General features: G+C 71.7%; 54 protein-coding genes and 5 tRNA genes (2 of these 59 running past the window's edge). 27 read left to right on the top strand and 32 right to left on the bottom strand.

The features are described from left to right. Positions 1-400: the end of a helix-turn-helix domain-containing protein gene (locus VAB18032_RS08720; protein ID WP_013732432.1), read on the top strand. 491 nt of this gene lie to the left of the window's left edge; the window shows 400 of its 891 coding nt (coding positions 492-891); its start codon lies beyond the left edge, outside the window; its stop codon occupies positions 398-400. A gap of 61 nt (positions 401-461) precedes the next feature. Continuing rightward, on the top strand, positions 462-917 hold the full coding sequence (locus VAB18032_RS08715; RefSeq protein ID WP_013732431.1) for an RrF2 family transcriptional regulator: 456 nt from the start codon (positions 462-464) through the stop codon (positions 915-917). 12 nt (positions 918-929) lie between these two features. Here VAB18032_RS08715 and VAB18032_RS08710 read toward each other — a convergent pair whose 3' ends face one another. Beyond that, positions 930-1,556: a flavin reductase family protein gene (locus VAB18032_RS08710; RefSeq protein WP_013732430.1), complete on the bottom strand. Its 627-nt coding sequence runs from the start codon at positions 1,554-1,556 to the stop codon at positions 930-932. A gap of 245 nt (positions 1,557-1,801) precedes the next feature. On the opposite strand from VAB18032_RS08710, the gene VAB18032_RS08705 reads away from it, so the two are divergent. Continuing rightward, positions 1,802-1,981 (top strand): DUF4236 domain-containing protein, encoded by a 180-nt coding sequence (locus VAB18032_RS08705; RefSeq protein WP_013732429.1) that lies wholly within the window; start codon positions 1,802-1,804, stop codon positions 1,979-1,981. A 120-nt stretch (positions 1,982-2,101) separates the two neighbouring features. Next, positions 2,102-2,605 carry a potassium channel family protein gene (locus VAB18032_RS08700; RefSeq protein ID WP_013732428.1) on the top strand — a complete coding sequence of 168 codons (504 nt, stop codon included), beginning with the start codon at positions 2,102-2,104 and terminating at the stop codon, positions 2,603-2,605. Here the strand turns inward: VAB18032_RS08700 and VAB18032_RS08695 are convergent. Both VAB18032_RS08695 and VAB18032_RS08690 read right to left on the bottom strand, forming a co-directional pair. After that, positions 2,580-3,440: a hypothetical protein gene (locus VAB18032_RS08695; protein WP_013732427.1), complete on the bottom strand. Its 861-nt coding sequence runs from the start codon at positions 3,438-3,440 to the stop codon at positions 2,580-2,582. The two genes, VAB18032_RS08700 and VAB18032_RS08695, sit on opposite strands and share 26 nt — an antisense overlap. Before the next feature lie 63 nt (positions 3,441-3,503). Next, a complete protein-coding gene (locus VAB18032_RS08690) occupies positions 3,504-4,025 on the bottom strand; it encodes a VOC family protein (protein WP_013732426.1) in 522 nt (173 codons plus the stop codon). A 49-nt stretch (positions 4,026-4,074) separates the two neighbouring features. On the opposite strand from VAB18032_RS08690, the gene VAB18032_RS08685 reads away from it, so the two are divergent. From VAB18032_RS08685 to VAB18032_RS08675, 3 genes are all read left to right on the top strand, one after another. Then, complete coding sequence (locus VAB18032_RS08685; RefSeq protein WP_043723507.1) at positions 4,075-4,536, top strand: MarR family winged helix-turn-helix transcriptional regulator; 462 nt, start codon at positions 4,075-4,077, stop codon at positions 4,534-4,536. Positions 4,537-4,604: 68 nt separating this feature from the next. Then, a complete protein-coding gene (locus tag VAB18032_RS08680) occupies positions 4,605-6,584 on the top strand; it encodes a tetratricopeptide repeat protein (protein WP_013732424.1) in 1,980 nt (659 codons plus the stop codon). Positions 6,585-6,805: 221 nt separating this feature from the next. After that, positions 6,806-9,028 carry a HelD family protein gene (locus VAB18032_RS08675; protein WP_086011320.1) on the top strand — a complete coding sequence of 741 codons (2,223 nt, stop codon included), beginning with the start codon at positions 6,806-6,808 and terminating at the stop codon, positions 9,026-9,028. 94 nt (positions 9,029-9,122) lie between these two features. Here the strand turns inward: VAB18032_RS08675 and VAB18032_RS08670 are convergent, their stop codons facing one another. Next, positions 9,123-9,524 carry a hypothetical protein gene (locus tag VAB18032_RS08670; RefSeq protein ID WP_013732422.1) on the bottom strand — a complete coding sequence of 134 codons (402 nt, stop codon included), beginning with the start codon at positions 9,522-9,524 and terminating at the stop codon, positions 9,123-9,125. 415 nt (positions 9,525-9,939) lie between these two features. On the opposite strand from VAB18032_RS08670, the gene VAB18032_RS08665 reads away from it, so the two are divergent. Further along, positions 9,940-10,314 (top strand): hypothetical protein, encoded by a 375-nt coding sequence (locus VAB18032_RS08665; protein WP_013732421.1) that lies wholly within the window; start codon positions 9,940-9,942, stop codon positions 10,312-10,314. Between the two features lie 149 nt (positions 10,315-10,463). On the opposite strand, the gene VAB18032_RS08660 is transcribed toward VAB18032_RS08665, so the two are convergent. Next, a complete protein-coding gene (locus VAB18032_RS08660; protein WP_013732420.1) occupies positions 10,464-11,672 on the bottom strand; it encodes a sporulation protein in 1,209 nt (402 codons plus the stop codon). Positions 11,673-11,889: 217 nt separating this feature from the next. Then, positions 11,890-13,269, bottom strand: coding sequence for a cellulase family glycosylhydrolase (locus VAB18032_RS08655; protein ID WP_013732419.1), 1,380 nt, complete (start codon positions 13,267-13,269; stop codon positions 11,890-11,892). A 359-nt stretch (positions 13,270-13,628) separates the two neighbouring features. Here VAB18032_RS08655 and VAB18032_RS08650 point away from each other — a divergent pair, with 359 nt between their 5' ends. Continuing rightward, on the top strand, positions 13,629-14,591 hold the full coding sequence (locus VAB18032_RS08650; RefSeq protein ID WP_013732418.1) for a TIGR03557 family F420-dependent LLM class oxidoreductase: 963 nt from the start codon (positions 13,629-13,631) through the stop codon (positions 14,589-14,591). Continuing rightward, complete coding sequence (locus VAB18032_RS08645) at positions 14,588-15,445, top strand: alpha/beta fold hydrolase (RefSeq protein WP_013732417.1); 858 nt, start codon at positions 14,588-14,590, stop codon at positions 15,443-15,445. Before VAB18032_RS08650 ends, VAB18032_RS08645 begins: the two co-directional genes overlap by 4 nt. Before the next feature lie 176 nt (positions 15,446-15,621). Here VAB18032_RS08645 and VAB18032_RS08640 read toward each other — a convergent pair whose 3' ends face one another. The 7 genes from VAB18032_RS08640 to VAB18032_RS08610 form a co-directional block, all read right to left on the bottom strand. Next, entirely contained in the window at positions 15,622-16,386 is a 765-nt protein-coding gene (locus tag VAB18032_RS08640; RefSeq protein WP_013732415.1) for a hypothetical protein, read from the bottom strand. A gap of 159 nt (positions 16,387-16,545) precedes the next feature. Further along, a complete protein-coding gene (locus VAB18032_RS08635; RefSeq protein ID WP_013732414.1) occupies positions 16,546-17,319 on the bottom strand; it encodes an endonuclease/exonuclease/phosphatase family protein in 774 nt (257 codons plus the stop codon). Between the two features lie 6 nt (positions 17,320-17,325). Further along, entirely contained in the window at positions 17,326-18,816 is a 1,491-nt protein-coding gene (locus tag VAB18032_RS08630; protein WP_013732413.1) for a phosphatase PAP2 family protein, read from the bottom strand. 106 nt (positions 18,817-18,922) lie between these two features. Continuing rightward, positions 18,923-19,939 carry a YihY/virulence factor BrkB family protein gene (locus VAB18032_RS08625; RefSeq protein ID WP_013732412.1) on the bottom strand — a complete coding sequence of 339 codons (1,017 nt, stop codon included), beginning with the start codon at positions 19,937-19,939 and terminating at the stop codon, positions 18,923-18,925. Beyond that, on the bottom strand, positions 19,932-20,936 hold the full coding sequence (locus VAB18032_RS08620) for a diacylglycerol/lipid kinase family protein (RefSeq protein ID WP_043723499.1): 1,005 nt from the start codon (positions 20,934-20,936) through the stop codon (positions 19,932-19,934). Before VAB18032_RS08620 ends, VAB18032_RS08625 begins: the two co-directional genes overlap by 8 nt. A gap of 74 nt (positions 20,937-21,010) precedes the next feature. Next, on the bottom strand, positions 21,011-21,589 hold the full coding sequence (locus VAB18032_RS08615) for a Clp protease N-terminal domain-containing protein (protein ID WP_013732410.1): 579 nt from the start codon (positions 21,587-21,589) through the stop codon (positions 21,011-21,013). Then, entirely contained in the window at positions 21,589-21,825 is a 237-nt protein-coding gene (locus VAB18032_RS08610) for an HTH domain-containing protein (RefSeq protein ID WP_013732409.1), read from the bottom strand. The genes VAB18032_RS08615 and VAB18032_RS08610 overlap by 1 nt, the downstream gene beginning before the upstream one ends. Before the next feature lie 132 nt (positions 21,826-21,957). On the opposite strand from VAB18032_RS08610, the gene VAB18032_RS08605 reads away from it, so the two are divergent. The 3 genes from VAB18032_RS08605 to VAB18032_RS08595 all read left to right on the top strand — a co-directional run bounded on the left by VAB18032_RS08605 (position 21,958) and on the right by VAB18032_RS08595 (position 26,181). Next, entirely contained in the window at positions 21,958-22,782 is an 825-nt protein-coding gene (locus tag VAB18032_RS08605) for a universal stress protein (protein ID WP_013732408.1), read from the top strand. Between the two features lie 117 nt (positions 22,783-22,899). Continuing rightward, positions 22,900-25,293 (top strand): phosphoketolase family protein, encoded by a 2,394-nt coding sequence (locus VAB18032_RS08600; protein ID WP_013732407.1) that lies wholly within the window; start codon positions 22,900-22,902, stop codon positions 25,291-25,293. A gap of 12 nt (positions 25,294-25,305) precedes the next feature. Further along, on the top strand, positions 25,306-26,181 hold the full coding sequence (locus VAB18032_RS08595; protein ID WP_013732406.1) for a universal stress protein: 876 nt from the start codon (positions 25,306-25,308) through the stop codon (positions 26,179-26,181). 30 nt (positions 26,182-26,211) lie between these two features. On the opposite strand, the gene VAB18032_RS08590 is transcribed toward VAB18032_RS08595, so the two are convergent. Continuing rightward, a complete protein-coding gene (locus tag VAB18032_RS08590; RefSeq protein ID WP_013732405.1) occupies positions 26,212-28,143 on the bottom strand; it encodes a heavy metal translocating P-type ATPase in 1,932 nt (643 codons plus the stop codon). A gap of 231 nt (positions 28,144-28,374) precedes the next feature. Here VAB18032_RS08590 and VAB18032_RS08580 point away from each other — a divergent pair, with 231 nt between their 5' ends. Beyond that, a complete protein-coding gene (locus VAB18032_RS08580; protein WP_043720116.1) occupies positions 28,375-29,373 on the top strand; it encodes an Acg family FMN-binding oxidoreductase in 999 nt (332 codons plus the stop codon). Between the two features lie 142 nt (positions 29,374-29,515). Beyond that, positions 29,516-31,144 carry a sensor histidine kinase gene (locus tag VAB18032_RS08575; protein WP_193386313.1) on the top strand — a complete coding sequence of 543 codons (1,629 nt, stop codon included), beginning with the start codon at positions 29,516-29,518 and terminating at the stop codon, positions 31,142-31,144. Positions 31,145-31,226: 82 nt separating this feature from the next. Here the strand turns inward: VAB18032_RS08575 and VAB18032_RS08570 are convergent, their stop codons facing one another. Continuing rightward, positions 31,227-31,865 carry a response regulator gene (locus VAB18032_RS08570; RefSeq protein ID WP_013732401.1) on the bottom strand — a complete coding sequence of 213 codons (639 nt, stop codon included), beginning with the start codon at positions 31,863-31,865 and terminating at the stop codon, positions 31,227-31,229. A 258-nt stretch (positions 31,866-32,123) separates the two neighbouring features. On the opposite strand from VAB18032_RS08570, the gene VAB18032_RS08565 reads away from it, so the two are divergent. Beyond that, positions 32,124-33,098 carry an Acg family FMN-binding oxidoreductase gene (locus VAB18032_RS08565; protein WP_013732400.1) on the top strand — a complete coding sequence of 325 codons (975 nt, stop codon included), beginning with the start codon at positions 32,124-32,126 and terminating at the stop codon, positions 33,096-33,098. Between the two features lie 6 nt (positions 33,099-33,104). Here VAB18032_RS08565 and VAB18032_RS08560 read toward each other — a convergent pair whose 3' ends face one another. The 4 genes from VAB18032_RS08560 to VAB18032_RS08545 form a co-directional block, all read right to left on the bottom strand. Then, positions 33,105-34,118 (bottom strand): NAD-dependent epimerase/dehydratase family protein, encoded by a 1,014-nt coding sequence (locus VAB18032_RS08560; protein WP_013732399.1) that lies wholly within the window; start codon positions 34,116-34,118, stop codon positions 33,105-33,107. Between the two features lie 252 nt (positions 34,119-34,370). Beyond that, positions 34,371-35,387, bottom strand: a complete 1,017-nt coding sequence (locus VAB18032_RS08555) for a LacI family DNA-binding transcriptional regulator (protein WP_043720114.1) — start codon at positions 35,385-35,387, stop codon at positions 34,371-34,373. A gap of 187 nt (positions 35,388-35,574) precedes the next feature. Then, positions 35,575-36,594: a LacI family DNA-binding transcriptional regulator gene (locus tag VAB18032_RS08550; protein WP_013732397.1), complete on the bottom strand. Its 1,020-nt coding sequence runs from the start codon at positions 36,592-36,594 to the stop codon at positions 35,575-35,577. Between the two features lie 54 nt (positions 36,595-36,648). After that, complete coding sequence (locus VAB18032_RS08545) at positions 36,649-37,941, bottom strand: extracellular solute-binding protein (protein ID WP_013732396.1); 1,293 nt, start codon at positions 37,939-37,941, stop codon at positions 36,649-36,651. Positions 37,942-38,194: 253 nt separating this feature from the next. Between VAB18032_RS08545 and VAB18032_RS08540 the strand changes: the two genes are divergently transcribed. Then, on the top strand, positions 38,195-39,820 hold the full coding sequence (locus VAB18032_RS08540; protein WP_013732395.1) for a glycoside hydrolase family 43 protein: 1,626 nt from the start codon (positions 38,195-38,197) through the stop codon (positions 39,818-39,820). 3 nt (positions 39,821-39,823) lie between these two features. Then, positions 39,824-40,495 carry a polysaccharide deacetylase family protein gene (locus VAB18032_RS08535; RefSeq protein ID WP_232510710.1) on the top strand — a complete coding sequence of 224 codons (672 nt, stop codon included), beginning with the start codon at positions 39,824-39,826 and terminating at the stop codon, positions 40,493-40,495. A gap of 9 nt (positions 40,496-40,504) precedes the next feature. Here VAB18032_RS08535 and VAB18032_RS08530 read toward each other — a convergent pair whose 3' ends face one another. Both VAB18032_RS08530 and VAB18032_RS08525 read right to left on the bottom strand, forming a co-directional pair. Further along, a complete protein-coding gene (locus VAB18032_RS08530) occupies positions 40,505-41,803 on the bottom strand; it encodes an MFS transporter (RefSeq protein WP_013732393.1) in 1,299 nt (432 codons plus the stop codon). 63 nt (positions 41,804-41,866) lie between these two features. Further along, a complete protein-coding gene (locus VAB18032_RS08525) occupies positions 41,867-42,958 on the bottom strand; it encodes a saccharopine dehydrogenase family protein (RefSeq protein ID WP_050814714.1) in 1,092 nt (363 codons plus the stop codon). Between the two features lie 102 nt (positions 42,959-43,060). On the opposite strand from VAB18032_RS08525, the gene VAB18032_RS08520 reads away from it, so the two are divergent. Continuing rightward, a complete protein-coding gene (locus VAB18032_RS08520; protein WP_043720111.1) occupies positions 43,061-44,008 on the top strand; it encodes a helix-turn-helix domain-containing protein in 948 nt (315 codons plus the stop codon). A 13-nt stretch (positions 44,009-44,021) separates the two neighbouring features. Here VAB18032_RS08520 and VAB18032_RS08515 read toward each other — a convergent pair. Both VAB18032_RS08515 and VAB18032_RS08510 read right to left on the bottom strand, forming a co-directional pair. Beyond that, a tRNA-Val gene (locus tag VAB18032_RS08515) sits at positions 44,022-44,093 on the bottom strand. Between the two features lie 40 nt (positions 44,094-44,133). Continuing rightward, positions 44,134-44,206 (bottom strand) — tRNA-Gly (locus VAB18032_RS08510). A 149-nt stretch (positions 44,207-44,355) separates the two neighbouring features. Between VAB18032_RS08510 and VAB18032_RS08505 the strand changes: the two genes are divergently transcribed. Continuing rightward, positions 44,356-44,598, top strand: a complete 243-nt coding sequence (locus tag VAB18032_RS08505; RefSeq protein ID WP_013732390.1) for a DUF6458 family protein — start codon at positions 44,356-44,358, stop codon at positions 44,596-44,598. Positions 44,599-44,697: 99 nt separating this feature from the next. Here the strand turns inward: VAB18032_RS08505 and VAB18032_RS08500 are convergent, their stop codons facing one another. The 5 genes from VAB18032_RS08500 to VAB18032_RS08480 all read right to left on the bottom strand — a co-directional run bounded on the left by VAB18032_RS08500 (position 44,698) and on the right by VAB18032_RS08480 (position 46,909). Further along, positions 44,698-45,912 carry an FAD-dependent monooxygenase gene (locus tag VAB18032_RS08500; protein WP_013732389.1) on the bottom strand — a complete coding sequence of 405 codons (1,215 nt, stop codon included), beginning with the start codon at positions 45,910-45,912 and terminating at the stop codon, positions 44,698-44,700. Beyond that, positions 45,909-46,505, bottom strand: coding sequence for a PadR family transcriptional regulator (locus VAB18032_RS08495; protein WP_013732388.1), 597 nt, complete (start codon positions 46,503-46,505; stop codon positions 45,909-45,911). The genes VAB18032_RS08500 and VAB18032_RS08495 overlap by 4 nt, the downstream gene beginning before the upstream one ends. A gap of 138 nt (positions 46,506-46,643) precedes the next feature. Next, a tRNA-Val gene (locus VAB18032_RS08490) sits at positions 46,644-46,718 on the bottom strand. 13 nt (positions 46,719-46,731) lie between these two features. Continuing rightward, positions 46,732-46,802, bottom strand: a tRNA-Cys gene (locus VAB18032_RS08485). Positions 46,803-46,836: 34 nt separating this feature from the next. After that, positions 46,837-46,909, bottom strand: a tRNA-Gly gene (locus VAB18032_RS08480). 293 nt (positions 46,910-47,202) lie between these two features. On the opposite strand from VAB18032_RS08480, the gene VAB18032_RS08475 reads away from it, so the two are divergent. Next, on the top strand, positions 47,203-47,805 hold the full coding sequence (locus tag VAB18032_RS08475; protein WP_043723486.1) for a TetR/AcrR family transcriptional regulator: 603 nt from the start codon (positions 47,203-47,205) through the stop codon (positions 47,803-47,805). 48 nt (positions 47,806-47,853) lie between these two features. Further along, on the top strand, positions 47,854-48,429 hold the full coding sequence (locus tag VAB18032_RS08470; RefSeq protein WP_013732386.1) for a TIGR03086 family metal-binding protein: 576 nt from the start codon (positions 47,854-47,856) through the stop codon (positions 48,427-48,429). A gap of 36 nt (positions 48,430-48,465) precedes the next feature. Here VAB18032_RS08470 and VAB18032_RS08465 read toward each other — a convergent pair whose 3' ends face one another. After that, positions 48,466-49,386: a hypothetical protein gene (locus VAB18032_RS08465; RefSeq protein ID WP_013732385.1), complete on the bottom strand. Its 921-nt coding sequence runs from the start codon at positions 49,384-49,386 to the stop codon at positions 48,466-48,468. 176 nt (positions 49,387-49,562) lie between these two features. Between VAB18032_RS08465 and VAB18032_RS08460 the strand changes: the two genes are divergently transcribed. Together VAB18032_RS08460 and VAB18032_RS08455 are read left to right on the top strand one after the other, a co-directional pair. Further along, the gene (locus tag VAB18032_RS08460; protein ID WP_013732384.1) at positions 49,563-50,231 is read left to right on the top strand and encodes a class I SAM-dependent methyltransferase; all 669 of its coding nucleotides are present in this window, start codon (positions 49,563-49,565) and stop codon (positions 50,229-50,231) included. 1 nt (position 50,232) lies between these two features. Continuing rightward, positions 50,233-51,417, top strand: coding sequence for a cytochrome P450 (locus VAB18032_RS08455; RefSeq protein ID WP_013732383.1), 1,185 nt, complete (start codon positions 50,233-50,235; stop codon positions 51,415-51,417). Positions 51,418-51,428: 11 nt separating this feature from the next. Here VAB18032_RS08455 and bioD read toward each other — a convergent pair whose 3' ends face one another. After that, positions 51,429-52,166 carry a dethiobiotin synthase gene (bioD, locus tag VAB18032_RS08450; protein WP_013732382.1) on the bottom strand — a complete coding sequence of 246 codons (738 nt, stop codon included), beginning with the start codon at positions 52,164-52,166 and terminating at the stop codon, positions 51,429-51,431. Continuing rightward, the gene (locus VAB18032_RS08445; protein ID WP_043723483.1) at positions 52,154-53,290 is read right to left on the bottom strand and encodes an 8-amino-7-oxononanoate synthase; all 1,137 of its coding nucleotides are present in this window, start codon (positions 53,288-53,290) and stop codon (positions 52,154-52,156) included. The genes bioD and VAB18032_RS08445 overlap by 13 nt, the downstream gene beginning before the upstream one ends. A 161-nt stretch (positions 53,291-53,451) precedes the next feature. Between VAB18032_RS08445 and bioB the strand changes: the two genes are divergently transcribed. The 3 genes from bioB to VAB18032_RS08430 are packed head-to-tail and all read left to right on the top strand — an operon-like array spanning position 53,452 to position 55,159. Beyond that, a complete protein-coding gene (bioB, locus tag VAB18032_RS08440) occupies positions 53,452-54,447 on the top strand; it encodes a biotin synthase BioB (RefSeq protein ID WP_013732380.1) in 996 nt (331 codons plus the stop codon). 5 nt (positions 54,448-54,452) lie between these two features. After that, positions 54,453-54,647 carry a biotin synthase auxiliary protein BsaP gene (gene bsaP / locus VAB18032_RS08435; protein ID WP_043723479.1) on the top strand — a complete coding sequence of 65 codons (195 nt, stop codon included), beginning with the start codon at positions 54,453-54,455 and terminating at the stop codon, positions 54,645-54,647. A 2-nt stretch (positions 54,648-54,649) separates the two neighbouring features. Continuing rightward, positions 54,650-55,159 carry a GNAT family N-acetyltransferase gene (locus VAB18032_RS08430; RefSeq protein WP_013732378.1) on the top strand — a complete coding sequence of 170 codons (510 nt, stop codon included), beginning with the start codon at positions 54,650-54,652 and terminating at the stop codon, positions 55,157-55,159. A gap of 99 nt (positions 55,160-55,258) precedes the next feature. Here the strand turns inward: VAB18032_RS08430 and VAB18032_RS08425 are convergent, their stop codons facing one another. Beyond that, positions 55,259-55,590, bottom strand: partial view of an inositol monophosphatase family protein gene (locus tag VAB18032_RS08425; RefSeq protein WP_013732377.1) — the final stretch only. The gene runs 478 nt beyond the window's last position; 332 of the gene's 810 nt are visible here — the last part of the coding sequence; its start codon lies beyond the right edge, outside the window; it ends in the stop codon at positions 55,259-55,261.

The following is a 55,590-nucleotide window of genomic DNA, read 5'->3' as shown; positions in this document are numbered from 1 at the left end:
CTCGCGTCCGGAGGAGGTCACCTACCACCGCTTCCGGCGTGAGGTCGAGATCGGGTTCTCGCACAGCCGTCGGGTCGAGGATTACGCCGACCGGCTCGGCTGCTCGGTGCGTACGCTCACCCGGGCCTGCCTGGCGGTGACCGGGCGCAGCGCGAAACAGGTGCTCGACGAGCGGGTGGCGCTCCAGGCCGGTCGGCTGCTCGCCGCCACCGACGAGCCGATCGCGCAGATCGGTCGACAGCTCGGCTTCACCGAGCCGACCAACTTCGGTCGGTTCTTCACCCGTGAGGTCGGGGTCAGTCCGGGCTCGTTCCGCGCCGCCCGCGACCAACGCGGGCCGGGTCCGATGGTCCGTCCGCGTACCCCGGTCGACGCCCGGACCGACAGTCACCAGGGGTGACGAACGAATTCGACCGGGCCCGGCGGCGCTGCCGGCGGGACGGATTGGGCATGATGGCAGGGTGCAGATCTCCGCGCGTGGCGACTATGCGGTACGGGCGGCGCTGAGCCTGGCGGCCGCGTACCCGGCACTGCTGTCCACCCAGACCATCTCCGCGGAGCAGGACATGCCGCGCAAGTTCCTGGAGGCGGTGCTGGCCGACCTGCGTCGGGCCGGTGTCGTTCGCGCCCAGCGCGGGGCGGAGGGCGGCTACGCCCTGGCCCGGCCGCCCCGGGAGGTGACCGTCGGTGCGGTGCTGCGGGCGGTGGAGGGGCCACTGGCCGGCGTACGGGGTCTGCGTCCCGAGGAGACCAGCTACGAGGGTGTGGCGCAGCACCTGCCCGGCTTCTGGGTGGCGGTCCGCGCCTCGCTGCGGCGGGTGGTCGACGAGGTGAGCCTGGCCGACGTGCTCAGTGGGCGGTTGCCCGCCCACGTGCGACGGCTGACCACCCAACCCGATGCCTGGGAGCCTCGCTGATCCGCACCACTGTCATCTGACAGCCGGCGTCGCCGTGGCGTAGCCGCCGGGCTGATGCAGCAGCGGGTCTCCGTCGACGCCGACGGAGAGCGCCAGCGGCTCGGCGACGACGAGCGTGTGGTCGCCGACGGGAATCCGGTGCACCACCCGGCAGAGCAGTCGGCCCAGCACGCCGGTCAGCAGCGGCAGCCCGAACGGACCGGCCTCCCAGTAGGGGTATGCGGCGAACGGGTCGACGCCGGGGGTGGCGAAGACGGTCGCCGCTTCGGTCTGGTTGGCGGCGAGCAGATGTACGGCGACGTGCTCGGCCCGGTCCAGCACCGGCGCGGTGGGCGCGGCGGTGTCGTGGCTGAACGACACCCGTGGCGGGTCCAGCGACACGGTGGTGAAGCTGGTCGTGGTGAAGCCGGCTCGTGGTGTCGCGCCGAGGCCGCCCAGGCAGGCGGACCGGTTGTTCCGGGCCACCGCGGTGACCACGGTGACCGTGCCGACCTGCTGCTGCCGCAGCCGGTCGAACAGGTCACCGTCCACCGGTCGCAACTGGTCGACGCGGTCCCGCCCGGCGGTGGTCACGCCGGTGTCGGTGTCGCGCCGCGGCAGGATGGTGTTGCTGGCGCGCAGAGGTGCGGGGTGTTGCATGAGGGGTCCTCTCCGGTGCGCGAGATCGAGCGAGCTCCCGGCACCATCAAAATCTGAGACAGATGCCGCCAGCTCCCCACAACATCGATCCAAGCAGCATCTACTGCTCGGCAAAACCCATCTGATAAATGGGATATTCGGGTTGCGGTGAGGCGACGGCCTCCACTGGAGACCAGCGGAGTTTGCGGCGTGGGCGTTACGGGCATCTTCGAGCGCGCAGGGGACGCGACGAAGGGAGGCCCGCAATGGGTCTGATGTTCCGCAAGCGCAAGAAGTTCGGGCCGCTGATCCTGAACTTCACCCAGAACGGCTTCTCGTCCTGGAGCATCAAGCTCGGACGATGGTCCTGGAACTCGCGGGCCAAGGCGCACAGGGTTGACCTACCCGGCCCGCTGTCCTGGAAACAGGACAAGTCTCAGGCGTGAGGTTTCGAGGTCGAGCGGGGCACCGGTCCGGTGCCCCGCTTTCCTGTCGGGTCTCCGTGTCCCGGCAGGGAAATGACCGATCGACCCGATGCGCGACCGGCCAAATCAGACAATGGAGAGATGAGGCAGAAACCGGACCATCCGCAGGAGTTTCGGCGTGCCGGGCTGGCCTGTGCCCTGCTGCTGGTGACCTACTTCGTCATACCGGTGGAGCCCGACTCCAACACCGCGCGGATCGGCGTACGCCTCGGCCTCACCCTGTCGATGGTGGGTGCGGTGGCCTGGCTGGTGACCAGCCAGGTACGTCGCCAACTCGTCGCCGGGCCGGCCCGGGAGGCCCGGTCGCTGGCGCACCTGGCGATAGCCCTGGTCGCCGGGCTGCTCGCCTTCGCCCTCGCCGACTTCGTCGTGGCCCGGGCCGCCCCGGCACAGTTCGTCGACCTGGAAACCCGGATCGACGCGCTCTACTTCGCGCTGACCACGTTGACCACCGTCGGCTACGGCGACGTGCACGCCGAGGGTCAACTGGCCCGAGGGCTGGTCATCGTGCAGATGCTGTTCAGCATCGGGGTGATCGCCACCGGGGTGTCCCTGGTGGTCAGGCAGTTGACCGGACGGCCGTGACCAGCACGTCGCCACCGAGGCGGCCCTGCTCCGGATCGCGGCTCACCTGCCCCGCGTCGAGCAGTCCGGTCAACGCCCGGACCGCGTCCGTCGCCCGGTAGGCGGTGTCGGTGACCGCGTGTCGGCGCAGTTCCGTGACCGTACGCGGGCCGTGCCGGACCAGTTCGGCCAGCAGCACACCGGCCAGCGGCGCGACGTCCACCGGCAGGTCGGCCCGCAGCGGCACGCCGTCCGGGTCGCGCAGCGCCGCCCCGGTCGCCCACACCGCCTCCTTGAGCGCCTCCAGGTTGCGATCCGAGCCGGTGCCGAACCCGATCCGCCCAGCGGGGTCGGCCAATTCCACCTCGGTCACCAGCGGGAACCCGGCGTCGGCCAGGGCCGGTCGCAGCGACGTGCCCGCGCCGGAGAGGACCAGCACCTCGGCGGGCCGGCCGGTCGCGGCGGCGGCGAGCGTCGCCGGGTCCAGCGCTCCCCCGGTGCCCAGGTAGGACAGGACCGGGGCACCGGCGGCACCGGCCGCCCGCAGCGCCACCGACAGTCGACCGGGAGCACCGGGCGCGCCCGGCATCAGGTGCACCGCCACCTGCGGCGGCAGCTGGGCCTCGACGGCACCGAGGCGGGCCGGCAGGTCTTCGGTGCCGTCGGCCAGCACCAGCACGGAGAGCCGGCAGCCGCGCAGCCGGTCGCCGTGCTCGCCGATCACCCGCAGCGCGATCTCGGCCGGGCGGGCGTCGTCACCGGCGTACACGATGGCGAGGGTGGCTCGCCGGGCCCGCTGGCACGCCCCGGTCAACCACCCACCCAGATACCGCTCCCAGACCCACAGACCCGCCACCCTCCCGTTCTACCCCACCGACCCCGGCCGCGGCCGGTCAGGGCCACCGACGAGGTGACGCGGTCAGGCGGGGACCGAGATGCCGACGCCGCCGCGGGTGGCGCCGCCGTAGCGGGCGATCTCGGCGGGCAGGTCGAGCCGGCCGATGCGGGTGCGGGCGGCGAGCGCGGCGTCATCGAGCCGGTCCGCCGGCACCAGCCAGACCACCTCGAACTCCAGCCCGTCGGGGTCGCGACCGTAGAGGCTCTTGGTGGTGCCGTGGTCGGAGGCGCCGACGAGGGCGTCCGCTGCGGTCAACCGGCGGGCGGTCTCGGCCAGTTCGTCGAGGGTGTCCACCTCCCAGGCCAGGTGGTACAGCCCGACGGTGGTGCGGCCGGCGGTCGAGGGGCGGGCCTGCGCGCCGAGGGCGAACAGGCCGAGGTCGTGGTCGTTGGTGGAGCCGGGTGCCTGGAGGAAGGCAGCGCCGTGGAAGCCCTTCGGGGTCATCGGGACCAGTCGGAAGCCCAGCACGTTGCGGTAGAACGCGACGCTGCGGTCAAGATCGCTCACGTAGAGCACGGCGTGGTTGAGGCGGTGAATTCCCATGTCACGACGGTAGCGCGATTTGGTTGAGCGTTCAACTATCGCGACTATGATGGCGGTCATGACCCGCTGGCTTGATCCGGACGAGCAGCGCACCTGGCGAGCGTTCCTGGCCGCCTCCCGCGCGTTGATGGACACCCTCGACCGTGAGCTGCAACGCGACGCCGGGATGCCGCACGCCTACTACGAGATCCTGGTCCGGCTCTCCGAAGCGCCCGAGCGTCGGCTGCGGATGAGCGAACTGGCCGACGCCACCGGCTCCTCCCGCAGCCGGCTGTCCCACGCGGTGACCCGACTCGAAGCGGCCGGCTGGGTGCGCCGCGAGGACTGCCCGACCGACCGACGTGGGCAGATCGCCCGGCTCACCGACGACGGTTTCGCCACCCTGGCCGCCGCCGCGCCCGGCCACGTCGAAGGCGTACGCCGACACCTGTTCGACGCACTCAGCCCAGCTCAGGTGGACCAACTGCGGCGCATCAGCGAGGCGCTGACCGATCACCTGAACCAGCCATGACCGGATCCTGACCGAACCGCTACGGCGCGGGACTTGTACATAACGTCGTCGGATGAGCACGATGGGGCGTGCCTTCCGGCTTCGGTGAACTGACTGATCAGGCTCACGACCTGGTCTCCGCCGGCGACCTCGCCGGCGCCCAACGGCTGCTCGCCGACGCGTTGACCGGCGCTGACCCGCGCCCGGCCCACGCGACACCCGAGCTGGCCGAGGCGGCGAGCCTGCATGCCCGCGTCCTGGTCGCGCTCGGCGAACCGCACTCGGCCCGGGGCTGGGCCGCCTTCGCGTACGCCGCCACCACCGGTCTGCACGGCCGCTCCGACCCGCGTACGGTCGCCGCCGCCGCGACCCTCGCCGCGGTGCTGCACCGGGTCGGCAGCTGGTCCCGGGCCGCCCGGCTCTACCAGGAAGTCATCATCGAGCTCACCGCCACCGACGGCCCCGAATCCCTGCGGGTACTGGCCGCGCACGCCGACCTGGCCACCGTGGAGTACGCCCGCGGCCAGTGCCAGGTCGCCCGCGACCGCCTGCAGGACGCCTGGGAGCTGCACCGCGAGGTGTACGGCGACGGCCACCCGAGCGGAATCAAGATGCTGGCCCGGCTCGGCTCCATGCAACGCGACTGCGGGCAGTTCAGCGAGGCACACGACAACCTCGCCCTCGCCCGCGAGCTGAGCCGCCAGCACCTGGCCCCGGACGACCCGCTGACCGCACAGGTGGCGGCCCTGGCCCGCGCCGCGGCCAACCCGGATCACGTCTGCGCCGACAACCCGCCGGTCAGCAACGAGGACCCGGTCGTGCCGGCCGCCCGCACCCCACCGCCGGGCGACACCCCACCGGCACCACAGTGGCCGATCGACCCACCGGAGAGCGCCACCGTCCCGCCCACCACCGCCCCGCCTGCCGACGGCCCGGCCGCCACCGTCTCGCCCGCCGACAGTCCGGCCTGGCCCACTGACGGTCCGGCCTGGCCCAGCGGGGAGTCGGGGTGGCCGGCGGAGCAGGATCCGGCGACGGCGCACCCTTCCGCCGAGGAACAGCACCCGGTCGAGGGCTACCACCCCAGCCACGGGTACCACCCGGGGAGCCCACCACCTGCCGGCGCAGCCTCGCCGGTCCCCACCCCACGCCAGCCCGCCGAGGGCCCGGCCGGGCCACCGGACGACTGGTGGACGCCACCGGCCACCGACCAGCACCCCGACCGGGACCGATACCCGGACACCGACCGGGACGCGTACGCCGATACGTACGCGGACACCGCCCGCGACCCGTACTCGGACACCGCCCCCTACTCGGACACCGCCCCGGATCCGTACAGCGACCGGGATCCGTATGCCGCGCCGGACCCGTACCGCACCGACCGGGACGCGTATGGCGCGCCGGATCCGTATGCCGACGAGAGCGGGCCGACGGCGGGGCCGGCCGATCCGTACGCCGATCGGAGCACCTCGATCCCGCCGAGCGTGGTGGGCCTGACCGGGCCCGCGCCGCAGGCGCCCGGGGTCTACCGGCTGCGTCGGGTCGACGAGCCGCCGCAGTCCGGGCCACCGTCGCGGCTGCTCCCGGTGCCGGTACGCCGCGCCGCCCCGCCCCCGCGCCAGCCCAACCGGATGGTGCCGATCGTGGCCGCCGGGGTGGCCGTGGTGCTGCTCGGTACCGCCGCGGTCATCGCCGGCATGTCCCGGCTCGACAGCGGCGCCGACCCTGGTGCGCCCGCCACCAGCGGCGCCCCGGGCAGCACGCCGGTCACCACGGCACCGCAGGCGTCCGTCTCCCCCGGCGCCCCGCCCACCGGGCTCGCGTTGCGCGACAACCGGGACAGCGTGACGTTGAGCTGGGAGTACCCGGCCGGCAGTGAGGGGCCGGTGATCGTCTCCGGTGGCCGGGCGGGGCAGCCACCCAGCCCGTTCGCCGATCTGCCCGCCGGCACCGACAGCTTCGTGGTGTACGGGTTGAACCGCAGCCTCGACTACTGCTTCACGGTGGCGGTCGCCTGGTCCACCGACGTGGTGGCCCGCTCGGAGCAGGTCTGCACCGACCGTAGCTGACGGTCACCGCCGTGGCCGCGCACGCGTTGATGTGACGGCCACCCGCTGACTGGTTTCATCAGTGCCCGGCGCGGTATCTTTATCCGTTCAGGCAACAAAAAAGAACGGCGATAAAAGCCGTTCCTATCTCGAAGGCTAGCCAATTGGGAGACGGATTGTCAAGGCACTCCGACGGTTCGCCGTCCGACGACGAGATCGGCCGCGAGCAGGAGTACGTCTCGATGCTCTACCAGCGCCTGGACGGCCTGCGGGAGCAGGCGTCGCAGCGGCTGACCGAGGAACTGCGGGTGACCGGTGGCACATTGCAGGCCCGTTCCCAACGCGACAGCGCGGTACGGATGTACGCCGACCAGGTCGAGCAGTTCTCGGCGGTGGAGAACGGTCTGTGTTTCGGCCGGCTGGACACCGACGACGGCGCGCGCCACTACATCGGCCGGATCGGCATTTTCGACACCGACGGTGACTACGATCCGCTGTTGATGGACTGGCGCGCCCCGGCCGCCCGCGCCTTCTACCTCGCCACCGCCGCCAACCCGCAGGGCATCCGGCGGCGGCGGCACCTGCGGACCCGACAACGCAAGGTGATCGGCCTCAACGACGAGGTGCTCGACCTGAACACCGCCTCCCCCACCGCCCATGAGGAGTTGACCGGCGAGGCGTCGCTGCTTGCCGCGTTGAACGCCGGTCGTACCGGGCGGATGCGCGACATCGTCGAGACCATCCAGGCCGAGCAGGACCGCATCATCCGTGCCGACCTGCCGGGGGTGCTGGTCGTGCAGGGTGGCCCCGGCACCGGCAAGACGGCGGTGGCGCTGCACCGGGCGGCGTACCTGCTCTACACGTACCGGCGGGAACTGTCGACCCGGGGCGTCCTGCTGGTCGGCCCGAACCTCACCTTCCTGCACTACATCTCCCAGGTGCTGCCCGCGCTGGCCGAGACGGGCGTGCTGCTGCGTACCCAGGCCGATCTGTTCCCGGGGGTGAACGCGCGACGCGCGGAGCCGGCCACTACCGCGGCGGTCAAGGGTCGGCCGGTGATGGTCGAGGTCCTGACCAACGCGGTACGCGACCGGCAGCGGGTCCCCGACGAGCCGCTGGAGATCGAACTGCCGCAGCGGGAGATCCTCGTGCTCGATCCGGCGACCGTGCAGGCAGCCCGCGACCGGGCCCGCCGCAGCGGTCGGCCGCACAACCTGGCCCGCGCCGTGTTCGACATCGAGATCATCCACGCGCTGGCCGACCAGGTCGCCGAACGCATCGGCGCCGACCCGCTCGGCGGGGAGAACCTGCTCGAGGAAGCAGACCTCGCCGAGATCCGCCGGGAGCTGCGCGAGGAGCCCGAGGTACGCGCCACCCTCGACGAACTGTGGCCGGTGCTCACCCCGCAACGCCTGCTCGCCGACCTGTACGCCGACACCGACCGGATCGCCACCGCCGCGCCGATGCTCACCGCGGACGAGCGGGCCGCGTTGCACCGCGAACCGGGCGGCTGGACCCCGGCCGACGTGCCGCTGCTGGACGAGGCGGCGGAGTTGCTCGGCGAGGACGACCGGGCCGCCGCCGCCCGCCGGGAACGCCTGCGCGCCCTGCAGCGCGAGTACGCCGAGGGTGTGCTGGAGATCGCCCGGGGCTCCCGGTCGATCGACGTGGAGGACGAGGCCGACGGCGGCGAGATCCTCGGCGTGACCGACCTGCTCGACGCCGACCAACTGCTCGAACGTCAGGAGGAAGCCGACCGGCTGACCACCGCGCAGCGGGCGGCGGCCGACCGGTCCTGGGCGTTCGGCCATGTGATCATCGACGAGGCGCAGGAACTCAGCCCGATGGCCTGGCGGCTGCTGATGCGCCGCTGCCCGAGCCGGTCGATGACCATCGTCGGTGACGTGGCGCAGACCGGCGCGCTGGCCGGCACCCCGTCGTGGGCGCAGGCGTTGGCGCCCTACGTGGCCGACCGGTGGCGGCTGACGGAGCTGACCGTCAGCTACCGCACCCCTGCCGAGATCATGGCGGTCGCGGCGGAGGTGCTGGCCGAGATCGACCCGACCCTGCAACCACCCCGCGCCGTACGCTCCAGCGGCCGTACGCCTGTCGCTCGCCGCGCCCCGGCCGAGAGGCTGGCGGCGGAGCTGGTCGAGATCGTCACGGCGGAAGCCGCCGCACTCACCGACGGACGCCTCGGCGTGATCGTGCCGGCCGGCCGCGTCGACGACCTCGGCGCGACGGTGACCACGGCGCTTCCCGAGGCCACCGTCGGCGAACAACCCGACCTGGAGAGCCGGGTGGTCATCCTGACCGTCGCCGAAGCCAAGGGCCTCGAATTCGACTCGGTCATCGTGGTCGACCCCGACCAGATCGTCGCCGAGTCCCCCCGGGGCCGCAGCGACCTGTACGTGGCCCTCACCCGAGCCACCCAGCACCTGACCACCCTCACCCCTACCCCCTGACCCACCCCGCCCTCGGTCGATCATGAGGTGGCGCGATCTCCACGTCGCCGCCTCATGATCAGTGCCGTGGGGCGGGGTGGGTGGGGTGGGTGGGTCAGTCGAAGTTGCCGACGTGGGTGGCGGGGGTCGACTGGTCGCTTGTGGAGCCGCCGCGTGGCGTGCTCAGGCCGCCGGTGGTGGCGTCACCCGTGGTGGTCGGTGCCACCTTGCCCCGGTGACGCTCCGGCTGGCGGGCCACCCGCCGTACGCTCGCCGGACCGGCCGTGCCTCCGGTGGTGGTGATCGCGCCCTGTCCGCGGGTCGGACCGCCGTCACGCAGCACGTTGGGGTCGATCGGCACCTTCGCCGGATCGTCCGGGTCATCGCGCTGGATGGCACTGTTCACATCGGTGGGCGGCACCGTCACCTCGTCCAGCGCCCCCTCGCCGTACACGCCGGCGGTGAGCCGCTCCTCGGCCCGACGGGCAGCGTCCTGTCGCAGGTCGTCCTCACGCATGATCCATCACCTCGCTCACGTGTCGATCCCTGAAGCGTGCCCGGTGACCGCCCAAACAAACCCCGCCCCCGCTGGCCGCACAGCGTCCCCACCCGGGCCCAGGCGGATGATCGCGCTCGATCCGGGATTGAGTGGTGTCCAGACAGCCCCGAAGCCACTCGATCCCATATCGAGCAGAGGAGCGAATCGGACGGTGGGAACAGGGGACGCGAGGTGGGACCGGACATTCGGCCGAGCCGGCGCGGTGTGGGCCATAGGTGGACGCGGGACGGGTCTGGCCGGCGGATCCGGGGTTACTGCTGTCGAGCCACCGGGTAGACCCGTCGTGCCCCCGCCAGTACGCGAACCGTGCCGTGGCCGAAACGCGGTAGCGGGGCGAGGGATCGCAGGACTCATCGCATCCTGAGGAGGACAGATGAGCACGCAGGCTGCATCCACCAGGCCGATGAACCGTCCGGCGCAGGACGTTCAGCATCGTCAGGCCATGCAGGACATGCCCACCCGGCAGATGCCGGCGTACGACGGTCATCGGGAGCCGGCGCAGGCGCCCGGTACGGAGACCAAGCAGTCGTTCCTGACGACGGAATTCTGGATCTACGCGGCGGCCGTGGCTGCTGTGGTGATCGCAGCGTTCTGGCGAGGCACGACGGCGAACGGCCTGAACCTGAACAACCCGGGCCAGGCGTGGTTCTTCATCACCCTGCTGACCCTGGGTTACCTGGGTAGCCGTGGCCTGGCCAAGGCCGGTAGCCCCAAGCGTTCGGGCGAGGAGCGTAAGCGGGGGCGTTGATCGGGAAGCCCCAGCGGGCGTGTCAGACAGCCCCAGCGGGCGTTGAGCCCCGAGCATGACGCACGGTGGCCCTCCGGGAACGATCCCGGAGGGCCACCGTCTGCTGTCGGCTGACCTGCACCCCGGTTCGACCGGGACGCCATCGGCTCCTAGAACTCCTCGAAGCCGCCGAAGTCGCCGCCGAAGTCCTCGCCACCGAAGTCACCGGCGGCCTCGGCGATCTGCTCCTCGCCACCTTCCAGGGCGCTGCCGATCATGTGACCGGCGACCATGCCGCCCATGGCGCCGAGCGCCGCGCCCGCGACGATCCCGCCCATGCCGGGGCCGCTGCGGTGGTGCTGCTGCGGGTGGCCGTACTTGTTGGGCGGGCCGTATCCGGGCGGAGCACCGTAACCCTGCTGCGGGTAGCCCTGCTGCGGGTAGCCCTGGGCGGCGTGCGGCGCCGGGTAGCCCTGCGGCGGGTAACCCTGCGGTGGCACGCCCTGCGGCGGGTAGCCGGGCGCGCCGCCGTAGCCCGGCTGCGGACCGTAACCCTGCGGCGCGCCGTACCCGGGCGCAGCGAAGTGCTGGCCGCGCATGCTGCCGTACCGTCCGACCGTCTCACCCAGCCAGCCGTCCACGACCTGCACCCAGTCCGGCCGGTCGGCCTCGGCGTGCGAGACCTGGTACCGGCCGAAGACGTCGTGACCCGGGTTGAGGAAGCCGCCGCGCTTGTCGCACTCCAGCACCACGTCCACGCCGTGCGGGTTGGTGACGAAGGTCAACTCCAGCTCGTTGATGGTCTGCGCGTACTGCGGCGCGGCGAAGAACTCGATCTCCTGGTAGAACGGCAACGTCTGCTGTACACCGTGGATGCGTCCACGCTCCAGGTCGGCCGCCTTGAACCGGAAGCCGAGCTGGAGGAACGCCTCCAGGATGCGCTCGTGCACCGGCAGCGGGTGCACGCTGACCTGGTCGAGGTCGCCCTTGTCGACCGCTCGCGCGATGGACAGCTCGGTGCGCAGCCCCATCGTCATGCCGCGCAGACGCTGGCCGTACACGTCGGTGATGGGGGTTTCCCAGGGCACCACCAGCTGGAACGGGATGGAGAGCTGCTGCTTGGGGGCGAGCTGGAACGCGCCGCTGATCGGGTGCCGGTGGAACTCCATGACCCCGGCGTACTCGCTGTCGCCGCTCTCGATCTCGACCCGGGTGACCAGCCCGACGGCAAGGTGCTCGATGTTCGCCGGGGCGTCTCCGCCGATCAGGTTGACCTGGCCGTCGAGGGTCTGCCCTGGCCGGGTATGCGGATTGGCCAGGACGGTGTCCACACTGGGACCGCCCACCCCGAGCGCGCTCAACATCTTCTTGAAGACCATCGGTACTCCCGCTGGGGTCTGGTGCCCGGTCTCCCTTGAGGAGCGGACGCTGACGCTGGCACCCTATCGACTGCCGCTGTGAGGTCGCTGAAAACCGACACGACACACAGCAGAAGCGGTCGGTACAGCCCCACCGGGCGCGGCGGTCGGCGGTGTTGCGGTGTCGGGAGCAACCCCTCCGGTGGCCGGGTCCGGGTGGACCCGGCCACCGGGGTCGTCAGCTCGCGGTGCAGGTCACCGTGGGTACGGAGTTGGTTCCGGCCCAGCCGCCGATGAAGCCGAAACTGGTGCTGGCACCGGCACCGAGCCGGCCGTTGTAGTCGACGTTACGGGCGGTCACCGTCGAGCCGCTGGTGCTGACGGTGGCGTTCCACGACTGGGTCACCGACTGGCCGTTGGCGTACGTCCACCGCACCGTCCAGCCGTTGATGGCGCTGGCTCCGGCGGTCACCCGTACGTCGCCCTGGAAGCCGCCCTGCCACTGGTTGCTGATCGCGTACGTGGCGGTGCAGCCGGCGCTCGGCGGCGGGCTGCTCGGGGGCGGCGAGGTGGGGGGCGGCGAGGTCGGCGGCGGAGTGGTCGTGGGCGGGGGCGAGGTCGGCGGCGGGAGCGAGTCGTAGACGCTTGCCTGCCGCGAGGTCTGCCGGATGCCGTTGGTGCCGTTGAACAACCGCTGTCCCCAGCTGGTCAGCTGGTTCGGGTTGAAGTTCGTGGCCATGTCCAGGTATTCGACGCCGCCACCGTTGCCGCTCCACGACCAGCCCAGCCAACCGATCCCGTTGGCCTGGGTGTACGACAGGATGGCGTCCTCGTCGGGGTCGCCGTCGGAGTGGTAGTGGCCGAATTCGCCGACCACGATCGGCAGCTGTCGACTGCGGAACCGACCCAGGTAGTCGCTGATCTCGGCGGCGGTGTCGAAGACGCCGTACATGTGGATGGAGAAGACGATGTTGCGGGCCGGGTCGGCGTTGAACACCGTCGGCGCGTTGTCGCGCATGGTGAAGGACCAGTCCTGACCCCAGTTCGGGCCGTCCACCATGATGGTGTGGGTCAGGCCCGCGTTGCGCAGCCGCCGGATCGCGTTGCTCGTGTCGGTGGCCCAGGACGAGTAGTTCTGGTTGCCGTACGGCTCGTTGCCGATGTTGACGATGACGAACCGTTCCTGGCCGTTGAGCGCGCTGGCGATGCTGAGCCAGTAGTCGACCGCGCGATCGAGGCTGACCGCGCCGCTCTGCTCGCCGTAGCCGGTGGTGTCGTGCACCTCCAGCACGCAGATCAGCCGGTTGGCCTTGCAGAGCTCGATCACGTTGCGCACGTCGTCGGCGCTGTTGCGGGTCCACCGGTCGCCGCTGGAGAGCACGACTCGTACGGTGTTCGCGCCGAGCGCCTTGATGTTGGCGAAGGAACTGGTCTGGTGGGTGTACCAGGTGTGCGCGTGGTTGACCCCGCGCATGATGAACTCGTTGCCGTTGGCGTCGTAGAGTTTGCCGCCGCTGACCGTGAAGCCGGAGGCTGCCTGCGCCGACGGGCCGAAGGCGAACACTGCGGCGACGGTCGCCAACAGGATGGCGCCGACGCCCGCGAATAGCTTTCTCATGGTCTTCCTCGCATGAGGTTTCTCCCCCGTGCCCAGGGGGTGATGAGTGACGGGTGGCGGCTGCAGCCCGACAGCCGCGGAAGCAGGGCCCGGCGAGGCGGACATCAGCGTAGGCCGATGAATCGATGGAAAGCAACCGGTTCAGTACGCCTAGCGAACCGCACCGCCCCCGTGACTGCGTACAGGACCGAGCTGTCACGGGGGCGGCCATCCCCACCACAGGGCACGCGGCAGGTCAGCACCTGAACCGGTTCAGGTCAACGGTAGGCAGGGGGCCGGTGGGCGTCAAGCATCGGCGAGGGTTGACACGTGCGGACCGGGGTATCCGGAACGGGCCACCCGGCCCGGAAGGAGACACCATGGTCAACATCGGCTACACCCTGATGTGTGAACAGGCAGGCCCGAAGGAACTGGTCGACTACGCGGTACGGGCCGAGGCGGCCGGTTTCGACCACATCGTCACCTCCGACCACTACTACCCCTGGCTGGAGTCACAGGGCCACTCCCCGTACGCCTGGTCGGTGCTCGGCGCGGTCGCCCACGCCACCTCCCGCGCGGAGCTGATGTCCTTCGTGACCTGCCCGATCCGCCGCTACCACCCGGCTGTCGTGGCGCAGAAGGCCGCCACCATCGGGGTGCTCTCCGACGGACGGTTCACCCTCGGCCTGGGCGCCGGGGAGAACCTCAACGAGCACATCGTCGGCGCCTGGCCGCACGTGCAGCAGCGGCACGAGATGTTCGAGGAGGCGTTGCAGATCATCCGGCCGCTGCTGGGCGGTGAGACGTTGACCTTCTCCGGCAACCACTACGACGTGCCGGACGCGTACATCTGGGACCGGCCCGACGCTCCGGTGCCGATGGCGGTGGCCGCCTCCGGCCGACAGTCGGCCACCCTCGCCGCCGAGTACGGCGACGCCATGGTCGCCACCGACCCGGAGGCGCGCCTGGTCGAGATGTACGAGCAGGCCGGCGGTGCCGGACGACCCCGCTACGGGCAGGTGGCCATCTGCTACGGCCCGGACGAGGCGGAGTGCCGCAAGATCGCCCACGACCAGTTCCGCTGGTTCGGGCTGGGCTGGAAGGTCAACACCGACCTGCCCGACAACGACGCCTTCGAGGCCGCCACCCGCAGCGTCCGCGAGGAGGACGTGGCAGCCGGCATCTCCTGCGGGCCGGACGTGGACAAGCACGTCGAGGCGTTCAAGAAGTTCGTCGACGCCGGGTTCACGCACGTGGCGCTGGTCCAGGTCGGCGGCGACAGTCAGCCGATGTTCCTCGACTGGGCGCAGGAGCAACTGCTGCCCCGCCTGCGCGACCTGTGAGCACCGGGGCACCGGGTCGGGGCACGGCGAGCCGAGCCCCGCTGCGCCTCGCGCTCGCCGCACCGGCCGACGCGGCCGGGCTGACCAGTCAGTGGCGACACGTCGACGGGCTCCGCACCCACGTCCGACGCAGCGTCGACGCACCGCCCGGGACACCGGTCCTGCTGGTGCACGGGCTGGCCGTGTCGCACCGCTACCTCACCCCGCTGGCCGTGGCGCTGGCCGACCACCACCCGGTGTACGCGCCGGACCTGCCCGGCTTCGGGCTCAGCGCCCACCCCGCCGAGGCGTACGACGTACCTCGGCACGCCGACCACCTGGCCGCGCTGCTGGCCGCGTACCGGCTGCCGCCGGTGTGCGTGTTCGGGCACTCGTTCGGCGCGGAGGTCGCCGCCGCCCTCGCCGTACGCCATCGACACGCGGTACGCGCCCTGGTGCTCGCCGGACCGACAAGCGATCCGCGGGCCCGGTCCCGGACCGGCCAGCTCCGCCGCCTGCTGCTCGACCTGCCCCGGGAGGCGCTGTGGCAGGCCCCGGTCCTGGTACGCGACATCGCCGACGCCCGCCCACGGCGGGTGTGGGCCACCCTCTCGCACTCGGTCCGCAACCGGATCGAGGACGACCTGACCCGACTCACCGTCTCCACCCTGCTGCTGACCGGTGCCCGGGATCCGATCGCACCGCCGGCCTGGCGGGACCGGGCAGCTGCCCTGGTGCCCCAGGTCCGTACCGTCTCGGTGCCGGGCGCGGCACACAATGTCGCCAGCACCGCCCCTCGCCAGGTCGCCGAAGCCGTCCGGGCTCTGCTCGACGACCGCGTCCTCGACCGACTCGACACGCTGACGAACAGGTGAACCCATGCGTATCGGCAACACGGAGATCCGACCCGCTGGTGGCGGCCTCGGCTGCCTTCTGATGATCCTCGTTTCGATCGTCGCCTCGATCGTGCTGACCGTCCTGCTCAACCTGGTCCTCTGACCGTCCCGCTCGCCTGGTCGGGCGACCGCCCCGCTCGGTGGGTGGCCGTCGCTCAGCGGAGCAGGCCGAGGGCGAACAGCGTCTTGCGGATCTCCCGCCCGACCGGCTCCAGGACGCTGGTCCGCAGCCAGCGGGCCGGCGCTACGACGGTGAATCGCCAGACGGCGCGGATAGCCCGGCCCACCGGCACCACCATGTTCCGCCACAGCCAGCGGGTGGCCAGCCAGAGTGGACGCAGGGTCAGCGCCCAGCACCACCACAGGATCCGGCCGGACGCCCACCAGGCCCAGGACAGCGCCGCGCCCAGGTGCCCGCCCACGACCACCAGCCACCGGCCCACCTGCTGCCAGGCCGGGGTGAGCACCCGTACCAGCCAGGTCACCGGCACCCAGACCAGGTAGTACAACGGCACCCACACCAGGGTGTGGAACAGCCAGGCCAACCCCCGCGCGCACCAGCGCAGCGGGGGCCACAGGACGTGGTGCCACAACCAGACCAGGCCCTGCCACAGCCAGGTCAGCGGCAACCAGACCAGGGTCTGCCACAGCCACCCTGCGGCGCGGCCCAGCCAGAGCAGCGGAATCCAGATCAGATGCTGCAACAACCACCCGAGTGGACGCAGCAGCCACCGGTCCAGGAACCGGCCCGTCGGGGCCAGTACCCAGCGGTACAGTCCTTTGCCGACGGCCGCCAGCAGCTCCCAGGCCAGCCGGAACGGCAGCACCATCACCAGCACCACGCCGCGCGCGAGGACCCCCACCACCGACGGGTCATCGTCGCCGTTGTCGCTACGCCGAACCGGCGACGATGAATCCATCACAGCCGGCCACCCTAGCCCTCACCCACAACCCTCACCCTCCCCTGCCCTCTCGCCCCAGCCCACCCCAGCCCCAGCCTTGTTGGTCAAGGGGTTCTGGTCATGACAGGCCGGGTCGGTAGACCAGAACCTCGTGATCGACAAGGGCAGGGCGCGGGGTCAGGTGGGGGTTAGGGAGAGGGTGGTCAGGAGGGGGTGGTGGTCGGAGGCCTGGTGGGTCTGGGGGGTGCGGAGGACGTCGACCGTCAGCAGGTGGGTGGCCAGGGCGGGGGTGGCGAGGAGGTAGTCCAGGCGCATGTCCGAGAATTCGGCGCCGGCGTAGCCGGTGGGCACGGTGGGACCGGCGGCCGCGCCCAGGTCGACCAGGCCGGCGGCGAGCAGTCGGGCCACCGCACGGGTGTCCGGGGTACGACCGTCCCGGCGCAGGTGACGGCGACGGTACGTCTCGGGCAGCCGGGCAATCTGTTCGGCGTGTTCGGCGTACGGGTCGAGGGTGTTGAGGTCACCGGCGAGCAGCGCCAGGCCGCCGCGGGCCCGGCGCAGCGCGGCGGCCGCCCAGCCGGCTTCGATCAGGCGGCGTCGACCGGAGTACGGATAGAAGTGGGTGCTCAGCACGGTCAGCGGGCCGGCGTCGGTGCCGATCGTGACCCGTTGGGCGCCGTGGTGGAACGGGCGGCGGACCGGCGCGGCGGCCAGCACCGGCCAGGTGGGCCGGACCAGCACCGCGACCGGCTGCCCGAACCAACTGCCCGCCACATAGGGCCGCAGGCCCAGCCGGGCGGCAAAGGCGGTCACGTCCAGTCCTCGCAGCTCCTGCAGGGCGAGCACGTCGGGGCGGGTCTGCGCGATCACCCGCAGCAGCGCGTCGCGTCGATCCGGGCCACCGGAGTCCCGGCCGCCGTTGCGGACGTTCCAGGTGAGCACCCGCAGCACGGCGGATCAGTCCGCCCGACCGGCCTTGGCCAACTCGTCGTCGAGGGTGTCGACATCCTCGGACTCGATTGTCGGCTGGTTGCCTTCGTAGACGTCCTCGTTGGGTCGCAGCACCCAGTACAGCAGCCCGATCCACAGGCCGGTGAGCATGATGGCGCCCATGAAGTCGGTCGGGTGGTGCATGCCCCGGTACATCCGGGAGACCGCCACGCCGACCGGCATCACCACCGCCGACACCACGAACAGCCACCGCCACCACCGGTCGGTACGCGGAAAGACGATGACCGCGATGGCGACCCACAGGCACAGGGTGGCCGCGATGTGGCCGGACGGGAAGGATGAGGTCGGCATCGGGCCGTCCAGGTTCTCCACCGGCGGGCGCGGGCGGTCCACCGCGGCGGCGGAGGCGAGGAAGAGGGTCAGCTCGCCGAACATGGTCAGCGCCACGAACAGCACCGGCCGCCAGCGCCGCCAGATGGCCAGCACCAGCGGGCAGAAGATCATCGAGACGAGCAGGATGGCGTGGGTGTCGCCGAACTTGCTCCACCACCAGCTCAGATCGTTGAGCGCCGGGGTCTGCCGGGCGGCGAACCAGGTCGGCACCACCTCGTCCCAGGTGGCGAGGAAGGTGCCCTTGGCGTGGTAGCCGACGAACGTGCCGAAGGCGTACAGCGCACCGAAGACCAGCACCCAACCGACGATGATCTCGGCGATGCCGGCTCGGGCGTGCGGCAGCAGCTTCTCCTCGTCCGGCGCGGGCGCCACCTCGTGTGCCGCCTCCGGTTCCAGTCCCTCGGTCAGCGGCGCGGCCGGGCGTCCCCGCTCCACCCGCCACAGGCGGAAGGCGTACGCGGTGACGCCGAGCCAGGCCGCGCCGAGCAGCCAGGCGCCGATCACGTCGGAGAGGAAGTGCACGCCGAGTGCGATCCGGGTGAAGCCGATCAGGAAGACCACCACACCGACCGCGACCATCGCCGGCTTCCGCCAGCGCGGCGCCATCGCCGGCAGGAAGACCAGCAGCAACGCACCGTAGGCCACCATCGACCCGAGCGCGTGGCCGCTGGGGAAGCTCTGGCCGGCGTACGACCCGATCGGCGTGGCCACCTCGGGCCGCAACCGGTCCACCAGGGTCTTGAGGGCCGGGTCGAGGATCAGCGCGCCGGCACCGGTGACGATCACGAAGACGGCGAGCCGGCCCTGCCGCCGGATCAGCAACCCCACCACGGCGACGGTGACCAGCCAGACGATGACCGCTCGACCACCCAGATCGGTGATCGCGTTGAGCACCGTGACCAGCGGGCCGATCGGCGAGACCCGAGCGTTGAGCCACTGCGCCACACCGTGGTCGATGTCGTACAGCGGCGACCACTGCACGCGGACCAGCACCAACACCAACCCGAAACCGACCCCGGCACCGAGTACGAGCGCCAGGCCGGCGAGCGTACGTTCGGTGAAGTGTCCCAGGGGTCGACGCAGTACGTCCTTGACCGCGCCCACGGCAGCCTCCTTCGCCTCTGGCGTGCCGCTGTACCCGGTCGATGTGTCGCGTACACCCGTCGCGTGTCGTGTACACCCGGCGCGTCGGCGGGTCGGCTCGTTCGGGCTACAGGGCGGTCATCTCGCCGGTGTCGAGCAGGTCGTCGCGTTGTGCCTCGGGCTGCCACAGGTCCGGCTGGGCGGGCTCCGGTACGCCGATGCGTACCGCCTCCAACTGGGCCGCGAACGCGAGACCACCGAACAGCGCCATGCCGGTGAGGTTGGCCCAGAGCAGCAGCGCCATGATCCCGGTGAGTGCACCGTAGGTCTGCCCGAAGTCCGCACTGAACCGGACGTACCCGGCGAGCAGCAGGCTGGCCAGCCACCACAGCACGGTGGCGATGCCGGCGCCGAAGAACAGCCAGGACAGGCCGGGTTGGTGGCGTCGGGGCGCGTGCCGGAACAACACCGCGACGGCGAGCACGGTCAGCCCGAGACTCAGCGGCCAGCGGATGACGTCCCAGCCGGTGGCGGCCACGTCGCCCCAGGCGTAGTGCCGCTGCACCGAGTCACCCATCGGCCCACCGCCGACCAGGATCACGAAGCCGGCCAGCGCCGGCAGACCGGCGGTCACGGCGAGCACGGCGGCCCGCAGGTACTTGCGCAACGCCGGTCGGTCCCGTTCGACGCCGTAGATCCGGTTGGCGCCGCGTTCGATCTGCGCCATGGTGCTGGTCAACGCCACCAGCCCGGTCATCAGACCCAGGGTCAGGGCCACCTCGCCGATGTCCTCGGCCCGTTCGGCACCGGCCCCCTCGCCGTCGCCGAGCAGCTCGGCGACCACCTGCTCACTGGCACCCGGCGTCAACGCCAGAACGGTGTCGGCGACCACCTCGCCGCCCTCGGCCGCACCGAGCTCGGCGATCAGCCCGGTCAACGCGATCAGGAACGGCACCACGGCCAGGCAGAGCTGGAACGCGAAGGCCCGGGAGTGGCTGAACCCGTCGCCGTAGCGGAACCGGGTGAAGGCGTCCCGCAGCAGGTGCCAGCCGCCCTCCCGGCGCAGCGTCTGCCAGGCGTGGTCGGCGCAGAGCTGCTCGTCGGACATCAGCCGGGTCTCCGGCACCAACTTGGTACTACTCATGACCACTTCTCTCGACGAGCTGTTCACCTCGCTCGGCAGCGGCTTCAGCGTCGTCGGTGAGGTCGGGGGCCTGCTCGGGCCGGGGTACGCACAGCCACAACGCGCGGCGGTGGATCTGCGCCTGCAGGGTGGTCCCCGGCTCGATCAGGTCACCGTCGAGTTCGCGGGGTTGGGCCCGGTTGCTGGTGATCTCGACCCGCCGGGCCCGGAACTCCTCCATCCGGGGCACCCGGTCGCGGCGGCGCAGCACCCCCCAGCCGAGGGCGAGCCAGTGCCGCAGCGTACGCGGGCTGAGCACGGCGATGTCGAAGTAGCCGTCGTCGGGCGCGGCCTCGGTGAGCAGGGTGACCCCACCTTGGAGCCGGCCGACGTTGGCGACCAGCACCGAACGGGCCCGACGGGTCAGCGGCGGCTGGTCGTCCAGCCGGATCGACACCCGCATCGGCCGGTCCCGCAGGTGTCGCACGGCTCCCACCACGTACGCCGGCCAGCCGATCCGTCGTTTGGTGGTCTCGCTGGTGGCGGCGAGCATCTGCGCGTCGAAGCCCATGCCCGCCATCACCGCGAAGTGCTGGCCGTCCACCTCGCCGACATCGAGCAGCCGGCGACCGCGTTCCACGGCGACCGCCAGCCCGGCGGCCAGGTCGGTGGAGAGTCCGAGGTTGGCGGCGAGCAGGTTGCCGGTGCCCTGCGGCAGCACGGCGAGCGCCACCTCGGTGCCGACCAGCGCGCTGACACAGGCCCGTACGGTGCCGTCGCCGCCGCAGGCGAAGACGACGTCGACGCCGGCGGCGACAGCCTGCGCGGTCTGGCCCCGACCGGGGTCGTCGATGGTGGTCTCGTACCACAGGGGTGCCGGCCAGCCGGCGGTGGCGAGGGTGTCCGCCACGGTGTGGCGCAGCGCGTCGAGGTCGTCCACCTTGACCGGGTTGACCACCACCGCGCTGCGCAGCGACCGCGTCTGCCGTCCAGCTTCCACGGCGTCAGTGTGCGCCATGGTGCGGGGTTCGGCGACCTGGCGGCGAGTGGGCAGGTTCACCCGGCCGACGCGTTTGGATCGCGCCGAAGAACTCAGGCGGCGGTACGCAGGGCGGCTTCCACCCGGCGACGGGTGTCGGCCAGGTCGACGCCGGCCTCGGCGAGGACCAGCGCGCCCAGTCCGCTGCCCTCGCGCAGCAGGCCGAGCAGGATGTGTTCGGTGCCGATGTGCCGGTGACGCAGCCGGATCGCCTCGCGCAACGACAACTCCAGCACCTTCTTCGCCCGGTGCGAGAACGGGCCGCCCGGCCGCTGGCGGCGGCCCCACCGGCGTCGTGGCGGCGGTACGGCCTCGCGCAGCGCGTCGGGGCCGAAGGATTCCTCGATCCGGGCCACGATGGCGGCCAGGTCGATGCCGATCTCGCGCAGCGCGGCGGCGTCGGCCTCGGCCAGCCCGGTGCTGCTGGTCTCGGTGTGTCGGCGGATGCGCGCGCGAAGGTCGTCGGCGGTGACGCCGGCGTCGCGCAGCACCCGGACGGCGAGGCTGTCGCCGTCGGCGAGCAGGGCGAGCAGCAGGTGCTCGGTGCCGACGGGTCGTTGCCCCTCGGCCCGGGCCTCGTCGCGGGCCTGGCGCACCAGGGTGCGTGCCCGGTCGGTGAACCGTTCGAACATCACGCCTCCCAGGAGGATTCGACCGCCGGACGCCCGGCGTGCTTCTTGTGGACCGCCTGCCGGCTGACCTCGAGCGCGTCGGCGATCTCCTGCCAGGACCAGCCCTGTCGTCGGGCGTTGTCCACCTGGACCACCTCCAGTCGTTCGAGCAGCCGACGCAGTGCGCGGACCGCGCGCAGGCCGACCCGGGGATCGGTGCTGCCGGCCGCAGCGGCGAGTTCGGTAGCCTGACTCATGCTGTCAACTTACATTGACAACGCCCCGTCGTCAACCAATGTTGACACCCAGTCTTCCGATCGCGCCCCTGAGCAGCACCGCCACGACTAGCCTCGTACGCAGGTCAGGCGGGGACAGGGGGTGAGGTCGGGGTGGCCTCAACCAACGACGCGCCGGTGCTGGCCGGCATCGGTCCGGACGACGCCCTGCCGGTGGCCCGGGTGGCCGCGCGGGTGGCCGCCGGGCACGGCTGCGGCGTACACCTGCTGCACGCCTTCAACTGGGCGGCGATGGCGGCGCCGGCGGTCTCCGGTTCGCGGGCCGACGCCGAGCGGCTGATCGCCGAGGCCAGCGAGGCGGTCCGGCTCAGTCAGCCGAAGGTCCCGATCACCACCGAGATCGTCGAGGGTCCGGCGGTGGCGAACCTGGTACGCAAGTCCGAGTCGGCCTTCCTGGTGGCCGTCGGCGACGGCGGGATGGCCCACTGCGACAGGTGCATCCCGGCGGACAGCCCCGCGGTCCAGGTGGCCGCCCGCGCCGACTGCCCGGTGCTGGTCGTCCGGCGGGAACCACCGCCGCAGGGGCCGGTGCTGGTGGGCGTCGACGGGTCGGCCTCCGCGGAGACCGCGCTGGCCTGGGCCGTCGCCGCCGCCAAGGAACTGCAGGCCCGACTGATGGCCGTGTGGGTGGTCGACACCGACGACGCCATCGAGGCGGCCACCCAGCGGCTCGGCGACCTGGTGGCCCGGGTGAGCGCCGACGAGACGGCCGTCGAATGCCACGTCGTACGCGGTGAACCCGGCTCGGTGCTTGTCGACCAGTCCCGGTCGGCGCAGCTGACGGTGGTTGCCGCCCGCGGCGACGAGCCGTGGCGCGGCATGCTCGGCGCGGTCAGTCAGGCGGTGCTCTACCACGCCCCGTCACCGGTGATCGTGGTGCGTGGGGTGACCGGCGGACCGGATGCCGACGGGTCGTGACACCCGGGCGGGCGGGACCAATGGCCCTGATTCATGGCCGCCGATGTCGCCAGACTCAAGGAGGAACCCACGTGTTGCGGATGCGAAATCCGCCGAACAGGGAGAGGCTCACCCAGTATGGACACCGCCCTGAATCCGAAGAGCACCCTGACCGATGAGGAGCTGCGCCGGCTGGACGCGTACTGGCGGGCGGCGAACTACCTGACCGTCGGCCAGATCTACCTGCTCGACAATCCCCTGCTGCGCGAGCCACTGGCCCCCGAACACGTCAAGCCCCGGCTGCTCGGCCACTGGGGAACCTCCCCCGGCCTGAACCTGATCTACGCTCACCTGAACCGGGTGATCGTGGCGCGGGACCTGTCCGCGATCTACATCACCGGCCCCGGGCACGGTGGTCCGGCCCTGGTCGCGAACAGCTGGTTGGAAGGCACCTGGAGCGAGCGGTACCACGGCATCGACCGCGACGAGGCCGGGATGGCCCGGCTGTTCCGCCAGTTCTCCTTCCCCGGCGGCATCCCCAGCCACGTGGCGGCGGAGGTGCCGGGTTCGATCCACGAGGGCGGCGAGCTGGGGTACGCGCTGAGCCACGCCTACGGCGCGGCCTTCGACAACCCGGATCTGCTTGTCGCCTGCGTGATCGGTGACGGCGAGGCCGAGACCGGCCCGTTGTCGGGCAGCTGGCTGTCCAACGTGTTCCTCAACCCGGCCCGCGACGGCGCGGTGCTGCCCATCCTGCACCTCAACGGCTACAAGATCGCCAACCCGACCGTGCTGGACCGGATCCCCGAGTCCGACCTGCTCGACATGATGCGCGGCTACGGCTACCAGCCGTACGTGGTGGCCGGTGACGAGCCCGCCGCCGTGCACGAGTTGCTGGCCGCCACGTTCGACCGGGCGCTCGACGAGATCGCGGAGATCCAGCGGCAGGCCCGCTCCGGGGGAACCGTCACCCGTCCGCGCTGGCCGATGATCGTGCTGCGTACGCCGAAGGGCTGGACCGGGCCGAGCGAGGTCGACGGCAAGCAGGTCGAGGGGACGTACCGGGCCCACCAGGTTCCGCTGTCGCAGGTACGCACGAACCCGGCGCACCGGGCCGAACTGGAGCGCTGGCTGCGCAGCTACCGGCCGGAGGAGCTGTTCGACGCCACCGGCGCACCGGTCGCCGAGCTGACCGCGCTGCCGCCCACCGGTGACCGGCGGATGAGCGCCAACCCGGTCACCAACGGCGGGCAGGTGCTGCGCGACCTGACCCTGCCGGACTTCCGCGACTACGCGGTCGAGGTGCCCCGACCTGGTGCGACGGTCGCCGGAGCCACCGGTGAGCTGGGCAAGTGGATCCGCGACGTGATCGTCGCCAACCCGCAGACGTTCCGACTGTTCGGCCCGGACGAGGTGGCCTCCAACCGGCTCCAGGCGGCCTTCGAGGTCACTGACCGCGCCTGGATGGCCCGCACCGTCCCCGGCGACGACCACCTCTCCCCCGACGGCCGGGTGATGGAGGTCCTCTCCGAGCACCTGTGCCAGGGCTGGCTGGAGGGTTACCTGCTCACCGGCCGGCACGGCATCTTCACCAGCTACGAGGCATTCATCCACATCGTGGACTCGATGGTGAACCAGCACGCCAAGTGGTTGAAGGTGACCCGCGACATCCCCTGGCGGCTGCCTGTCGCGTCGCTGAACTACCTGCTCTCCAGCCACGTCTGGCGGCAGGACCACAACGGCTTCTCGCACCAGGACCCGGGCTTCATCGACCACGTGATGAACAAGAAGGCCGAGGTGGTCCGGGTCTACCTGCCGCCGGACGCCAACACCCTGCTGTCCACCATGGATCACTGCCTGCGCAGCCGGCACTACATCAACGTGGTGGTGGCCGGTAAACAGTCCGCGCCGAACTGGCTGACCATGACCGAGGCCGTCCAGCACTGCCGGCGCGGCCTGGGGATCTGGGACTGGGCCAGCACCGACGGCGACAGCGAACCGGACGTGGTGCTCGCCTGTGCCGGCGACGTACCGACGCTGGAGACCCTGGCCGCGGCTGACCTGCTGCGCCAGCACCTGCCCGAGCTCAAGGTACGGGTGATCAACGTGGTGGACCTGATGCGGCTGCAACCGCCGAGCGAACACCCGCACGGGCTGCCGGACAACGAGTTCGACACGCTGTTCACCCGGGACAAGCCGATCATCTTCGCGTACCACGGCTACCCGTGGCTGATCCACCGGCTCACCTACCGGCGTACCAACCACGACAACCTGCACTTGCGTGGGTACAAGGAGGAGGGCACCACCACCACTCCGTTCGACATGGTGATGCTCAACGACCTGGACCGATTCCACCTGGTGATCGACGTGATCGACCGGGTGCCCGGGTTGGCGGCCCGCGCCGCACACCTGCGCCAGGAGATGACCGACGCCCGGCAGTCCTGCCGCGACTACACCCGGCAGTACGGCGAGGACGACCCCCGGGTCGCCGAGTGGCGTTGGGTCCGCGAAACCGACCAGACCAACCCGTAGCGAGGTGACATCGTGAGCGACGAGCAGATCCTGGTGGGTTACGACGGCTCGCCGGACGCGGCGGCGGCCCTGGAATGGGCACTGGCGCAGGCCGGACGGGACGGTCGGCCGGTACGGCTGGCGTACATCTTCGAATGGCTCACCGTGGCCGGCTGGGTCGGGCCCGGCATGACGCCCGGGATGTGGCCGGACGAACAGGCCCGGCAGCAGGTCGAGGAGTTGGTGCGCAAGGCGGCGGCGGACGCCGCCGCCGCGCACCCCGACCTGACGGTCAGCGGCGAGGTGCTCGACGGGCCACCCGCCCTGGTGCTGGAGGAGTGCTCCACCGAGGCCGGCCTGGTGGTGCTGGGCAGCCGTGGGCACGGCGGCTTCACCGGCCTGCTCGCCGGCTCCACCGCCGTCAGCGTCACCGCACACGCGCACTGCCCGGTGGTGGTCGTCCGCCGGGACACGGCCAGCACCGCCCGGGCCGGACACGTCGCGGTCGGCGTGGACGGCTCGGAGCAGTCCCTGCTGGCGCTCGGGTTCGCCATCGAGCAGGCGGCGTTGCGCCGGGTGCCGCTGCACGTGCTGCGGGCCTGGCAGCCCGGCCGGGACCAGTGGAACCTGACCGGCGAGCAGGCCCGGGAGGCGGCGCTCGCCGCCCAGCGCACCGAGCTGGACGAACCGCTGCGCCGCTGGCAGGCGACCTTCCCCGACGTCGAGGTGAGCGTCGAGACGGCCGCCGCCGCACCCGCCGGGCTGCTGATCGACGCCAGCCGCAACGCACAGCTGATCGTGGTCGGCACCCGGGGACGCGGCGGGCTGCGCGGCATGCTGCTCGGCTCGGTCAGCCAGCAACTCATCCAGCACGCCCACTGCCCGGTGGCGGTGGTCCGGGAGCGCTGAGCGTCACGCCACCGGTTCCCCCTCGGTCGTTCAGGCCGACGGGGAACCGGTGGCGTGTAGACCGCCGTACAGGGCGCGTAGCGCGTTGAGGATCACCAGCACGTCGATGCCCTCCTGGAGGAAGGCACCGGCCACCGGTGGAAGCAGGCCGGCCGCCGCGAACCCCATCGCGCACACGGCCAGCCCCATTCCGATGGTGGCGCTCTGCACGGCGATCCGGCGGGCGTACCGGGCGATCTCGACCGCGTCGGCGAGCGGATCGAGCCGGTCGACGGTGAGCACCGCGTCGGCCACGTCGGCGGAGGCGGTCGCCCCGGTGGCCCCCATCGCCACCCCCACGTGCGCCTCGGCCAGCGCCGGGGCGTCGTTCACCCCGTCGCCGACCATCACCGTGACGGCCCGGTCGGCCTCGGCCCGTACCCGCGCCACCTTCTCCTGCGGCGCGCACCGGGCAATCACGTCGTCGACACCCACCGCCTCGGCGACCCGCCGGGCAGCGTCCGGCCGGTCGCCGGTGACCATCACGATCCGGCTCAGGCCGGCCGCGCGCAGCCGGTCGACGGCTCGGCGGGCGTCGGGGCGTACCGGATCCTCCAGCAGGATCGCCCCGATCGGCCCGGTGTCGTCGGCCACCCAGACCACCGAGTGTCCCGGTTCCTCGATCCGGGGCCGGGCCCAGGACGGCGGGTCACCGTCGAGTTGCCCGACCCGGATCCGCCGCCCGTCGACCCGCCCGCGCACCCCCCGGCCCGGCTCCTCGGTCACCTCGGTCGGCATGGTCAGCCGCAACCCCCGGTCGCGGGCGTGCTCGACAAGCGCCGCCGCCATCACGTGCGGAGACAACTGCTCCACCGACGCGGCCCACCGCAACACCTCGTCGGGGTCACCGCCGGCCGCGACGACGGTGTCGGCGACCCGCGGGCGGCCCGCCGTCAGCGTGCCGGTCTTGTCCACCAGCAGGGTACGGACCCGGCCCAGCGCCTCCAGCGAGCCGCCGTCGCGTACCAGCACGCCCCGGCGGGCCACCCGCGACAGCCCGGAGACGATCGCGATCGGGGTGGCCAGCAGCAGCGGACACGGGGTCGCCACCACCAGCACCGCCACCGCGCGGACGATGTCGCCGGACAACAGCCAGCCCAGCCCGGCCAGCACCAGGGTGAACGGTACGAAGGCGGCGGCGTACCGGTCGGCCAGCCGTACCGTCGGTGCCTTGCGGGCGGTCGCCTCCTCGGCCAGCCGCACGATTCCCGCGTACGTGCTGCGGGCGGCGCTCTCGGTGGCCCGGAGCCCGAACCCGGCGCCGGCGTTGACCACGCCGCTGGCCACTGCCGCACCGACGGCCTTCTCGACGAGTTGGGACTCCCCGGTGACCACCGACTCGTCAAGCGTCGCCGGATCCTCGGTGATCCCGTCGACGGCGACCACGTCACCCGGGCCGACCAGCAGCCGGTCGCCGACCGCCACCTGGTCCACCGGCACCACCTCGATGCCGCCGTCGGCGGTGCGCCGTCGCGCGGTTCGTGGTGCCCGCTCCAGCAGGGCCCGCAGGTCCCGGGTCGCCCGCCGCTGCGCGTACGCCTCCAGCGTCCGACCGGTGGCCAGCATCACCGCGATCACCGCACCGGCCAGGTACTCCCGCACGACGAGCGCACCGACCAGCGCCAGGACCGCGATCACGTCCACGCCGAAGCGGCGCCGCCACAGATCACGCAGCACGGAGAGGGCGGCAGGCGCCAGCGCGACCAGGGTGACCGCCGCCCACACCAGGTCGGCCGCGCCAGAGCGCCCGGCCCACCGCAGCGCCGCGCCGACCAGCACCAGCACGGTCAGCCCGGTCAGCGGCGCCCACAACGCCCACCGCCGGCGCAGCGGACCGCCGGACCGGCCGTGCTGCGCCGGATGCTCCGGCAGGCACTCGTTGCCGCCCTGCCCCGGCCCGCTGGCCCCCGACTGCTCCCCCACCAGCGGATCGTCCCAACCCGCGAGCCCCGACGTCACCACTTCCGGCACACGACCCGGGCGAGGTCGGCCGGTTGCGTACGCCGACGTACGGCCGGATCCGGGCCGGAGTGCCCCCGCCGGCGGGCCCAGCGGTCCGTGCGGACGGCCGCCGTCTGCCCCAGGATGAACGGGACCCGCCCCACAGCCGTACCGAGGTACGGCACGATGGGGACATACGGAAAGGTCGTGACGATGAGCCACCAGACGCCCGCTACCCGCCGCCCGTTGACCACCGCCCTCGCGGAGGCCGCCGCGATGGCCGGTCACGCGCCGTCGGTGCACAACACCCAGCCCTGGCGTTGGCGGGTGCTTCCCGAAGCGTTGGAGCTGCGGCTGGTCTCCGACCGCCAGCCGACGGCCACCGACCCGACGGGCCAGTTGGTCATGCTCAGCTGCGGTGCCGCCCTGCACCACGCGCGCCTGGCGCTGGCCGCCGAAGGCTGGACGGCGACGGTGCACCGGATGCCCGATCCGGGCGAGCCGGAACTGCTCGCCCGGTTGACCGACCCGAAGGCCTCCGGCGTGGACCCGGACGCGATGCGCATGGTGCAGTGCATGCAGGTGCGACACACCGACCGACGGCCGGTCAGCGAGGAACCGGTCAGCGAGGAGCACCTGACCGCGATCGCGTCGGCCGCCGCCGGGGAAGGCGCCCACCTGGAGATCCTCGACCGCGACCAGGTGCTGCAACTGGCCGCCGCGGCCTCGCACGCCGCCGAGGTCGAGTCGGAGGATTCCCAACTGCGTGCCGAGCTCGACTACTGGACCAGCCGCGCCGGTGGCAGTGGGCTTCCGCCGGAGGTGCTGCTGCAGCAGCCCGCGCAGACCACCGTGCCGGGCCGTGACTTCGGCCGTCCCGGCACCCTGCCCGGCGGTCCGGGGCACGACCGGGCGGCCTCGTACGGGGTGCTCTACGGCGACGAGGACGACCCGCGCGCCTGGCTGCGCGCCGGAGAGGCGCTCTCCGCCGCCTGGCTGTTCGCCACCCGGCTGGGTGTGTCAGTGGTCCCGTTGAGCGGGGTGGTGGAGGTCGGTGGCACCCGCCAGATCCTGCGTCAGGTGCTGGCCGGATTCGGTCACCCGTACCTCGTCCTGCGGCTGGGGATCGCCGACCCGGAACACGCCGGTCCGCCGCACACCCCGCGGCTGCCGCGCGAACAGGTGGTGGACACCACGGCCGTGGACCACTGACCGATCGCGCGGCGTTCTGTCCCGCCGGTGCGCCGGATAGCATCGCCGGGTGACTGACGGCGCATCGAACCCCCGCCACGAGCCCCCCTCGCTCGGGCTCAGTCCGTTGTCCCGGGTCCACCTCGACGAACTGCTCCAGGAGATGCTGGACCGGGTCGGCGAGGTGGTGACCAGCCGGGAACGGCTGCGCGCGCTGCTCGACGCGGTCGTCGGCATCGGCACCGACCTGGATCTGCACAGCACCCTGCTACGGATCGTGCAGTCGGCCTGCGAGTTGGCCGGCGCCCGGTACGGCGCGCTGGGTGTGATCGGCACCGACCGGACCCTGCACGACTTCATCACGCACGGCATCTCGCCGGAGCTGCACGCCAAGATCGGTGACCTGCCGCACGGGCGGGGCGTGCTCGGTCTGCTGATCGATGATCCGAAGCCGCTGCGGATGCCGGACATCACCCAGCACCCCCACTCGTACGGCTTCCCGCCGAACCACCCGCCGATGCACACCTTCCTCGGGGTGCCGATCCGGATCCGGGACCAGGTCTTCGGCAACCTCTACCTGGCGGAGAAGCAGGGCGGCGCGCAGTTCACCGACGACGACGAGGAGATCGTCGTGGCGCTCGCCGCGGCGGCCGGCGTGGCGATCGAGAACGCCCGGCTGTACGCGCTGGCCAGCCGGCGGGAACGCTGGCTCGCCGCCACCGCCGAGATCACCTCGCTGCTGCTCGGTGAGGTACGCCGCACCGACGCGCTGACCCTGGTGGCGCGCCGCGCCCGCGAGGTCGCCGAGGCCGAGTTGGCCCTGGTGCTGCTCTACGACGACATGGCCGACCATTTCACCGTCGAGGTCGTCGACGGTTCCGGCACACAGGCCCGCGCGCTGGTCGGCACGGTGCTGCCGGCCGACGACACGAGTTTCGCCGCTGCGGTCGCCGAGGGCCGGCACGCTTCGGTGGACGACCTCGCGCACGCCGCGCCCTGGCCGGCGGTGCTGCACACCGGGCCGGCGGTGATCTCACCGCTGGCCACCGCCGACACGCTGCACGGTGTCCTGGTGATCGCCCACCGCGCCGACCACGACGGTGCCACCGACGACGACGTGGTGCTGCTGGGCAGCTTCGCCGGGCAGGCCGCGCTGGCCATGGAGCGGGCCCGGGGGCAGGAGGAACGGGAGCAGTTGGTGGTCCTGGAGGACCGCGAACGCATCGCCCGGGACCTGCACGACGTGGTCATCCAGCGGTTGTTCGCCACCGGTCTGCAACTGCAGAGCGCGGTGCCGCTGGCCGGTCGTCCGGAGTTGGCGAAGCGGATCAACGCTGCGGTCGACGACCTGGACGCCACCATCAAGGACATCCGGCGCACCATCTTCGAGCTGCGCAGCCCGGTGAGCGCGGCGTTGCGCACCGAGATCCGGGAGGCGATCGAGGTGGCCGCCGAGTCGCTGGGGTTCCGGCCCCGACTGGAGCTGATCGGGCCGATCGACAGCGCCGTGCCCGACCCGGTCCGCCCCGACCTCACCGCCGTGCTTCGCGAGGCCCTCTCCAACGCCGTACGCCACGCCGAGGCGTCGGCGGTGTCGGTGACCGTCAGCGTCGAAGCCACCCGGGTCAGCGTCGTCGTCACCGACAACGGGGTGGGGTGCGACCCGGCCGCCGCCCGGGGCGGGCTGATCAACCTGCGCGAGCGCGCCGAACGCCACGGCGGGGTCTTCGAGGTGCACCCGACCGAGCCGCGCGGCACCCAGCTGCACTGGTCGATCCCGCTGCGGGACTGACCAGCGACGCCGTTCCCCCGCGGGCCGGTCGTCTCGGCGTACCGTGGCGCGGCCAGGCCCCGGTGGGCCTGGCCGCCGTTGGTCAGTGGCCCTTGCCGAGCAGCCGGGTGGCGAGGACGGCGGCCTGGGTGCGCCGCTCCAGCCCCAGCTTGGCCAGCACGCTTGACACGTAGTTCTTGACGGTCTTCTCGGCCAGGAACATCTTGCCGGCGATCTCCCGGTTGGTCAGCCCTTCGGCCACGTACTCCAGGATGCGCCGTTCCTGCTCGGTGAGGGACTGCAACTCGCGCGGCTGCTCCACGCCGCTGCGGATGCGATCCAGCACCCGGGTGGTGATCGCCGGGTCGAGCAGCGATTGACCGGCCGCCACCCGGCGCACCGCGTCGACCAGGTCGGTGCCGCGGATCTGCTTGAGCACGTAGCCGGAGGCACCGGCCATGATCGCAGCGAACAGCGCCTCGTCGTCCTCGTACGAGGTCAGGATCAATCCCTTGATCGAGGAGTCCACCGCCCGGATGTCCCGGCAGACGTCGATGCCGTTGCCGTCGGGCAGCCGAGCATCGAGGATCGCCACGTCCGGACGCAGTGCGGGGATCCGCCGGGCCGCCTCCTGCGCGGAACCGGACTCACCGACCACCTCTATGTCGCCGCTGGCGTGCAGCAGATCGGCGAGACCACGACGGACGACCTCATGGTCGTCGAGCAAGAACACCCGGATCATCCCCCGTTTCTACCCCCTCCACCCCACCCCCCGCACGGGCCAAAGGTCCCAACCACCCCCTCTCCCCCGCCTCCACCCCTGTTGATCAAGACGTTTGCGTCGTCATCGCGCCGGATCCAGACCGATAGCTCTTGATCAACACGGGCGAAGGGGGGGTGGCCGGGGGTCCTGGGGGGTTGGGACCAGTGGCCCTGCTGTCGGGGGGTGGTGGGAAGGCACCGTGGAAGGGGTAACGGGAGAGTGTGAGGGGGTCCGACCATGGACATCGGCTACAGCGTCGAACAGTTGCGGGTTGCGGCCACCGATGCGGTACGCGCGCCGTCCCTGCACAACGTCCAGCCGTGGCGGTTCCGGCTGCGCGACGGCGGCATCGAGATCCTCGTCGACCCGGCCCGCCGGCTACCCGCCACCGACCCCAGCGGCTGGGGTGCCCGTGTCGCCGCCGGCGCGGCACTGTTCAACCTGCGGCTGGCCCTCGCGGTGGCCGGCCACCCGGCGACGGTCCGGCTGCGACCGTACCCGGCGGAACCGGACGTGGTGGCCCGGCTGATGCCGGACGTGCCACGTCGCCCCACCCCGACCGAACAGAGCCTGTACGCGGCCATTCCCCGCCGGTTCAGCAACCGTGCCCCGTTCTGGCCGGATCCCGTACCCGCCGACGCCCGCTGGCGGCTCAGCGACGCGGCGCGCGCCGAGCACTGCTGGCTGGAACTGCTGATCGGGGTCAGCGCGGTCAACGCGTTCGCCGAAATCGCCAACGGCGCGAACCGAGTCCTGGAACGCGACCCGGCCTACCGGGCGGAACGGCAGGCCTGGATCCGCCGTGAGCACGCCCTCGACGGCGTACCCACCGCTGCCGGCGGCCCTCGTGCAGAGCCACAGGACCTGCTGCCGGCGCGGGGCTTCGGCGACCGGTGCCGCCCGCCCGGCCGCGACTTCGAACCCGAACCGCTTGTCGCGGTGCTCGGCTCGACCGGCAACACCGCCGTCGACCAGGTCGTCGCCGGTCAGGCGTTGCAGCGGGTGCTGCTCACCGCCACCGACTGCGGATTGTCGGTGTCGATGCTGTCCCAACCGGTGGAGGTGCCCTCGGCGCGGGAGCAGTTGCGCGTGTCGCTGGGACGCTTCGGCGCCCCCCAGATGGTGATGCGCATCGGGTACGGCCAACCCGGCTGGCCCACCCCGCGTCGGGACGTCGACGAGGTGCTGGACCTGCCGGTGCACCAGGTGTAGCGGCGGCTACCCGGTCCGGTCCGCGGTGGGCGTGGCGAGCAGGGCGGCCTCCCGCTGCGGGTCGAGACCGACCGGCGGCCGGGCCGGTCGACCGGCCCGGGACGGCAGTTCGCCGACCCGACGCAACCACGACCAGGTGTCGGCCACCGTGTCGGCCAGTGGCCGACAGCGCAGTCCGTCGGCGTACGCGCGGGTGACGTCCTTCTCCTGCATCCACCGCCATTTGTGGCCCGGCGGAATCCAGATCGGCAGGTCGTTCCACGGCACCACCCCGGCGGCGAGGATGCGCTCCGGCTCGACCCAGCGCAGCCGGGCGTCGGCACCCGTGACGGTACGACAGGCGTCGAGCAGTTCGCCGAAGGTGGCCGACCCGGGCCGACCGACCACGTTGACCGGCCCGCCACGGCGTGCGCTGCCGGCGTCCAGCAGGAAGGCGGCCAGGTCCCGGACGTCGATGTACTGCACCGGCAGGTCCGCGGGTCCCGGTGCCAGCACGTCGCCGCCGCGCGCGATGCGACTCAGCCACCACGGCAGCCGACCGATGTCCTCGCCGGGACCGAGGATCAGCCCGGCCCGGGCCAGCAGCACGCGCTCGCCGAACACCTCGCGCAGGGCCCGTTCGGCGCCGGCCTTCACCTGCGGGTAGTCGCCCTCGGTGGCGTCCGGGTCGGCGTCCACCACCGGGCTCTGCTCGGTCACCCCGACCGGCACCGGCGGGGCGTAGACGGAGCCGCTGGAGACGTAGACGTAGTGGCCGATCCGACCGTCCAGCAGCCGCGCCACCGTCCGCGCCGCCCTGGGTGCGCCGTCCCAGGTGTCGACGACCAGGTCCCACTCGCCGTCGGCGAGGGCGGCCAGCCCGTCGGGGGCGAGGCGGTCACCCACCAGCCGTCGTACGCCGGCCGGCGCAGCCCCGTGCCGCCCCCGGTTGAACACCGTCACCGACCAGCCACGAGTCAACGCTTCCCGGACCGTCGCCCCGCCGACGAATCCCGTCCCACCCAGCATCAGCAGTCGCATACCGCCACCCTGCCGTCGCTTGCGGACGGACGGGAGTCCGGTTCGCCGTCAGCGGATCTGCCGACGGCAGAACGAGGGTGCCCGCGCCGGCCGGACGATCAGTTGTCCGGTCGACGCGGGCCAGGTTCGGCGGTGCCGCGGGCACGGCGGGCGACCACCTGATCACGTCGTTACGAGAACGGGTGACCGACTCCATCGTCGGCGGCGGCCGATACGTCGGTCAACAACTTCCGGAAAATTATCGGTAGATTGCTATGCCGCCGGGGCGGCACTGTCCCGGATCACGAGTTCGGTGGCCAACTCCACCCGGGGGCTCTCCACCTTCTCCCCCTTGGCCAGCCGCAGCACCGTACGCGCGGCCAGCATCCCCATCTCGCTCAGCGGTTGACGTACGGTGGTCAGCGGCGGCGAGCACCAGCGCACCTCGGGCAGGTCGTCGAAGCCGACCACGCTGATGTCGTCCGGAATGCGCAGCCCACGCCGTCGTACGGCCTCGTAGACGCCCAACGCCATCTGGTCGCTCGACGCGAAGATCGCCGTCGGCGGATCCGCCAGCCCCAGCAGTCGCCCGCCACCGACGAAGCCGGCCTCGTGGTAGAAGTCGCCGGGGCAGACGAGTGCCTCGTCGAAGGCGATCCCGGCGGCCTCCAGGGCGGCCCGGTAGCCGTCCATCCGGGCCCGACTGCACATCAGCTGCGGCGGCCCGGCGATGAACCCGATCCGCCGGTGCCCCAGGCCGATCAGGTACTCGGTGGCGCGCAGTCCACCGGCCCAGTTGGCGGCACCGATCGTCGGCGCCTCCTGGGCCGGCAGTCCGTCCGCGTCGACGATCACCACGGGCACGTCGAGCCGACGCAACTCGGCCTGCAGCGGCGCTTCGACCATAGAGGTCACGAAGATCACGCCCTCGGTGCCGCGCCGCCGCATGCCGTCGAGCCACTGTTCCGCGGAGGTGTTCTGGCGGTGGATGGCGGAGACCACCGTGCCCACCCCGGCGCCGTGCGCGACGTCCTCGACCCCGCGGATGATCTCCACCGCCCACGGACTGTCCAGGTCGTTGAAAACCAGATCCACCAACCCCGAACTCGCCCGCATACTCGGCGGCCGACGCCGATAACCATGCCGCGACAGCAACTCCTCCACCCGCTGACGCGTCTGCGGAGCCACATCCGAACGACCATTGATCACCCGCGACACCGTCGGCACCGACACCCCGGCCAGGTCGGCGATCACGGAGATGGTGACTTTGCGGGTCTCTCTGGCAGCCACAGCACTCCCAACCGGTACGGCGACAGCCCGCGCGGCGACGAGGAGCGGCCGGGACGGGCTGCCGGCTGCCTCCCCTACCCTAGTGCCGAGAAATTCCAGCCGCCTACCGGTAATTGGTGCAATTCACATCGGGCCAACGGCCATCGCACGGCAGCGGTCGGGCTGCTGCCGTGCTGCCCCGGCCAGGTCAGACCTTGGGTGGTGCCGCACTGTCCCGAATCACGAGTTCGGTGGCCAACTCCACCCGGGGGCTCTCCACCTTCTCCCCCTTGGCCAGCCGCAGCACCGTACGCGCGGCCAGCATCCCCATCTCGCTCAGCGGTTGACGTACGGTGGTCAGCGGCGGCGAGCACCAGCGCACCTCGGGCAGGTCGTCGAAGCCGACCACGCTGATGTCGCCGGGCATCCGCAGCCCGCGTTGCCGTACCGCCTCGTAGACACCCAACGCCATCTGGTCACTCGACGCGAAGATCGCCGTCGGCGGGTCCGCCAGCGCCAGCAACCGCGCCCCGCCCGCGAACCCGGCCTCGTGGTAGAAGTTGCCGGGCTGGATCAGCCGGTCGTCGATCGGCAGTCCGGCGGCTTCCAGGGCGGCCCGGTAGCCGTCCATCCGGGCCCGACTGCACATCAGCTGCGGCAGTCCGGCGATGAACCCGATCCGCCGATGGCCCAGGCCGATCAGGTACTCGGTGGCGCGCAGGCTGCCCGCCCAGTTGGTGGCGCCGATGGTCGGCGCGTCCTGGGAGGGGACACCGGCCGGGTCGACGATCACCACGGGAATGTTGAGCCGGCGCAACTCGGCCTGCTGCGGTGGCTCAAGGGTGGAGGTCACGAAGATGACCCCCTCGGTGGACCGGGTCCGAATGTTGTCGAGCCACTGCTTGGCCGACGATGTACGGCGGTGGATGGCGGAGACCACCGTGCCCACCCCCGCGGCGTGCGCCACGTCCTCGACCCCGCGGATGATCTCCACCGCCCACGGACTGTCCAGGTCGTTGAAAACCAGATCCACCAACCCCGAACTCGCCCGCATACTCGGCGGCCGACGCCGATAACCATGCCGCGACAGCAACTCCTCCACCCGCTGACGCGTCTGCGGAGCCACATCCGAACGACCATTGATCACCCGCGACACCGTCGGCACCGACACCCCGGCCAGACGGGCGATCGCCGCGATGGTCACCGTGCGGTTGTCGTTGGCACCCACGCGGCCCTCCCTCTTGCTCACTTTTCCTTGCCGGCCGTCGGCCGACGGACATCACTACTGCTTCTGCGCAACTCGGGTGATGTCCTTGACGATCTGCTCCGGCTTCTTGGAACCGACGATCAGATCGGCGACGCTCTTGTTGATCTGCTCGCCGACAGCCGGCGGGAAAGCCTGGTCGAGATAGAGCTGGAACCCGCTGGCGACAGCCAGATGCGCCGCGACCACCTGGTTGTTCGGGTCCTTGATCCGACCGACGGCCGCCAGGTTGGTGGGCAGCACCGCGCCGGTCTCCGCCGCCCAACGCTGGTTTTCCGACCGCAGCAGCGACCGCAGGAAATCCACTGTGGCCGGTGGCGCGTTACGGCCGACCGCGAAGCCGTTGCCACCGCCGAAGGCGTCGGTGGCCTCGCCCTTGCCACCCTCCACCGTCGGGAAGGTGAAGAAGCCGAGTTGCCCGCCGATGCCGAGCTTGCTGGTCGACGACGACGCCTGGATGGAGGGGGCCCACTGGCCCATCAACTCCATGGCCGCCTCGCCGTTGCCCATCGCCGCGGCCTGCCCGTTCGACGACCCGTACTCGGCGCGCCGGAAGCCCGGCTGGAACGGTTGCAGGTCGATCAGCTGGCGGAAGTGTTCGCCGGCCGCCACGAAGTCCGGAGTGTTGAAGTTGCCGTCCTCAGCCGCCTGTCGCAACGCACCCAGGCCACCGATCCGCATCGCCAGGTACGCCCAGTAGTAGTGCCCGGGCCACTTGTCCTTGCCGGCCAACGCGATGGGCACGATGCCCGCGGACTTGAGCTTCTGAACCGTGGTCAGCAACTGGGCCCAGGTGGTCGGTGGCGAGGTGATCCCGGCCTCGGCGAAGAGGTCCCGGTTGTACCAGAAACCGATCATGCCGATGTCGAACGGGATGCCGTAGATCCGGCCGTCGATGGTGTACGGCTGCAACGCGGCCGGCAGCAGTTGGCCGATCCACGGCGACACCTCCGAGGTGATGTCCTTGACCAGCCCCGCCTCGGCCTGTTCGCGCAGCAGGCCACCACCCCAGGACTGGAACAGGTCCGGCGGCGAGCCCGCCTTGGTGACCTTGGCCAGTTCCGCCTTGAAGACCTCGTTCTCCAGCGGATTGACCTCGATGGTGATCTTGTCATGCCGGGTGGTGTACAACCGCGCCATCTCGGCCCACACCGGCAGCATGGGATCGGTGTTCTGGATGTGCCACCAGTCGATCTGTTGTGGACTGGTCGGGCCGCTGGGCTCGTCGTCCGCACAGCCGCCGAGCAGAACCGCGCCGACACCCGCACCAGCCAGGCCGAGCAGCGATCTGCGGGAAACGTGCGTTGTCATGCCTCATCCCTTTCAACCATGTGACGTGCGCGCGCCACACCACAAACGGCGAGAGGCCAGTCGGCAGCCCGAAAGTTTTCAGCCTGATGCCGGTATTTTCGAGGTGATGGCCGGCACGTTACGACGCGTTGACACACGCGGTCAAGAGGGGTGTCGCAAGGAGACGCCAGCCGATACCGTGAGGGCAATCCTGGCGTGTCCAACGGCGAATTTTCCGGAAGTAGTCCGGGATCAGAGCCTGAAGGAGTCGAACATGTCGACCGAGACCGCAGACGTGACGACCACCCGGTCGATCCGCAATCCCGTGCTCCCCGGCTTCCATCCGGACCCGTCCATTCTGCGGGTCGGCGACGACTACTACCTGGCCACCTCGACCTTCGAGTGGTACCCGGGGGTACGCGTACACCACTCCAGAGACCTCGTCCACTGGCGGGCGCTGGGCGGCATCGTCACCGAACGCCGGCTGCTCGACCTGCGCGGCTGCGGCGACTCCAACGGCATCTGGGCTCCCGACCTCACCTGGCACGACGGGCTGTTCCACCTCGTCTACAGCGACGTGGCCAGCTTCGCCAGCGGCTACTGGGACGCCCAGAACTTCCTCACCACCGCACCGGCCATCACCGGCCCCTGGTCGGATCCGGTCCGGCTGCACTCGCACGGCTTCGACGCCTCCCTGTTCCACGACGACGACGGCACGGTGTGGCTGCTGGCCATGAGCGCCGACTGGCGTCCCGGCCGCAACCGCTTCGGCGGCATCGAGATCCAGCAGTACGATCCCGACCGCCGGCAACTGGTCGGCCCGACCCGACTCATCTTCACCGGCACCGAGGTCGGCCTGACCGAGGCACCGCACATCTACCGCCACGACGGGTGGTACTGGCTGGTCACCGCCGAGGGCGGGACCAGCTGGGAACACCAGGTCACGGTCGCGCGCTCGCGTGAGCTGTTCGGGCCGTACGAGGTCGACCCGGCCGGGCCGCTGCTCACCTCGGTGGGCCGACCGGATCTCACCCTGCAGAAGGCCGGCCACGGCAGCCTGGTCCGCACCCAGCACGGCGAGTGGTACCTCGCCCACCTGGTCGGCCGCCCCTACACCCCGCTGGGCAACTGCGTCCTCGGCCGGGAAACCGCCCTGCAGAAGGTCGAATGGTCCCCCGGCGGCTGGCCGCGGATCCCCGGCGGCATTCCGGCCGACGAGATCGCCGCCCCCGACCTGCCGGCCCATTCGTGGCCAGCCGAACCGGCCACCGACCACTTCGACACGCCGGAACTGGCCAGCTGGTGGTCCACCCTGCGCCGGCCCGCCACCGACGACTGGATCGACCTGCGGTCGCGCCCCTCGCATCTGCGCGTCTACGGAGGTCAGTCGCCGGTCGGGAAGCAGACGCCGAGCCTGGTGGCACGGCGGGTCGGTGCACCACGCTGCTCGCTGGAGACAGTCGTCGAGTTCGACCCCGGCAACCACCGTCACCTGGCTGGCATCACCGGCTACTACAACACCCAGAACTGGCACTATCTGTATCTGACCCGGGCCGACGACGGGCGGACCGTGCTGGAGTTGCTCAGCTGCGACAGCGGACGACGCACCGCGTACCCCGAACTCACTGTCGACACCGGCGGTGCCCGCCGGGTCGGGCTACGGGTGAGATTCGACGGCCCGGCGTTGCACTTCGCGTACGACCTGGGCGACGGCTGGCGAGAACTGCCCGTCACTCTCGACGCCACCATCCTCTCCGACGAGCACGCAGCCCAGATCGTCGACGGGGAACCCGCCGCCTGGGGCTTCACCGGCGCCCTACTCGGCCTCTGGGTGCAGGACATCGGCGGCGACGGCCACTACGCCGACTTCGACCACGCCACCTACCACCAAAAGGGCTGACCGATGTCCCCGCACCCCGCACCCCCGATGACCGCGCGGCACAGCAGTTCCATGCCGGGCGTCCCGGCCTGCCCCGAAGCGACGATCGGCACCGACCGCGTCCTCTGTCTCACCTTCGACGACGGACCGCATCCGGTGCACACCCCACGCCTGCTCGACGTGCTCGCCGCCCACGATGTGCCGGCGGTCTTCTTCCTGCAGGGCGACCAGGCCGCCAGCCACCCCGACCTGGTCCGTCGGATCGTCGCCGCCGGGCACGCGCTGGGCAACCACAGCATGCATCACGACGACATGAGCGACTGGACCCCCGGCCGGATCGCCTCAGACCTGCTGGAAACCAACGCGGTCATCCGCCGGGCCGTGCCGCAGGCGCCACTGCCCTACTTCCGGGCCCCGTACGGCGCCTGGGGTCAGAGCCCGACCGTGGCGACCGCGTTGGGGATGCGGCCGATGGGTTGGCAGTTGGCCGTGACCGACTGGGTGCCACCCGGCACCGACGAGTTGGCCCGCCGCCTCACCGAGGGCGTCACCCCCGGCGCGGTGGTGCTGCTGCACGACGGCGGCGGCGACCGCAGCCAGACCGTCGACGCAGTCGACCTTGTCATCCCACCACTACTGGCCGACGGCTGGCGGTTCGCCCTGCCCGCACCAACCGGAGCCTCCACCGGCAGGTGAACCGACACGTTACTGGTGAGCCTTGATCAGGGTCTGCTCGCCCTGGCTGACATCGGACGAAACCGGGCCGACCGTTCTGCCCTTCACCGCCCGCCAGATCGCGATCGCCGCGGCGATGACGCCGAAGGCCACCGTCAGCACCGCGGCGGCCAGGATGGTGAACTCGGCACCGACGCCGGTGATCAACGGCCCGGCGGTGATGGTGCCCAGCGGCACGGACAGCGTCGCGATCGCGGCGTACGCGGCGAGGACCGGTGCTCTGCCGGCACCGTCGGTGCTGCGTTGCAGCAACGCCATCGTGGCGGCCGGGTACGGCGCCCAGATCAGGCCACCGATCGCGATGGCGACCAGGGCCACGCCTGTCGGTGCGCCGAGCCCGAGGGGTAGCAGTGCCGCACCCCAGCCGACGACGATGGCGATGATGGTCGGCCACAGCCGCCAACGGCGCAGGTAGCCGGCGGCGAATCCGCCGATCAGCGCCCCGGCGCCGAACGCCGTCCAGAACGCGGCAAGGGTGCCGGCGGAGTTGCCGAGCGACTCGGCGACGTGGATCGGCAACGCCACCTGCACGGGCCCGTAGAGGAAGAAGAACCCGAAGGTCAGCGTGGACAGTCCGAGCAACGGGCGATCGCGCCAGATCGCGGCGAAGCCGGCGAGGCTCGATGCCTGCCGCTGCTCGATGGGGGCCCGAGCCGCCCTCGGCACGGCGATCAGGTAGCTGACCGCGAGGACGGCGTACGTGCCGGCGGCGACGGCGATGACGAGCACCGGCCCGGCGGCCGCGATGAGCAGCGCCGCCAGGGCCGGCCCGATCAGGGTCGACGCCTCGCTGAACAGTCCGATGAGCGCGTTGCCCGCCAGCCGGTGCTCGACCGGCAGCAGCTCCGCGATGAGGGTGAACCGGCCGGCCGACCCCCATGAGCGCAGCAGTGCGGAGCACCCGAGCAGCAGCGTGAACCACCTGATGTCGAGGGCTCCGGCGAGGTGGACGACGGGGATCGCCCCGAGCATCACCGCCCGGAGGACAGCGTCCCAGGCGGCCAGCTGAGCCCCGCTGCGCCCACTGAGCGCCCGGGCGAACAGCACGGTGCCGAGGGCACCCGGCAGCGTGTACGCGGCGACCGCGGCGGCCACCCAGACACCGGCGTTCGCCCGGGGCGCCAGCTGGATGGCCAGCCAGCTGACCGCCAGCAGCGCCATCCCCTCCCCGAGGTACGACAGCGCGAAGCCCGGCAGCAGCCGCCGCAGGATCCGGTGCCGGACCACCGGCCAGTAGGGTGACGAACGAACGAACGCCGGGGTGCCCATGCGGGAAGTCTGGCAGCCCGATCGATCATTGCGGCCCAGGCTTAGCGCCCGGCAGAACGCGGATCACCGCCTGCTCATTGAGCACACTCCTGGCCGCGGTCTGGATCGCTGGTCAGCCGCGTATCCAGGTGAGAGATGCAGTGAGAGGTGCGAGGAGATGGCGCGGAGGAAATCCGGGGCGTCGAAGATCGCGCCCGCGGAGGCCACGCCGGTGCCCCTGGTCCGGCCCGTGAGGATGCGGGCGACGGCCTCCACCGCGAGGGGTGCGCTGACGGCGTAGATGTCCTGGCCGGCGGCGGCCAGGCGGCGTTCCGTTCCGCCGGAGCGAACGAGGACGTCGACGACGAAGGTCTGCGCGGAACGGCCGCGCTCATCGACGGCGTCCGGCGCCGAAGCGTACGGAGCGGAGAGCTCCGCGGCCGCCTTGGCGGTCATGTAGGTGCGAATCTCCGGGACGGCCAGGTGGCTGGCAATGGTGACGATGTCGGCCATGGTGAACTCTGCGATGACGCTCTGCGGGCCGAGCGGAGCAGGGAAGTGCCACTGCACGGTCGGCAGGGCGTCGTCGTGGTACTCCACGTGTCCGCCGGTGTAGCGGACCCGCCGGCCACCGCGTCGCTGCTGCGACACCACACCCGAAGCGACCGTTCCGCCGGTGGGGCGCCAACTGCTCAGGCCGTAGGCGACGTGCACCTCGTCGGCCGTCGTCCAGTCGCCCATCGCGGTGGTGACCAGCAGGTCACCGAGGCCACCGTAGAAAGCCATCGCTGGCACCACCACGGTGCCCGCGGCGTTGGCGCGCTCCGCGAAGTGCGCGAACGTGTCGAGGTTCGCCTCGATCTCGGCCGCCACGTCGACGTACGCGATGCCGGCGCGTAGCGCCGCCTCGACCATCGGGGCCGCCGTGGCGGCGAAGGGCCCAGCGCAGTTGATCACGGCGGCTACGCCCTCCAGCGCACGGTCGATCGAGGCCGGATCGTCGACCGAGGCCTGACGCACCCCGAGCCCCGGATGGGTCTGCGCAAGCGCCCGCAACTTGTCCTGGTCGCGGCCGAGGAGCAGCGGGACGTATCCGCGCTCGCGTAACTCCGCGACCACGAAGCGCCCAGTGTGCCCGTACGCGCCGAACACCGCCACGGTCTGACCTGATCCCACGCCTGCTCCCAGGTACTCGAAGTGATCCACTGCGGACAATCCTTTCCCTGTCGACCCACCCGGACCAGTGTCTGAAACGACACGCCTCGTACAATTCCCGACATGAGTCCTGCGCGGCGCTCCGTTGCGGTCGCCGCTACCCACGGGATGCTGCACTTCGAGCTGGGCCTGGCCTACGAAGTCTTCGGCTCCAAGCCGGACGTCGTGCCAGGCCCCTGGTACGACGTCCGGGTGTGTGGCACGGCCACCGTCCGGGTCGGCCGGTTCCTGCTGGAGCCGGACTGCGGGCTCGACCGGCTGGCAGATGCCGGCACCGTGATCGTCCCCGCCCTGGCCGATGTCGACGAGGAGCCACCGGCCGACCTGGTCGAGGCGGTGCGTGCGGCCCACGCGTCAGGCGCGCGGGTGGTCTCCCTGTGTACGGGCGTGTTCGTGCTCGCCGCCGCCGGCCTGCTGGACGGGTTGTGCGCGACCACGCACTGGGCCCACACCGTGCAACTGGCCACGCGCTACCCCCTGGTGAAGGTCGACCCGGATGTGCTCTATGTCGACAACGGCAGCGTGCTCACGTCCGCGGGCAAGGCTGCGGCGATGGACCTGTGCCTCCATCTCGTCCGCCGCGACCACGGCTCGGCGATCGCCAACGTCGTCGCCCGCCGCCTGGTCGTGCCGCCGCACCGGGCCGGTGGCCAGGCCCAGTTCGTCACCACACCGGTACCCGCCCACGACGACCATCCCCTCGCCACGTTGCTCCCCTGGGTGATGCGGCGGCTGGACCAGCCGCTGACCGTGGAGGACCTGGCCCGCCAGGCGAACATGAGCTCGCGCCACCTGGCCCGCCACTTCCACGCGGTAACCGGCACCACCCCGTTGCAGTGGCTGCTGACGCAGCGGATCCGCCGCGCACAGGAACTGCTGGAGACCACGGACGACAGCATCGACACCATCGCCTCGACTGCGGGCATGGGCACTGCGACGACCCTGCGCCGCCACTTCCAGCGCACCGTCGGCGTACCGCCGGACACCTACCGTCGCACGTTCCGTGGATGAGGTGCGTTTCGAGTGGGCGATACTGGGTTTGAACCAGTGACCTCTTCCGTGTCAAGGAAGCGCGCTCCCACTGCGCCAATCGCCCGTGGTGACCGCCACACCCGATCGGGTGTGGGCGAATCGCGAGCGGACGACGGGATTCGAACCCGCGACCCTCACCTTGGCAAGGTGATGCGCTACCAGCTGCGCTACGTCCGCCTGCCCCGGCACCGCCGGGGACGCGCCAACTGTACCCGATGACAAGATCGCCCGAGTGGGCACCCCACAGTGCGGGTGATTGCGCCGGTCACCGCCGGGGTACAGAGCCCTTCGACAGCACACCGCATCCCCGGAAAAAGGAGGCTGTCATGGGTATCGGCACCAGTATTTTTCTGCTCGCGGTGGGCGCCATCCTCACCTTCGCGCTCAACGCCAGCATCGGCGGTCTGGACCTGGACGTCGTCGGCTGGATTCTGATGGCAGCCGGTGTGGTCGGCCTGATCATGACCACGCTCGTCTGGGGACGCCGGCGTGAGGTGGTCGCCACGACCGAGGAGCCGGTGGAGTACCGCCGCGTCGAGGAGCGTCGGGACGTCGCACCGCCGCTGTGACCAGCGGTCGAGCAAGCTGAGCGGTCAAAACGACGGTGGCGGCTACCGAAGTCGGTGGCCGCCACCGTCGTGTCCGGGCGCGGATCGCAGCGCCGCCGGTCAGTGTTGCGCCAGCTCCGCGCTGACCGGGGCGTCCCAGTCGATGCGGTAACGCTGTTCGGCGCCGAGGGACCGTTCCGGGTTGAGGAAGGTACGCAGCGCCAGCGGCATCATGATCCGCATCATCCGCTTCGCGACAGGTCCGGCCGTCTTGGTGGAGGTGGTCTGCCGGCCACGGCGGACCACCTTCTCCACCCGCGGGCGACGCAACCGTTCGTAGGCGGTCAACGCCGCCGGCAGGTCAGGGTGGTCGCGCAGGCAGCGCGCCAGCTGCACGGCGCTCTCCACGGCCAGTGACGCGCCCTGGCCGGAACTGGGTGACGGGGCGTGCACCGCGTCGCCTACCAGGACCATCCGATCGCGGTACCAGTGCGGCACCGACGGCATGCTCTCGATCGACCCGATCGCCACCACGTCGGCGGCGTCGGTGTGCGCGAGCACCTGGTGGGCCGGCACGTCGTCGGCGTACACCTCGCGCAGCCGGTGCAGCCACTGGTCCGGCGGGGTCTGGTTGGCCTCGGCCCAGGTGGTCGGTCGCGGGTCGGGCACGTTGGCGAACCAGGCCGTCCGGCCGTCCGGCTCGACCCAGTAGCCGAAGAACCCCCGGGAGCCGAAGACCAGGTACATCGCCTCCGGATCGGCGTCGGGCACCGCGTACCGGGCGGCGCCGCCGAGGTTGAGCAGCGGCAGCACCTGCGGGTCGGGGGCGGCCGGATCGATCAGGGTACGCACCCGGGAGCGGATGCCGTCGGCACCGATCAGCAGGTCGGCGGTGGCGGTCGAGCCGTCGCCGAACCGGGCCAGCACCCCGTCGGTGGTCGACTCGGCGTCGACGAGGCGTTTGCCGTGCACGATGGGCACGCCCTGCGCCTCGGCCCGCTCACGCAGGGCCCGTGCCAGGTCGTCGCGCCACAGACCGACGGTGACCGGCTCCACCGCGACGTGCGGAAGGGTGCCGATCAGCCCGCCGCGACCGTCGGTGATCACCGTTCGGCGCATCGGCAGGCCGACCTCCCGGACGGCCTGCTCGGCGTCGACGGCGCGCAGCGCGGCGAGCCCGTTGGGGGCCAGGGTCAGGGTGACGCCGGCACCGTCGGCGGCCGACGGGTGGCCCTCGTACACCGTGGCTTCGATCCCGGCGCGGCGCAGGGCCATCGCGGTCACCGGCCCGGCGATGCCACCGCCGACGACCAGGGCGGTACAGACAGCTGTCATGTTCTATCCCCCATGGTTTCCTGCCAAGACCTGGCGTAGTCCGGCTGCTTGAGCGACTCGATGAGGTCGGCGACGAACCGCCGTTCCGCCTCCAGCAGGGCGAGGCTGTACTCCTCCTCGACCAGGTAGATCCAGGCGAGACCGTCGGCGCGGGCCTCGGCCACGGTGGTCCGGGTCTCCTCGATCTGTCCGGCCAGCGCCGCCGAGCGGCGGCGCAGCACCTCGACTGCCTCGTCGGGTGGCAACAGGCTCAACAGGGACAGCGCGACGGCGAAGTGCGGGTACTCCTGGCGTGGCTGGGCGAGCAGCGTACGCAGCCAGTCGTGCACCTCGTGCCGGCCCTCGTCGGTGATCGCGTACACGGTCCGCTCGGGTCGGGCGCTGTCTCGGACGGTTTCCTGTGGTGCGACGAAGCCCGCCCGGGTGAGCTGCTCCATCACCATGTACAGCGAGCTGCGGGTGTAGCGGATCTGCCGGTCCTGGCCGGCCTGCTTGAGCCGCCGCCCCAACTCGTACGGATGCATGGGCTCCCAGAGCAGCCAGGCGAGCACGGCCAGGGCCAGCGGGTTGGGAACCTTGCGTCGGCGCTCCACGCCACCTCCTTTAGTCAGTACTGACTATGCAGGACTGACTAAAGGCCCGTCAACGATGAGCGGAGGAAGGAGCTGGCAGCGCGAAACGACGAAGCCCGTCACCGCGATCCGGTGACGGGCTTCGTCGTCAAATTCATCTGGTGGGCGATACTGGGTTTGAACCAGTGACCTCTTCCGTGTCAAGGAAGCGCGCTCCCACTGCGCCAATCGCCCTTGCTGTTGTCCGAGGTGGGGACGGGATTTGAACCCGCGTACACGGCTTTGCAGGCCGTTGCCTCGCCTCTCGGCCACCCCACCGAGGTTGCCCCCGTCAAGCGTGGCGGCAGCTCCGAGCGGACGACGGGATTCGAACCCGCGACCCTCACCTTGGCAAGGTGATGCGCTACCAGCTGCGCTACGTCCGCGTGCCCCCGGCGCGTTCTCCGGTGACGGATGAGAACTTTAGCCGAGCCATGGAACGGTTGCCAAATCGGGTACCACCCTCCGGCGAGTCAGAAACGCTCCGCCCTCGTCGGAAACCTCCACCGCCGGGCTTCCTAGGAGGATGGGTAGGTGGGCTTGCCGCGCAGGCCGGGAAGGTGAATGCCGAACGAGAAAATTCCCCACGAACAATTGTCTGGTGTCCGACTGTCGCAAGATGGATCTACCGGGCTTTGGTGACAGGCCGTATCCGCTTCGATGGGCTACGGTGACGGACGTGACGAGACGTGCGGCTGAAATCCGCCTGGATGCCCTGCTACGCACCGCGTGTGACGTGATTGCGCAGCGCGGATTGGCGAACACCCGCACGGCGGACGTGGCGCAGGCCGCCGGGGTGAGTCAGGCACTTGTCTTCTACCACTTCGCCACCAAGGAACGCCTGCTCGCGCAGGCGTTCGCCTACGCCGTCGAGCAGGACCTGGCCCGGCTGGACGCGATCACCCGGTCCAACGCCCCGCCGCTGACCAAACTGCGGCGCATCCTGCGGCTCTACACCCCCACCGGGCGGCCCACCTCCTGGTCGATGTGGATCGACGGCTGGTCGGAGTCACTGCGTACCCCCGAACTGGAGAAGTTGTCCCGCCGCCTGGACCTGCGCTGGCGGCAGGACCTCGCCGCGGTCATCTCCGACGGCGTACGCGAGGGGGTCTTCGAGTGCGCGGACCCGGCCGGCGCGGCGTGGCGGATCAGCGCGGTGATGGACGGCCTGGCGGTGCAACTCGCGGTGCACGAGCGGGTGATCTCCCGCCGGCAGTTCGCCGAATGGGTACGCCTGGTGGCCGCCCGGGAACTCGGGCTCGACCCGACACAACTGGACTGAGCCCGGGAACCGGTCACCGGCGGCGCTCCTGGCCGCCACAATGACGCCATGGACCTGCTGGAAACGTACCGGCGCAGCGTGGCCGAGTTCGCCGACCGGGTGCCGCTTGTCGCCCCCGGACAATGGTCGGCGCCCACCCCGTGCGCCGACTGGGACGTCCGAACGCTGGTCAACCACGTGGTCGGCGAGGACCGCTGGAGCGTCGCCCTGCTCGCCGGGCGGACCATCGCCGAAGTCGGCGACCGGTACGACGGTGACCAACTCGGCGCGGACCCGGTCGAGGCCGCCCGCGACGCGGCGGCGCAGGCCGAGCTGGCCGCCACCCGCCCCGGGGTGCGGGACGCCACCGTGCACCTGTCGGCCGGCGACACCCCGGCCGAGGAGTACCTGCGCCAGCTGATCGCCGAACACCTCGTACACGGCTGGGACCTCGCCGTGGCGATCGGCGCCGATCCGAAGCTGGACGCCGAGGCCGTCGCCGAGTGCGCCCGCTGGTTCGCCGGGGAGGTCGACGCCTACCGGAACAACGGTCTGGTCCGTGCCGAGGTGGATGTTCCCACCGAAGCTGACGAACAGGACCGGCTCATCGCCGCCTTCGGCCGTGACCCCGACTGGGCCCCGTGACGGCCCCATCGGCCACCGACACCACCGGACACCCGCTCAGCGGGGCACCGTCCGCCATCGCCGTCGGTCCGGCGGCTGTTCCCACTCCCCGGGCGGCCGTTCCCACTCCCCGACCCGTCCCGGGCCGACCGTGACGGTCGCGGGCTCGGTCACCTCCGGATCGCGGGTCAACTGCCGTAGCCGCATGAGCAGACCGACGCCGAGGAAGAGCAAGAGTCCACCGAGCAGGAAGGCGGCCTCGGTCAGGCCGATCCCGGTGCCGGACTGCGAGACCTGGTTGCCGGCCGCGCCGGCCGCCGGCGGCTCGGCCGCAGCGCCCGCGTCCGCCTCGTCGGTGGCGTCGAACTCCTCGTCGACCGGATCCACCGTCGGCACCTCGGTCGGCTCGTCGGTCGGGTCCACCGTCGGCACCGAACTCGGTGTCGGCGCCGCCGTGGTGGGTGGCGCCACCGCAGCCCGGCCGATCACCTCGCGCGTCGCCGTCTGGCGCGACAACAGCCGCAGGTTGCGGTCGTACGCCTCGGCGGCCAGGCTCACCCGGCCCTGCGCCGCATCCGCGGCGAACCCGATCCGGTACTGAGCGGTCACCGTACGCCCCGGGCAGAGCGTGCCCGGGTCCAGTTGCCGGTCGGTCAACCGGGCCACGTCACCGTCGATGCGCACCTGCACCGGGAACGAGCCGGTCTCCTCGATCCGGTCCACCCGGACCTGATCGAGGCGCAGCCCCTGCACCGCGAGCACCAACGACCAGCGGACCTTCAGACAGCCGCCGGGATCGTCGCGGGACACCACGGCGGACACCGTCGCCGCCTGCCCGCCCGCCGTGAACCGCTCCGGCAGACCGCTGAGCTCGGTGGCGAACGCCGCGTGCGCGGGCGCGGCCATGGCGACGTCCACCCCGGTGAGACAGGCCAGCACCACCCCGATCCGTAGCGTGCTGCGCCACAGCCTCTTCACGATCCGCCCTCCCGTTGGTCGTCTCCATCGGCAACGCTAGGAGCGCCGGAGGCCACCCGGTAGACGGGTGTGTTCGCACGGATGGTGAAGCAAGATGCCCGTTTTCACGTACGGTATTGAACCGCTCACCGCCGACCCGCGACACGCCGGGAAACGCACCGGTGGACAATCACCGGATGTCCGCGCTCTCCACCGCCTTCGTCCGGCTGCACGCCCGGCTCGCACCCGTCGCCTTCGTACCCGAGGTGCGGCTGCATCAGGCCGACGAGCCGATCGGGTTGTGGGAGTTGACCGAGGGCGAGTTCCGCAGCGACCAGCCGCCACCGTTCTGGGCCTTCGCCTGGGCCGGCGGGCAGGGCCTGGCCCGGTACGTCACCGACCATCCACAGCTGTCCGCCGGCCGCCGGGTGCTCGACCTGGCGTCCGGCTCCGGGCTGGTGGCCATCGCCGCCGCCAGGGCCGGGGCCGCCGCCGTGCGCGCGGTGGAGGTCGACCCGCTGGCGGTCGCGGCGATCACCCTCAACGCCGAAGCCAACGGGGTACGCGTCGACGCCGAACTCGCCGACATCCTCGACGGCGAGGCCGGCGACGCCGAGGTGATCTTCGCCGGGGACGTCTTCTACAGCGCGGCGATGACCAACCGGGTGCTGCGCTTCCTGCTGCGCGCCGCGCGCGGCGGAGCACAGGTGCTCGTCGGTGACCCCGGCCGGGCCTTCCTGCCCCGGGACCGTTTCGATGAACTCGCCAGCTACGACGTGCCGGTCAGCGAGGCGCTGGAGAGCGTACGGGTGAAGCGCACCACCGTGTGGCAGCTCCGCGCGGGACGACCGGAGGCGACCGGCTAGCGTGGCGCGCGTGCTGTTCCGCAGCTGGGAGCAGGCCCCGGCGGCGCACGACGACGCCTGGGCCGGCAGCGGCGTGGCCCGCGTCGCCGATCACGTGGGCGTCGAGCATCTGCTGGTGACCCGGCACGCGCTGGTCCGGCAGGTGCTCACCGACCCGCACACGTACCGGCCCGACAACGCCCTGGACGCGGTGACCCCGATGCCGGTGTCCGCGCTGCGGATCCTCGCCGCACACCGGTTCCGGCTGCCGCCGACGCTTGCCAACAACGGCGACGCCAGCCATCCGGGCATCCGGGCCCTGGTCGCCGACGCCCTGCACCCGAAGCGGGTGGCCGAGCAGCAGGACTGGCTGACCGCGCTGGTGCGCCGACGGGTGGCCGGGCTGACCGCCGAGCTGGACGCGGGCCGACCGGTCGACCTGTACGCCGGACTCGCCGCCGACCTGCCGTTGCTGGTCCTGGCCCGGCTGGTCGAGCTGCCCGACGCCCCGGTCACGGCGGTGAAGAGCTTCGCCCGCGCGGCCCTGGAACTGTTCTGGGCCCCGCTGGACGCCGCCCGGCAGCAGCAGCTCGCCGCCGAGGTGGGTCGCTTCCACCTGGTGCTGCGGGAGTTCGCGGCCACCGGCGGCGGGCTCGCCGGGGCACTGCGGGCCGCCGGGCACCCACCCGACGTGGTGGTCGGCGCGCTGTTCTTCCTGCTGGTCGCCGGTCAGGAGACCACGTCCCAGTTCCTCACCCTGCTGATGCACCGACTCGTCGGTGAGCCGGGGGTGCTCGCCGGGCTGCGGGACGGCTCGGTCGCGGTCGCCGACGTGGTCGAGGAAGGGTTGCGGCTGGAACCACCGATCGTTACCTGGCGTCGGGTCGCCGCCGTGGACACCACGCTGGGCGGGACGGCGGTTTCGGCGGGTACCAGTGTGGTGTTGTGGCTGGCCGGGGCCGGACGGGACCCGGCGGTGGTGGAGTCACCCGACGAGTTCCGGCCCGGCCAGCGCGGGTCGCGCCGGCATCTGGCCTTCGGGGCGGGCGTACACCGCTGCGTCGGCGACCAGTTGGCCCGGATGGAAGCTGCGACGGTGGTGGCGGAGGCGGCCCCGCTGCTGGCCGAGGTCCGCGTGCTGCGCGCACCCTGGTACCCGGACAACCTCACCTTCCGGATGCCGGACACCTTCCTGGTGGCCCGCTGACCGGGGGCCGTTCAGTTGATCTCGTCGGCCCAGGCACGCCAGTCGTCGAGGACGCCGTACAACGCCGGGGTGAGCCAGCCCGGAGCGGACCGGCGGAACACTCCCGGGTCCATCGCGCCGGCACCGGCGGGCAGGGCGCCGAGCAGGTTCGGCAGCAGGTCGCTCAGGTTGGCCCAGTGCACCAGCTCCGGATCGGCCGGCCAGGCGCCGATCACCACCCCGGCCGGCACGGCCCGCCGGTCGAGCGCCTCCAAGGTGAGCGCGGTGTGGTTGAGGGTGCCGAGCCCGGCGCGGGCCACCACCACCGCGGGCGCGCCCAGCGACACGGCCAGGTCGGCCACCGTCCACGGCTCGCCGGAGGGTCGCACCCCCATCGGTACGAGCAGCCCACCGGCCCCCTCGACCAGCACGAGGTCGTGTTTGTCGGCCTCGTCGCGGATCGCGTCGACCGCGTTGTACAGCTCCAGGGGCGGCAGTTCGGCGACCCGGGCGGCGACCAGCGGGGCGAGCGGGTCGGGGAAGCTGGCCAGGGTACGGCCGGTCATCGGGGCGGCCAACCGGGTGACCGCCTCGACGTCACCGGGCTCGCCGGTGGCCGTACCGGTCTGACCTGGTTTGACCACCGCGACTCGCAGCCCGGCCGCCTGCGCGGCGGCGGTGATGGCCGCCGTCACCACGGTCTTGCCGACCTCGGTGTCGGTCCCGGTGACCAGCACCGGTCCCCGCCACTGATCCGTCATGGCGCACATTCCACGATGACCTCCAGGGCATGCTCGAAGTCCGCCCGCGGCACCCCGGCACCGATCGTCAACCGCAGCCGGGACCGGCTGTCCGGGGTGGAGGGCGGACGGAAACAGCCGACCGCGACGCCCCGGTCCCGGCAGGCGGCGGCCCACTCGGTGGCCGCCTGCGGGCTGGGGGCGGTGACCGAGACGACGGCGGCGTCGGGGGTGGAGACGTCCAGGCCGGCGGCGCGCAGCCGACGCACCGCCGTCGCGGCCCGCTCGGTCAGGACGGCACGCCTGTCGTCGCCGGTGCGGGCCACCTCGACGGCGGCGTGCACTCCGGCGGCGACGGCCGGCGGCAGGGCGGTGTCGTAGATGAAGGTGCGGGCGGTCTCCACCAGGTGCCGGACGAACTCGGCCGGGCCGGCCACCACGCCGCCCGCGCCGCCGAGCGCCTTGGACAGGGTGGCGGTGACCACCACGTCCGGCTCGCCGGCCAGCCCGGCGGCGGCCACCGCACCGGCACCGGCCGGCCCGGTCACGCCGAGCCCGTGCGCGTCGTCGACCAGCAGCAACGCCCCGTGTTCGCGGGCGACCCGGTGCAGGTCCACCAGCGGAGCCAGGTCACCGTCGACGGAGAAGACCGACTCGGTGACCACCACCGCCGGCCGTCCGGGTGCCGCGGCCAGCGCCGCCGCGACGGCCGCCACGTCGGCGTGCGGGGTGACCACGGTCTGAGCACCGGAGATGCGGCACCCGTCGATCAGGCTGGCGTGGTTGTGCGCGTCGGAGACCAGCAGCGTACGGGGACGCACCAGTGCCCGGACGGCGCCGACGTTGGCCAGGTATCCGGAGGAGAAGACAAGTGCCCGCTCGGTGCCGAGCCAACCGGCGAGGGTGTCCTCCAACGCGTGGTGCGCCTCGGTGGAGCCACGGACCAGGCGGGAGCCGGTCGCCCCCAGCCCGTACCGGGACAGCGCCTGCGCCGCGGCGGCAATCACCTGAGGGTGCGTAGACAGGCCCAGGTAGTCGTTGCCGGCGAGGTCGACCACGGCGTCGGCGGCGGCGCGCGGATGCAGCCGGCGGGTCAGTCCGGCCTTCGCCCGCAAGTCGGCGCGGCGGGTCAGCGCCGCCAGCCAGTCCGCCACCGCCACGTCCCTCCCCCGGGTTCCCGCCGGGCGAAATTACCACCCGTACGGTCGGCCCCGGCGTGGCGCAGTACGGCTCGCCGGGCAGGCGCCGGCCGTCCGTTCGTGCTGGCTCGCCGCGCCCGTTTCCGCCCGTCTGGCGGCCTTGTAGGGTACGTGCCATGCCAGAGATCCTCGACCAGGCCCGTAACCAGGTGCTGGAGGGTGGCGTCGGCCTCGACCAGGCCGGCGTCCTCGCGGTGCTCAACCTGCCCGACGAGCACCTGACCGCCACGCTTCAACTCGCCCACGAGGTGCGGATGCGCTGGTGCGGCCCGGAGGTGGAGGTCGAGGGCATCGTCTCGCTGAAGACCGGCGGCTGCCCGGAGGACTGCCACTTCTGCTCCCAGTCCGGCCTGTTCACCTCACCGGTGCGCTCCGTGTGGCTGGACATCCCGTCGCTGGTCAAGGCGGCCAAGCAGACCGCGGCGACCGGGGCGACCGAGTTCTGCATCGTGGCCGCCGTACGCGGCCCGGACGCCCGGCTGATGAAGCAGATGCGCGAGGGCGTGGCAGCGATCAAGGCCGAGGTCGACATCCAGGTCGCCGCCTCGCTGGGCATGCTCACCCAGGAGCAGGTCGACGAACTGGTCGACATGGGTGTGCACCGCTACAACCACAACCTGGAGACCTGCCGCTCCTACTTCCCGAACGTGGTCACCACGCACTCCTGGGAGGAGCGCTGGGAGACCCTGCGGATGGTCCGCGAATCCGGCATGGAGGTCTGCTGCGGCGGCATCCTCGGCCTCGGCGAGACGGTGGAGCAGCGGGCCGAGTTCGCCGCCCAGCTGGCCGAGCTGGACCCGCACGAGGTGCCGTTGAACTTCCTCAACCCCCGCCCCGGCACGCCGCTCGGCGACCGGCCGGTGGTCGAGGGCAAGGACGCGCTGCGGGCCATCGCCGCGTTCCGGCTCGCCATGCCGCGCACCATCCTGCGGTACGCGGGTGGCCGGGAGATCACCCTGGGAGACCTGGGCACCCGCGACGGGCTGCTCGGTGGCATCAACGCGGTGATCGTCGGCAACTACCTAACCACCCTGGGGCGATCCGCCACCGACGACCTGAAGCTGCTCGACGACCTGAAGATGCCGGTCAAGGCGTTGTCGGCGACGCTGTGACCCCGATGGACGAGGCGGTCGGGATGTGGTGTGACAGGTGCGGCGAGGCCGCGACGACCGGCACCCACCCGGGTTGTGCGGCGGCCCGCACGCTGGAGCCGCCGCGCTACTGTGCGCACTGCCGGCGCCGGATGAAGGTGCAGGTGCTGCCGGTCGGCTGGTCGGCGGTCTGTGTCGAACACGGCGAGTTGCGAGGCTGAGCATGCTGCTGCGGGGACGATCGGTGGTGCTGCGACCGGTGACCGCAGCGGACGTACCGGCTCTCGCGGCGATCCGCGCCGAGCCGGAGGTGCGCCGCTGGTGGCGCGGTGACGACGACCTGGCCGCCGCCGTCGCCGCCGATCTCGCCGACCACGACCTGACCGTGTACGCCATCGAGCACGGCGGCCGGGTGGTCGGCGCGATCCAGTGGTACGCCGAGGACGACCGCGACTACCGGCACGCCAGCCTGGACATCTTCCTCGACCCGGCGGTACGCGGTGCCGGGCTCGGCGGCGACGCCATCCGCACCCTGGTCCGGCACCTGATCGACGAGCACGGCCATCACCGGTTCACCATCGATCCGGCCGCGGCGAACACCCCCGCGATCCGGGCGTACGCCAAGGTCGGTTTCCGCCCGGTCGGGGTGCTGCGCCGCTACGAGCGCGGTGCCGACGGCCGCTGGCACGACGGCCTGCTGATGGACCTGCTCGCCGACGAACTGGCCGACTGACGTCGCCTGAACGGGCACGCGCCCCACTGTCGCGGGGCCTCAAGGTCACACTCGATGTCGGATCGAGTGGTTACCGTGCCGCTCGGAGGCCACTCGATCTCAGATCGAGCGTGATCTTGCGCATTGGTCTCGGACGAGAGTGAGCAGGGCGGCGTGGGTCGGCTCGTCGGCGGCTACGACAAGACCGCCGAGGCCGGTGTGGAGCGGCCTACCGTCGATGCCGGTGACCACGCAGCCGGCCGCCTGGCACACCGCGATGCCGGCCGCGAAATGCACGTTGTCGCGCAGTTGGCCGTCGGTGACGTAGGCGGCTCGGCGGCCGGCGGCGACCCAGGCAACGGCCAGGGTGGTGGAGACCACCCGCGGGCGGAAGGTGTCGATGAAGCTCTGGTCGGCGAGCAACCGGGCAGCCGAGAAGACGTCGATGTTGG

This window comes from Micromonospora maris AB-18-032 (assembly GCF_000204155.1).
GTDB classification, from domain to species: Bacteria; Actinomycetota; Actinomycetes; order Mycobacteriales; family Micromonosporaceae; genus Micromonospora; species Micromonospora gifhornensis.
Note: the sequence above shows the minus strand (reverse complement) of the source record. Positions and strands in the feature narration are given on the sequence as shown.

Bases quoted from the DNA above. Each gene is read 5' to 3' on its own strand.
- VAB18032_RS08710 (WP_013732430.1), bottom strand. From the start codon at position 1,556: ATGCAACACCCCGCACCTCTGCGCGCCAGCAACACCATCCTGCCGCGG.
- VAB18032_RS08705 (WP_013732429.1), top strand. From the start codon at position 1,802: ATGGGTCTGATGTTCCGCAAGCGCAAGAAGTTCGGGCCGCTGATCCTG.
- VAB18032_RS08700 (WP_013732428.1), top strand. From the start codon at position 2,102: ATGAGGCAGAAACCGGACCATCCGCAGGAGTTTCGGCGTGCCGGGCTG.
- VAB18032_RS08690 (WP_013732426.1), bottom strand. From the start codon at position 4,025: ATGGGAATTCACCGCCTCAACCACGCCGTGCTCTACGTGAGCGATCTT.
- VAB18032_RS08685 (WP_043723507.1), top strand. From the start codon at position 4,075: ATGGCGGTCATGACCCGCTGGCTTGATCCGGACGAGCAGCGCACCTGG.
- VAB18032_RS08675 (WP_086011320.1), top strand. From the start codon at position 6,806: ATGCTCTACCAGCGCCTGGACGGCCTGCGGGAGCAGGCGTCGCAGCGG.
- VAB18032_RS08670 (WP_013732422.1), bottom strand. From the start codon at position 9,524: ATGCGTGAGGACGACCTGCGACAGGACGCTGCCCGTCGGGCCGAGGAG.
- VAB18032_RS08665 (WP_013732421.1), top strand. From the start codon at position 9,940: ATGAGCACGCAGGCTGCATCCACCAGGCCGATGAACCGTCCGGCGCAG.
- VAB18032_RS08660 (WP_013732420.1), bottom strand. From the start codon at position 11,672: ATGGTCTTCAAGAAGATGTTGAGCGCGCTCGGGGTGGGCGGTCCCAGT.
- VAB18032_RS08655 (WP_013732419.1), bottom strand. From the start codon at position 13,269: ATGAGAAAGCTATTCGCGGGCGTCGGCGCCATCCTGTTGGCGACCGTC.
- VAB18032_RS08650 (WP_013732418.1), top strand. From the start codon at position 13,629: ATGGTCAACATCGGCTACACCCTGATGTGTGAACAGGCAGGCCCGAAG.
- VAB18032_RS08640 (WP_013732415.1), bottom strand. From the start codon at position 16,386: ATGGATTCATCGTCGCCGGTTCGGCGTAGCGACAACGGCGACGATGAC.
- VAB18032_RS08625 (WP_013732412.1), bottom strand. From the start codon at position 19,939: ATGAGTAGTACCAAGTTGGTGCCGGAGACCCGGCTGATGTCCGACGAG.
- VAB18032_RS08620 (WP_043723499.1), bottom strand. From the start codon at position 20,936: ATGGCGCACACTGACGCCGTGGAAGCTGGACGGCAGACGCGGTCGCTG.
- VAB18032_RS08615 (WP_013732410.1), bottom strand. From the start codon at position 21,589: ATGTTCGAACGGTTCACCGACCGGGCACGCACCCTGGTGCGCCAGGCC.
- VAB18032_RS08610 (WP_013732409.1), bottom strand. From the start codon at position 21,825: ATGAGTCAGGCTACCGAACTCGCCGCTGCGGCCGGCAGCACCGATCCC.
- VAB18032_RS08600 (WP_013732407.1), top strand. From the start codon at position 22,900: ATGGACACCGCCCTGAATCCGAAGAGCACCCTGACCGATGAGGAGCTG.
- VAB18032_RS08580 (WP_043720116.1), top strand. From the start codon at position 28,375: ATGAGCCACCAGACGCCCGCTACCCGCCGCCCGTTGACCACCGCCCTC.
- VAB18032_RS08575 (WP_193386313.1), top strand. From the start codon at position 29,516: ATGCTGGACCGGGTCGGCGAGGTGGTGACCAGCCGGGAACGGCTGCGC.
- VAB18032_RS08570 (WP_013732401.1), bottom strand. From the start codon at position 31,865: ATGATCCGGGTGTTCTTGCTCGACGACCATGAGGTCGTCCGTCGTGGT.
- VAB18032_RS08565 (WP_013732400.1), top strand. From the start codon at position 32,124: ATGGACATCGGCTACAGCGTCGAACAGTTGCGGGTTGCGGCCACCGAT.
- VAB18032_RS08560 (WP_013732399.1), bottom strand. From the start codon at position 34,118: ATGCGACTGCTGATGCTGGGTGGGACGGGATTCGTCGGCGGGGCGACG.
- VAB18032_RS08545 (WP_013732396.1), bottom strand. From the start codon at position 37,941: ATGACAACGCACGTTTCCCGCAGATCGCTGCTCGGCCTGGCTGGTGCG.
- VAB18032_RS08540 (WP_013732395.1), top strand. From the start codon at position 38,195: ATGTCGACCGAGACCGCAGACGTGACGACCACCCGGTCGATCCGCAAT.
- VAB18032_RS08535 (WP_232510710.1), top strand. From the start codon at position 39,824: ATGTCCCCGCACCCCGCACCCCCGATGACCGCGCGGCACAGCAGTTCC.
- VAB18032_RS08530 (WP_013732393.1), bottom strand. From the start codon at position 41,803: ATGGGCACCCCGGCGTTCGTTCGTTCGTCACCCTACTGGCCGGTGGTC.
- VAB18032_RS08520 (WP_043720111.1), top strand. From the start codon at position 43,061: ATGAGTCCTGCGCGGCGCTCCGTTGCGGTCGCCGCTACCCACGGGATG.
- VAB18032_RS08505 (WP_013732390.1), top strand. From the start codon at position 44,356: ATGGGTATCGGCACCAGTATTTTTCTGCTCGCGGTGGGCGCCATCCTC.
- VAB18032_RS08500 (WP_013732389.1), bottom strand. From the start codon at position 45,912: ATGACAGCTGTCTGTACCGCCCTGGTCGTCGGCGGTGGCATCGCCGGG.
- VAB18032_RS08470 (WP_013732386.1), top strand. From the start codon at position 47,854: ATGGACCTGCTGGAAACGTACCGGCGCAGCGTGGCCGAGTTCGCCGAC.
- VAB18032_RS08460 (WP_013732384.1), top strand. From the start codon at position 49,563: ATGTCCGCGCTCTCCACCGCCTTCGTCCGGCTGCACGCCCGGCTCGCA.
- bioD (WP_013732382.1), bottom strand. From the start codon at position 52,166: ATGTGCGCCATGACGGATCAGTGGCGGGGACCGGTGCTGGTCACCGGG.
- bioB (WP_013732380.1), top strand. From the start codon at position 53,452: ATGCCAGAGATCCTCGACCAGGCCCGTAACCAGGTGCTGGAGGGTGGC.
- bsaP (WP_043723479.1), top strand. From the start codon at position 54,453: ATGGACGAGGCGGTCGGGATGTGGTGTGACAGGTGCGGCGAGGCCGCG.
- VAB18032_RS08430 (WP_013732378.1), top strand. From the start codon at position 54,650: ATGCTGCTGCGGGGACGATCGGTGGTGCTGCGACCGGTGACCGCAGCG.